The organism is Streptomyces violens (genome assembly GCF_000717745.1).
GTDB classification, from domain to species: Bacteria; Actinomycetota; Actinomycetes; order Streptomycetales; family Streptomycetaceae; genus Streptomyces; species Streptomyces violens.
Map to the genome: position 1 here is coordinate 224,942 of NZ_JOBH01000008.1, position 55,862 is coordinate 280,803.

A 55,862-nucleotide genomic window follows, 5' to 3' on the forward strand; every position below is an offset into this window, starting at 1 on the left:
GCTGTACTACACCTCACGCACCGTCACGGCCGAGGAACTGCGGCAGCACGGCTCCGTGTGGCGGATCGTCCCGCGCGAGCAACTGATGGACACAGCAAGGGAGTTGGCTGGCGAGATCGCCGCCAAGGACGGCACCCTGCTGCGCCTCGCCAAGGCCGCGATCAACGGCATCGACCCGGTCGACGTACGCCGCAGCTACCGCTTCGAGCAGGGCTTCACCTTCGAGGCCAACCTCAGCGGCCTCGCCGACCGCGTACGCGACACCTTCGGCACCAAAGAGGAGCGGCAGTCATGACCAGGGACAAGACCATGCCGGCCGACGCGGTCGTCGCCCGGCTGACCAGCGGCATGACGCTCGGCATCGGCGGCTGGGGTTCGCGCCGCAAGCCGATGGCCCTGGTGCGGGCCCTGCTCCGCTCGGACCTCACCGACTTCACCGTGGTGTCGTACGGCGGCCCGGACGTCGGGCTGCTCGCCGCCGCCGGGAAGATCCGCCGGCTCGTCACCGCCTTCGGCACGCTGGACTCCGTACCGCTGGAGCCGCACTTCTGCGCGGCCCGGCAGCGCGGCGACTTCGAACTGACCGAGCTGGACGAGGCGATGGTCATGTGGGGGCTGACCGCCGCCGCGCACCGGCTGCCCTTCATGCCGATCCGGGCGGGCCTCGGCTCGGACGTGATGACCGTCAACCCCGGGCTGCGCACGGTGACTTCGCCGTACGAGGACGGGGAGGAGCTGGTGGCCGTGCCGGCCCTGCGGCTGGACGCCGCGCTCGTCCACCTCAACCGGGTCGACGCCCAGGGCAACGGCCAGTACCTCGGCCCCGATCCCTACTTCGACGATCTGTTCTGCCAGGCCGCCGACGCCGCGTACGTCTCCTGCGAGCGCGTGGTGGACACGGCCGAGCTGCTCAAGGACCAGGGGCCGCAGTCGCTGCTGGTCAAGCGGGCATTTGTGACCGGCGTCGTCGAATCGCCGAACGGCGCGCACTTCACCTCCTGCGCGCCCGACTACGACCGCGACGAGGCGTTCCAGCGGGCTTACGTCCGGGCCGCCAAGGACCCGGAGGCGTGGCCCGCCTTCGCGGAGCGGTTCCTGTCCGGCGACGAGCACAGCTACCAGACCGCGGTCGCGGCGTTCCACGAGGAGTCGGCATGAACACGATCACGGCGACCCGGGCCGAGTACTCCGTGGTGGCCTGCGCGGAAGCCTGGCGCGACGCGGGCGAGATCCTGGCCAGCCCGATGGGCACGGTCCCCTCGATCGGCGCCCGGCTGGCGAAGCTCACCTTCTCCCCCGACCTGCTGCTCACGGACGGCGAGGCGCTGCTGATGGGGGACGTGCCGGCGCTCGGGGCCCCGTCCGGGGTGACCGAGGGCTGGCTGCCGTACCGTCAGCATCTGGCACTCGTCGCGAGCGGGCGGCGGCACGTCATGATGGGCGCGAGCCAGCTCGACCGCTACGGCAACCAGAACATCTCCTGCATCGGCGACTGGGACCGGCCGAAGCGGCAGCTACTGGGCGTCCGCGGCGCGCCGGTCAACACCCTGAACAATCCGACCAGTTACTGGGTGCCGCGGCATTCCACGCGGGTGTTCGTCGAGAAGGTCGACATGGTCTCCGGTGTCGGATACGACCGCGCCGCCGCGGCCGGTCCCTCCGCGACCCGGTACCACCGCATCCCGGAAGTCATCAGCGACCTCGGCGTCTTCGACTTCGAGACCCCGGACCGCACGATGCGCCTGCGCTCGCTGCACCCCGGCGTCACGGTCGGGCAGGTACAGGAAGCCACCGGCTTCGCACTGACGATCCCCGACGACGTGCCGTACACCCGCGCGCCCACCGCCGAGGAGCTGCGGCTGATCCGGGACGTGATCGACCCGAAGGGACTGCGCGAGCGCGAGGTGCCCTCGGCGTGACGGACATCAGCATCGAGACCGCACTGACGACACTCGTCGGCGTCCGCCACCCCCTCGTACAGACCGGTATGGGCTGGGTGGCCGGTCCCCGACTGGTCTCGGCCGCCGCCAACGCGGGCGCGCTGGGGATCCTCGCCTCCGCCACCATGACCACCGACCGCCTCCGCTCGGCCGTCCGCGAGGTCAAGTCCCGTACGGACGCGCCCTTCGGGGTCAATCTGCGGGCTGACGCGGGCGATGCGGCCGAGCGCGTACGGATCATCATCGAGGAAGGCGTACGGGTCGCCTCGTTCGCCCTCGCGCCCTCCCAGGAGCTGATCGGGCGGCTGAAGGACGCCGGGGTGGTCGTCATCCCGTCCATCGGCGCCCGGCGGCACGCGGAGAAGGTCGCGGCGTGGGGCGCCGACGCGGTGATCGTGCAGGGCGGCGAGGGCGGCGGCCACACCGGGAACGTCGCGACCACCGTGCTGCTCCCCCAGGTCGTGGCCGCCGTGGACATCCCGGTCATCGCGGCGGGCGGCTTCCGTGACGGCCGCGGGCTGGTCGCCGCGCTGGCGTACGGCGCCGCCGGGATCGCCATGGGCACCCGGTTCCTCCTCACCTCCGACAGCACCGTGCCCGACGCGGTGAAGGCGAAGTACCTGGCCGCGACGGTCAAAGACATCACCGTCACCACCGCCGTCGACGGCCTCCCGCACCGGATGCTGCGCAGCGAGCTGGTCGATGCGCTGGAGCGCTCGGGCCGGGCGGCCTCGCTGGTACGGGCGGTACGCCACGCGGCGGCCTTCCGGCGCGACTCCGGCATGAGCTGGGCACAGATGGTCCGTGACGGCCTGGCGATGAAGCACGGCAAGGACCTGACCTGGAGTCAGGTCCTGCTGGCCGCCAACACCCCGATGCTGCTCAAGGCGTCGATGGTGGACGGCCGCACCGATCTCGGGGTGATGGCGTCCGGCCAGGTCGCCGGCCTGATCGACGACCTCCCGTCCTGCGCCGAACTCGTCGACCGCGTCATGGCGGAGGCCCACACCACACTCCGGACTCTTCCCCGTACGGACTGATCCCCCGCCCCCGGAACGCCCCCTCCACCCCAGGGAGTTGATCCCATGCACGCTGCCCGCATCCGCCGAGCGACCGGAGTCGCGTTCTCCGCCGTAGCCCTCGGCTGTCTGCCCACATCCGCAGTGGCCGACGCCCCGGCCGCCCGAGCCCCTGTCACCACGACCGCCCCCAGCACCGTCCGTCATATCCCCCTCCAGGGCGCGGTCAATGTCCGCGACCTGGGCGGCTACCGTACGGAGCGAGGCCGCCAGGTGCGCTACGGCCAGGTGTTCCGGGCCGACGCGCTCAGCAGGCTGACCGATGCCGACGTCTCGAAACTCGCCACGCTGGACCTGCGCACCGCAGTGGACTTCCGCGTCCCCCTGGAGGTCGAACACGACGGCCCGGACCGTCTCCCGGCAGGCGTCACCGCAACCTCCCGGCCCGTGGACGACCTCGATCTGTACGCACAGACAATGGCGGTCATCGGCTCCAAGGACCCTGTCAAGCAGCAGGAAATGCTGGGCGGCGGAAAGGCGGAGAAGCTGATGCGCGCCATCTACCGCAACTTCGTCACGAGCCCGGAGAACCGCCGTCAGTTCGCCGCGACCTTGCGGGACATCGCGCGCCACCGCCAGTCCCCCCTGCTCTACCACTGCACCTCGGGCAAGGACCGTACGGGCTGGCTGAGCTACCTCCTGCTCCGCGCCGTCGGCGTCCCGGCCACCACCGCGACCCACGACTTCCTGCTCTCCAACACCTACCGCGCGGAGTCCGACCGCAAGACCCGAGAACGGCTGAAGCAGGCCGGGATGATGGCGAACCCGGACCTGCTGATCCCCGTCCAGGAAGTCCGCGAGGACTACCTCCAGGCGGCTCTCGACCAGGCCGAGCAGGACTACGGCAGCCTCGACGGCTACCTGACCGACGGCCTCGACCTGGACGCGTCGACCCTGGCCAGGCTCCGCGCCCGGCTGCTGAAGTGAGAGGGGTATGGGCATGCTGCGACTGGGAATGATGGCACCGTTCACCGACGGCCTGATCACCTCGGGCGGCTTCCTCCGCGACCTCGCGGGCACGCTGGAGGAGTGCGGCGTCGAGTCGCTGTGGACGGTCGAGCACGTCGCCGTCGCCGACCAGTACGAACCGCTCTATCCGTACTCCAACGACGGCCGGATACCGGGCAGTTCCGGGTCCGTCCCCATGCCCGACCCGCTGGAGACCATCGCCTTCCTCGCCGGCGCTTCGGACACTCTGCGCTTCGGCACCGCGATGATCGTCGCCCCGCTGCACAGCCCGGTGGTACTGGCCAAGCGTGCCGCGACGATCGACCGGCACTCCGGCGGCCGGCTGCTGCTCGGCCTCGGCATCGGCTGGCAGAAGGAGGAGTACGCGGCCGTCGGCGTGCCCTACCGGGACCGGGGGCGGCGGCTGGAGGAGTGCGTCGGCGCGATGCGCGCGCTGTGGGGCGGCGGCCCGGCCTCGTACCAGGGGCGGCACGTCTCCTTCGAGGGCCTGCACTCGCTGCCGCGGCCCGCGAGCGGCGCGGTGCCCGTGGTGCTCGGCGGGAACAGCGATCCGGCCGTCCGCCGCGCGGGCCGCATCGGCGACGGCTGGTTCCCGTACACGATCACCCCGGAGGACTTCGCCCGCCAGGCCGGTCTGCTGCGCGAGGCCGCGCACCAGGCGGGGCGGCCGGCGGACGCCGTGGAGATCACGGTATGGCCGGGCTCCTGCGACCGCGCACGCGCGTCGGATCCGTCCTGGGTACGCGGCTACGTCGACGCGGGCGCGACCCGCCTCGTCATCGCCCCGCACATCCGGGGCGCGGCCGGCCTGTCGGGCCCGCGCGGCCTGACCGCCCTGCGCGACCAGATCGACCGCTACCGCACCGAGGTCCTGGAGAAACTGACATGAGTGAACCTGTCATGAGAGAGCCTGTCATGCATGGGGTTCAGATCATCGACCTCATCGTCCTCCCGGCTGCCGAGGCCGAGTCATGGCTGCAACGCTGGCGCGCCGACTACCTCCCGGGAGCCCTCGGCCGCGGCATGGTCGCGGAACGCCTCTGGCGCACCTGGACCGGCCCGGACACGGTGGCGGTCCGAATTCTGTGGTCACTGCCGGACAGCGGCGCATTCTTCACCGCGCGGGTGGCGTCCGCCGGTGATGTCCAGGTCGCCGAATTCTGGGCGCATACCGATGAGTTCGCCCTGAACCGCGACCGCCAGGTACTGGAACCGATCGGCCTCACCGAAGGGGAGACGTCATGACCCGCTGGGTGGCACTGCTCCCGGCCGAAGGCGCCGAGGCGTACAACGAGATGGGCAGCGTTCCCGGTGTATCGGACGGCTCTGCGGCACCCGACCTCCCGGGCAGTTTCGGCGGCCGTGGCGCCACATGGGACGTGACGGCGGACCGGCCCCCCGTCGCCCTCGCCGCCGCCCTCGGTCTCCCGGAACCACTCGACACGGTCGCCCTCGCCCCGGTACGCAGCCGGTACGTCCCCCTCTCCGGCCCCCGCGTAAAACGCACACTCCTACTCGCCGTCCTCCCCGGGACACCCACCGGTCCCATCGAGCGACTGGAGGCAGACCTCCTCGCCATGCCCGCCCACATCTCCACCATCCGCTCCTGGTCACTGAGCCGCGTGGACCAAACGCTCACGCCGTCCCCCTGGACACACGTCTGGGAACAGGAGTACGCGAACGTCGAGGGCCTGACCGGGGAGTATCTCGGCCATCCCTTCCACTGGACCTGCGTGGACCGCTGGTTCGACGGCGAAATCCCGGGCGCCGGCATCGTGGACCCGCAGCTGGCCCACGTCTTCCGCTGGAGCGAGGAGCCGGTTCTGGTCTCCCGCTGAAGCGCTGAAGACATGGGCTTGCCGCCTCCGTGGTTCAGACGACTCCGGCCGACCCGGCGCCGCGCAGGCCCAAGGCGGATACCGCCGCTCCCAGCAGCACCATGACCACCGGGACGACGAGCGCGGTGCGGTAGGCGTCCAGTACCGCGTCCGGGGAGCCGTCGGAGCGGGCCGCGGCGATCCCGTACACCGCGGTCACCGCGGAGACCCCGACCGCCGAGCCGAACTGGGTGCACGTGTACAGCAGCCCGCCGGCCAGGCCCTGCTCCTCCTTGGCCACGCTGTCGGTCGCCGCGATGGTGAGCGGACCGTAGGCGAAGGCGAAGGCGATGCCCGCGATGATCAGGCTCGGGAACATCGCCGCGTACGACCAGTCCATCCCGACCGGCAGGAAGAGCCCGTAGGCCACGATCGCCAGCAGAAAGCCGCCGAAGATCACCTGGCTGTTGCCGTAGCGGTTCACCAGGCGCGGGGTGAGGGTGGGCGCCAGCACGGCGTCGCAGCCCATGGCGATCAGCGCGAACGCGGTCTGCAGGGAGGACCAGCCGCGCAGCTCCTGCAGGTAGAGCGTGATGATGAACTGGAAGCCGAAGAACGCGCCCAGGAACAGCAGCGCGGCGAGATCCGCCCGCACCATCGCGGCCCGGCGGAAGATCCCCAGCCGGACGAGCGGTGCTTTGGCGCGCCGTTCGATCGCGATGAACGCCGCCACCAGTGCCGGCCCGGCGGCGAGCGCACCGAGGGTCAGCACGAGCCCTTCACCGCCGTGTTCGAGCCGGACGATGCCGTAGGCGAGCAGCAGCATCGCGGCGGCGGCACTGACCGCGCCGGCCAGGTCGTAGCCGCGCCGTGCGGGCTCCGGGCGTGCCTCGGCCGGCACCAGCCTGAGCGCCGCGATCAGGAGGGCGCCGGCCAGGATCACCGGGGCGAAGAACACCCAGCGCCAGCCGAGTTCTGTCAGCAACCCGCCGAGGACGAGGCCCAGCGAAAAGCCGCCGGCGCCGACGCCGGCGAAAACCAGCAGGGCCTTGTCGCGCTGTGGCCCCTCCGGATACGAGGTCGTGATGATCGACATGGCGGCGGGGGTCATGAAGGCCGCCGCCACGCCGGTGACGAACCGGGCCGCGACCAGCATCCAGCCGTCGCTCGCGAAGCCGCCCAGCATGGAGAAGACCAGGAATACGCCCAGCCAGGTGAGGAACATCCGCCGCCTGCCCAGCAGATCGGCGGCGCGGCCGCCGAGCAGGGTGAAACCGGCGTAGCCGAGCACGTAACCGCTCATCACCCACGCCGCGGTGCCGGTGGTCAGGCCGAGGTCGGCACGGATCGTGGGGACGGCAACAGCCAGCATGGCGACGTCGCTGCCCTCAAGAAAGATTGTTCCGCACAGGACGAGCAGCAGGGCCCAGCCTCGTCCGCTCTTGCGGGCCGCGGGAATGGTGGCAATCGCCATGACCGCGACCGTACCGAGCAGCCGACAACCTGGGCCACACCTTTTCGCGGGCCTGGCCGCGTGCCATGCGACTGGCTCCGGCCCACTACGGTGCAGCGACCGGAGTGTTCTGAGCAGCGCGTATGCGCCAATCACCCGCGCCGTTCCGCATCAACGTCATCGTCAGAATGCCCTCCATGGGGTCCCTTTCACTCACCACGATCCGGCCATCGGCGGTCGTGGATCGTTGCCGCGTGTGGGCAACAGCGACGTCGGGTGTCAGGAACACAATGCTCTCGACGAGGTACCGGACAGTGACCTTCTCCAAAGGACCGCCTTCGGAGAAGACGGATGACTGGGCCTGGTACAGACGCTCGGCGCCGAACACGAGGGTGCCGCTGAAGTTGACGAAGACCGTGTCGGGCGAGAAGAGAGCATTCATCGCCTCGGCATCGTTCTGGTTGAACGCTGCTTCGTAGCGCGTCACGACCTGCACAATCTCTTCCTGTTTCTTGGTGACTTCAGCAGAACGCCGGTCAACCGTCATAAGACCCCCTCCTGAGGCGCAGTCAATTCGACTTGGAGTCTCACACCTAAAGCAGGCTTGAGGTCAAGCCTGCGAGGCGCAAGCTCTCAAGCGGCGCCCGCCGCATGGGCCCCCGCTCTGCGGCCGGAGAAGACCGCGTCCGCGAGGGACAGGCCGCTGACGTACGAGTTCGAGCAGACGCCGACCGCGCTGCGGCCCGCCGCGTACAACCCTTCTACGGTGGTGCCGTCCTCGCGGAGGACCAGCCCCGTGTCGTCGTGCACCCGCAGACCGCCGAGCGTGATCATCGGGCAGGGGTAGAACATCGAGCTGTCGAGCGAGCAGTCGAAGACGTAGTACGGGCCGGAGACGAGTGGCTGGAGGTACGCGGCGGGTTTGCCGAGGGGGTCCGTGCGAGCTTGGCGTGCCGTCTCGTTGTAGTCGGTCAGCGTCCGTTCCAGGCCCTGCGGATCGATCCCGGCCCTGGTCGCGATCGCGGCCGGCGATGCGCCCTTCGTATGGCCGCGGGTGAACAGGTAGGCCATCTGGGCCTTTTGGAAGAGGACCGTCTGGGTGCGCAGTTCCTGGCGGGCCCGGTGCAGGATCGCCCGGTCGACCACCAGATACGCGTGCCCGTCGTGCCGGCGCACCATGTGGTCGCCGATCGTGGCTCCGTACAGCAGCTCGTTGCAGATGCGCCGCCCCGCGCGGTCGAACGAAGCCGCCAGCACTGAGCACCACCCCGCGACGGGCTCGCACCGTGCGCCGCTGGGCGCGTGACTCGAGCCGTTCGACCGCCCGGTTGAGGGGACCGGTGGCTGCGGAGAAGTAGTTGTTGCCCTTGCCGAGGGCCGTCGACAACGCACGGTGCGCGCGGGCGGCGGCCCCGGTCAGGACCCGGTACTCCACGCCGACGCCCCGTCCGCCCTCGGTGAGCAGCCGCTCGGCGCGGGCCCGGGGCACCAGCCGTACGCCCCGCGCGCGGGCCGCCGCGGCCAGGTGTCCGTACAGCACCCGGCCCGACGCCAGCCCCTTGGCCTTGGTGCGGTGGCCGCGCGGGGCCGGTGGCGCGGCTTCGCTGTAGGGCGGGAACTGCTCGTTGCCGGAGTAATAGAGGAGGTGGTCGTCGGTCGGGTAGGAGGTCTTGAACGGGCAGAGGCTGCCTTGGAAGACCGCGCCCATGCCCTCCAGCCAGGCGAGGTTGGCCGCGTTGTCCGCGCAGAAGCGGCGCAGCACCGCGTCGGAGACGACCCCGGCGGTCTCGGCCTTGAGGTAAGCGTGCATGGCTTCGGGAGTGTCCTCCGCGCCTGCCTCCCGCTGCTGCGGGGTGCCTCCGCCGGCATAGACGGCGCCACCGCTCAGCGAGGTGGCGCCGACGCCGGTGAACCGGTCGAGGGCAATCACGTCGGCGCCGGCGTCCGCGGCCTCGATAGCCGCGGACGCACCGGCCCCGCCGAAGCCCACGACGACGTCGGCTTCCAGGTCCCCTCGCGACAGGTCCCCCTGCATCAAAGGCGCTCGATGATCGTCACATTGGCCTGGCCGCCGCCCTCGCACATGGTTTGGAGGCCGAAGCGGCCGCCGGTGCGCTCCAGTTCGTGGAGGAGGGTGGTCATGAGTTTGGTGCCGGTGGCGCCGAGGGGGTGGCCGAGGGCGATGGCGCCGCCGTTGGCGTTGACCTTTTCCGGGTCCGCGCCGGTCTCCTTCAGCCAGGCCAGTACGACCGGTGCGAACGCCTCGTTGATCTCGACCAGGTCGATGTCGTCGATGGTCATGCCGGTCTTCTTCAGGGCGTGTGCGGTGGCCGGGATCGGCGCGGAGAGCATGCGGATGGGGTCTTCACCGCGTACGGAGAGGTGGTGGATACGGGCGCGCGGCGTGAGGCCGTGCTCGCGTACGGCGCGCTCGGAGGCGAGCAGCATCGCCGAGGCGCCGTCGGAGACCTGGGAGGAGACCGCGGCGGTCAGCCGACCGCCCTCGACCACGGGTTTCAGCGCCGCCATTTTCGCCGGCGAGGTGTCCCGACGGGGTCCCTCGTCGGCGGTGACGTCCCCGTACGGTACGAGCTCGCGGTCGAAGCGGCCCTCGTCGGCGGCGCGGAGGGCACGCTGGTGGGAGCGGAGCGCGAACTCCTCCATCGCTTCGCGGGTGATGCCCCACTTCTCGGCGATCAGCTCGGCGCCGTGGAACTGGTTGACGGGCGCGTCGCCGTAGCGGGCCCGCCAGCCCTCGCTGCCCGCGTACGGGCCTTCGGTGAGCCCGAGCGGTTCGGCGGCCCGGCGGCTGGCGAAGGCGATCGGGATCATCGACATGTTCTGCGTACCGGCCGCCACGACCAGGTCCTGAGTGCCGGAGAGCACCCCCTGCGCGGCGAAGTGGACGGCCTGCTGCGAGGAGCCGCACTGCCGGTCGACGGTGACGCCGGGGACCTCTTCGGGCAGGCCGGCCGCCAGCCAGCTCGTACGGGCGATGTCACCGGCCTGCGGCCCGACCGTGTCCAGGCAGCCCATCACCACGTCCTCGACCGCGGCCGGATCGACGCCGGTGCGCCGCATCAGGGCCGCCAGTACATGGGCCCCGAGGTCGGCCGGATGGACGGCGGCGAGGCCGCCGTTCCGGCGTCCCACGGGGGTGCGTATCGCGTCGACGATGTATGCCTCGGCCATGACGGCTGCTCCTCGGTCGGTTCACATGGGCGCGTATCGGTCAGGTGCGTACGGCTACGCCGTCCAGGACCATCGAGAGGTACTGGCGGGCGATCTCCTCCGGGCTGTGCTGTCCGCCCGGGCGGTACCAGCTCACCGCGACCCAGACGGTGTCGCGGATGAAGCGGTAGGTGAGCCGGATGTCCAGGTCGGCGCGGAACACGCCGTCGGCCACCCCGCGCTCCAGCGTGCCCAGCCACGCTGCCTCGAACTTCGTCTGCGAGTCGGCCAGGTAGCCGAAGCGCGGCTGGGTGGCGAGGGTCCGGGCCTCCTTCTGGTAGATGGCGACGGCGGCGCGGTGCCGGTCGATCTCTCGGAAGGACTCCGTGACCAGGGCCTCGATGGTCTCCCGGGGGCCGAGCCCGGCGGCCAGCACGGTGTCGTAGCCGGTCCACAGCTCGTCCAGGAAGGTGGCGAGGATCTCGTCCAGCATCGACTCCTTGGAGTCGAAGTGGTAGTAGAGGCTGCCGGCCAGCATCCCGGCGGCGTCCGCGATCTTGCGTACGGTGGTGGCGTTGTAGCCCTGCGCGGCGAACACCTCGGCCGCGGTGTCCAGCAGCTCGCGGCGGCGCTCGGGGGACGGGCTCACGTTCGGTTTCTTCTTGGCGGTTGGCACGGTCCCATTGTCGCCCGGCCGCTCACGCACGCTGGCTGCTGACCGGTACGACCTCGCCCGTCATGTACGACGAGTAGGGGCTGGCCAGGAAGACGATCACGTTGGCGACCTCCCAGGGCTCGGCGTACCGTCCGAACGCCTCGCGCGCGGTCAGCTCCTGCAGCAGTTCGTCGGTGGTGACCTTGGCGAGGTGCGGGTGCATGGCCAGGCTCGGCGCCACGGCGTTGACGCGCACGCCGTACTCGGCCGCCTCGACCGCCGCGCAGCGGGTCAGCGCCATCACACCGGCCTTGGCGGCGGCGTAGTGCGCCTGGCCGCGCTGGGCGCGCCAGCCGATGACGGAGGCGTTGTTGACGATGACGCCTTCCTGGCCGGTGGCCTTCATCCGTCGGAGGGCGGCGCGGGTGCAGCGAAAGGTGCCGTTGAGTGTGACGTCGAGGACCCGGTCCCACTGCGCGTCGGTCATGTCGACCAGGTCGGCGGTGCCGCCGAGTCCGGCGTTGTTCACGACGATGTCGAGCCGGCCGTGGCGTTCCTCGGCCAGGTCGAGGAGGGCGGTGACCTGTGCCTCGTCGGTGACATCGCAGGGCAGCGCCGCGACGTTGTCGGTGCCGAACTCCGCGGCGAGCGCCTCCTCGGATTCCTTGAGGCGGCGGGCGTGCGCGTCGGAGAGGACGATGCGCGCGCCTTCTTCCAGGAGCCGGCGCGCTGTGGCGCCGCCGATGCCCGCGCCCGCGGCGGCGGTGACGACGGCGGTGCGGCCGGCGAGCAGGGAGTGCCCGGGTACGTACGGGGGCGGCGGGGTCACGCGCGTACCTCCTTCGGCAGGCCGAGCACGCGCTCGGCGATGACGTTCCGCTGGATCTCGTTGGAGCCGGCGTAGATCGTGTCGGAGCGGGAGAAGAGGAACAGCCGCTGCCAGTCGGTGAGGTCGTACGGCTCGCCGGCGGCCAGCATCCCGTCGGCGCCGCAGACGTCCATGGCGAGTTCGCCCAGCTCGCGGTGCCAGGTGGCCCAGAAGATCTTCCCGATGGACGCCTCGGGGCCCGGCGCACCGGCCGCAACGCCGTCGAGCATCCGCAGCGCGTTGCAGCGGATGGTCTCCAGGCCGGTCCAGGCGCGGGCGATCCGGTCACGGATCAGTGGGTCGTTGGCGGCGCCGTTGGCCTTGGCCAGTTCGATGACGGCCATCAGCTCGCGGCGGAAGCCGACCTGCTGGCCGAGGGTGGACACGCCGCGCTCGAACCCGAGGGTGGCCATGGCGATGCGCCAGCCGTCCCCGGGAGTACCAACGATGTTCCCGGCATCCGTACGCGCCCCGTCGAAGAACACCTCGTTGAATTCGGAGGTGCCGGTGAGCTGGGTGATCGGGCGGATCTCGACGCCGGGTTGATCGAGCGGCACGAGCAGGTACGAGAGTCCCGCGTGCCGTACGGAACCCGGCTCCGTACGGGCGACGACGAAGCACCAGTCGGACTCGTGGGCGAGGGACGTCCAGATCTTCTGCCCGGTGACCACCCAGCAGCCTTCCTCCAGCTGCGCCCTTGTCCGTACGTTCGCCAGGTCGGAGCCGGCGTCCGGCTCGCTGTAGCCCTGGCACCACAGCTCCTCGACCGAGACGATCTTCGGGAGGAAGCGGTCCCGCTGTGCGGGCGTGCCGAAGGCGATGAGGGTGGGGCCGAGGAGCTGCTCGCCGATGTGGCCGACGCGGGCCGGCGCTTCGGCGAGCGCGTACTCCTCGTGGAAGGCGACCTGCTGGGCGAGGGTCGCGCCCCGGCCGCCGTACTCCTCCGGCCAGCCGATGCAGGTCCAGCCCTCGGCCGCCATGTGCCGCTCCCAGGCGAGGCGTTCGGCGAATGCCTCGTGCTCCCTGCCGGGCCCGCCGCGGCCGCGCAGACCCGCGAACTCTCCGGTGAGGTGGGCCCGCAGCCAGGCGCGGGCCTCGGTGCGGAACTCCTCGACGCTGCTCATGGCCGTACGTTAACCTACCAAACACTTGTTAGGGAAGCTTGGTTTCCCGGAGGAGGAGTCGCAGATGCCCGCTGTGCCCGACGACGAGCCCGTACGTTACGAGCGGCAGGGACCGGTCGCGACCGTCACCATGAACCGGCCCGACTACCGCAACGCCCAGAATTCCGCGCTGACTTACGCCCTGGACCGCGCCTTCTATCGCGCGGCCGACGACGACGAGGTCAAGGTCGTGGTCCTCGCGGGCGCAGGCAAGCACTTCTCCGCCGGACACGACATCGGCACCCCCGAGCGCGACGCCCACCTCCCCTTCGACCGCAAGGCCGGACTGTGGTGGGACCACAGCGACAAGGCGGGCGCGGAGAGCCGGTTCGCCCGCGAGTCCGAGGTGTATCTCGGGATGTGCCGCCGGTGGCGCGAGCTGCCCAAGCCGGTGATCGCGAGCGTGCAGGGCGCCTGCGTGGCGGGCGGTCTGATGCTCGCCTGGATCTGCGACCTGATCGTGGCCTCCGAGGACGCCTTCTTCGCCGACCCCGTCGTCCGCATGGGCATCCCCGGTGTCGAGTATTTCGCCCACCCGTGGGTCATGCCGCCCCGCATCGCCAAGGAGTTCCTGTACACCGGCGACCGGATGACCGCACAGCGCGCGCACGAGATCGGCATGATCAACCGGGTCGTACCGCGCGATGAACTGTCCGGCGCCACAAGGGAGTTGGCGCACCGCGTCGCCGAGATGCCGCGCATGGGACTCGCCCTCACCAAACGCGCCGTGAACCAGGCCGAGGACCTGCAGGGCCTGCACACCGGCCTGGACTCCGTCTTCGGCCTGCACCACCTCGCCCACGCGCACAACGCCGAGACGGCGCGCGACTCGCTCGGCGGCATGGACATCCGGGGCATGAAGGAGGCGTCCTCCTGATGGACCTGGACCTCTCCCCCGCCGACGAGGCGTTCCGGGCCGAGGCCCGCGCCTGGCTCGCCGCGCATGTGCCCCGCACCCCGCTGCCCTCCCTGGAGACGGCGGAAGGGTTCGCGGCCCACCGGGAATGGGAGCACGAACTGGCCGCCGGGCGCTGGTCGGTGGTCTCCTGGCCCGAGGAGTACGGCGGCCGCGGCGCCTCACTCCTCCAGTGGCTGCTCTTCGAGGAGGAGTACTACGCGGCCGGGGCGCCCGGCCGCGTCAGCCAGAACGGCATCAACCTGCTCGCCCCGACCCTCTTCGAGCACGGCACACCCGAGCAACTGGCGCGTGTACTACCGGACATGGCGAGCGGCCGGACGATCTGGGCCCAGGCGTGGTCCGAGCCGGAGGCGGGCTCCGACCTGGCGTCGCTGCGGTCGACGGCGGTACGGGCAGACGGTGGCTGGCTGCTCAGCGGCCAGAAGACCTGGTCCTCCCGGGCCGCCTTCGCCGACCGGGCCTTCGGGCTCTTCCGCAGCGACCCGTCCGGCGCCGCCGAGGGCAAACCGCATCGGGGACTGACGTATCTGATGTTTCCGCTGGACGCGGACGGGGTGACCGTACGGCCCATCGGGCGGCTCGACGGCAAGCCCGCCTTCGCCGAGATCTTCCTCGACGAGGTGTTCGTGCCGGACGCGGACGTGATCGGGGAGCCGGGGCAGGGCTGGCGGGTGGCGATGAGCACGGCGGGCAACGAACGCGGGCTGACACTGCGCAGCCCGGGCCGCTTCCTCGCGGCGGCCGACCGGCTCGTCGCACTGTGGCGCGAGCGCGCCGACCCGGCCGACACCGCACTGCGCGACCGGGTGGCCGACGCGGTCATCGGCGCCCGCGCGTACCAGCTCTTCACGTACGGAAACGCGTCCCGAATCGCTGCCGGGGGTACCCTCGGCGCGGAGTCCAGCCTGAACAAGGTCTTCTGGTCCGAGTACGACATCGCACTGCACGAGACGGCGCTCGACCTGCTGGGGCCGGAAGGTGAGCTGGCGGACACGGCCGGGGACGCGCCCGCGTACGGGAGCTGGGCCGAGGGGTACACCTTCTCCCTCGCCGGCCCGGTCTACGCCGGTACCAACGAAATCCAACGCGACATCATCGCCGAGCGGCTGCTCGGTCTGCCGAAAGGACGCCGGTGATGCGGTTCCTCCCCGACGACGCACAGCGGGAGTTCGCCCGCTCCCTGGACGCGCTGCTCACGGCGGCCGACACGCCCGCGGTGAGCCGGGCCTGGGCGGCCGGCGACACCGGCCCCGGCCGCCGGCTGTGGAGCCGCCTCGCCGACCTGGGCGTCTTCGCCCTCGCCGTACCGGAGGCGTACGAGGGAGTGGGCCCGCTGTCGGTCGAACTTGCCGTTGCCTTCCCGGAGTTGGGGCGTCACGCGGTGCCCGGCCCGGTGGTGGAGACGGTGGCGGTGGCAGCCTTCCTGGACCGGCTGGGCGATGAGGCAGCGGCCACGGAATGGCTCCCCGGCATCGCCTCGGGCAAGACCCTCGCGTCCTTCTGCGTGGTCACCGACGGGAGCCCGTACGCGCTGGACGCGGCGGCCGCCGACGCGGTCCTCGTCGTCGACGGGGACACCGTACGGCTGGCGGAATCGACGGGTCCCGTACAGCCCTCGGCCGACCCGGCGCGCCGCCTGGCCCGGCCGCTCGGCGGGACGGTACTGGCGCAGGGCCCACGGGTGACCGCTGCCGCCGCGCACGCCGCCGATGTCGCGGCGCTGGCCACGGCGGCGCAGGCGCTCGGACTGGGTCGCGCGCTGCTGGCACACACCGTGGAACACGTCCGGCAGCGAACCCAGTTCGGGGTGGCCATCGGCTCCTTCCAGGCGGTCAAGCACCGGCTGGCCGACACCCTCATCGGCCTCGAATTCGCGCAGCCGCTGGTGCACGCGGCGGCGCTGGGCCTGGCCGCGGGTGATCCGGCGAACGTGCCGACGGACGTGCCGGCGGCGAAGGCAGCCGCCTGCGAGGCCGCGTACGCAGCCGCACGCACCGCCCTCCAACTGCACGGCGCCCTCGGGTACACCGACGAGCTCGATCTCTCCCTCTGGATACGCAAGGCCCGCGCACTGCGGTCGGCGTGGGGCACCCCGGCGGACTGCCGCGCCCGCGTCATGGAAGGGGCCGGGGCATGCGGGAGCTGACGCCGACGGCGGAGCAGGAGGAGCTGCGGTCCGCCGTACGGGCGGTACTCACGCGGCACGAGGGCGCGGCCGCCTGGCGCCCGCTGACGGAGCAGATCGGCGTCGCGGGGCTGGCGGTCCCCGAGGAGTACGGCGGCGCGGGCTGCGGCCCCCGTGAAGTACACGTCGTCATGGAGGAGTTGGGGCGCGCGCTGAGCCCCGTACCGTTTCTCGGCTCTGCCGTACTCACGGTGCAGGCGCTGCTGGCGTCGGGCGATGTGGCAGCGTGCAAGGCACTGCTGCCACGGCTGGCGGAGGGGCAGGCCGTCGGGACACTGGCGTGGGCCGAACGCGGATCCTGGGACCCGGCGGCGATCCGCACAACGGCCACTCCGGAACCGGCCGGGACGTGGCGACTGACCGGCGCCAAGGAGTACGTACTCGACGGGGCAACGGCCGAGGTACTGCTCGTGGCGGCCCGCACCGGAGCCGGGGTGTCGCTCTTCCAGGTAGCGGTGAACGGGTCTGGCGTCCGCCGCCAGGCGTCGGTGACGATGGATCAGACGCGGGCCATGGCACAGCTGGTGCTCGACGGCGCCGAGGCCCGGCTGATCGGCACGGACGGCGCCGGCGACCGGGCCCTTGGACAGGTACTGGACCTGGCCTGTACGGCACTGGCCGCCGAACAGGTCGGCGCGGCCGAGCGCTGCCTCGAACTCACCGTCGCGTACGCCAAGGACCGCGTCCAGTTCGACCGCCCCATCGGCTCCTTCCAGGCGGTCAAGCATCGACTGGCGGACGCGTACGTGGTGGTGGAGTCGGCCCGGTCGGCGGCGTTGGGCGCGGCATTCGCGGCGGCGTCCGGCGGGCCGGAGGCGGCCCGTGCCGCGGCGGTCGCCAAGTCGGTCTGCTCGGAGGCCTTCTCGGCAGTGGCGGGCGAGATGATCCAGCTCCACGGCGGCATCGGCATCACCTGGGAACACGACGCGCATCGGTACTTCAAGCGGGCACACAGCACGTCCCAGCTCTTCGGCGCACCGTCGTGGCACCGCTCACGACTTGCAACGGACCTGGGCCTGCCGGCCGCCGACGGCTGACGGCCACGGGACGGGGCGCCGAAGGCTGCCATACTCGGATCATGAATACGCCACCCTCGCCACCTGGAGCAGAGCGCACTGACGGTGCATCAGTCCGGATCGGCGCTCTCGTTCCGCTGACTCGGCCGGGCTGGGTCGAGGCAGGCCGGCACTTGCTCGCCGGCCTCGAACTGGCCGTTCGCGAGGCCAATGACGCCGGCGGAGTCGGCGGAAAAACGCTGGAGTTGGTGGTCCGGGACACCGCGGCCGATCCCCAGAAGGCCGCGGCGGCCATGGAGGAGTTGGCTCACCTGGGCGTGGCCGCCGTGGCGGGCGAGTATCACAGCGTCGTCGCCCGCGCCGCCGCCACCAAGGCCGACGCCCTCGGCCTGCCGTTCCTGTGCTCGTCAGCGGTGCTCGACGCGCTCACCGAACAGCCAACGGACCAGGTCGCGCGCCTCGCCCCGCCGCAGTCCCGCGGCTGGCAGCTCTACGCGGACTTCCTCCTCGGCGCGGGCCACAGCCGCATCGCCGTAGCAGCCCAGCCGAGCATCTACTGGGCATCCGGAACCCGCATTCTGCGGGAGTACCTCGCGCCACGCGGCGGCACCGTCATCGAGCTCAACATGAGCACGCTCACCCCAACTGCCGTGTGCGACGCCCTCGTCGACAGTCGTGCGACAGCCCTCCTTCTTCTGGTCGGCACCCCGGACCCAGCAGTACCGATCGTCAAGGCCGTCCGCCGCGACCCGCGCCTCGCCGACATCACGATGGGTGCGCCGGCCGGGCAGCCGGAGTTCGCCGAATGGGCGACGCTGCTGGGCGACGACGGCGCCGCGATCCCGTTCCTGCGCTACCTGCCCGAGCGCCTCACCGCACTGGGTGCACGCGTCGAGTCGGCCCTCCACGAGCGGCTGGCCGCAGCGCCCTCCTTCGTCGCCTTCGAGGGCTACGACACCATCGCCGTCCTCGCCGAGGTACTGCGCTCGCACGGTACGGACCGGGCGCGCACGGCCCAAGCCTGGCCGCACGTGGCCGTCGAAGGCACCCGCGGGAAGATCCAGTTCTCCCGCACGCCGGGCATCAGCGTGTGGCAATGGGCCGGGACACCGATCCAAGTCGTCGACCGGGACCCGGCGAAACCCGATCGCTTCCGCATCCGCCACACCGACTGAGTCGCTCGACGGCAGTACGAAGCATGCGAGAGGTCTTGCCCAGGTTGCGCAGATCGAAGTAGACCCGGGTGAGGAACTCGCGCAGCGAGGAACGCACCGTCTCCACGCTCGCCTCGCCCGGCGCCCGCTCCGCGGCTTCGGTGGCGGCGTCCAGCAGCGCGTTGACCCGCCAGCCGTACAGGCCGCGTACCTGCTCGACCTCGACCACCGGCACGACCTGTCTGAACTGGCCGCCGGAGACGTTGTCCCCCAGCGTGCGGCGCCACAGCCCGCTCATGCCCCTGGCCGCCGCCAATGGGCCGGTCACATCTTCCTCTGCATGCACAGCAGAGAACATGGGCCCATAGGAAGTCGCGTGCAGCCGGATGGGTGTTCGTTCATTCGCGCCAGATCGGCAACAGGCCAAGGCCGCTGGTGGCGATTTGTGACCCATGGCGGTCATGGGTGGAGCCAGAGCACCGCTCTAGTCCCCGTCCGGCCGGCCGCTCTCCTGCCGTTCCTCCAACTCCGCCAGTTCCGCCAGCATTTCGGCGGCCCGTTCGCGTTCCGCCGCGTAATAGCGTTCCGCCCATTTGAGGGTGAGTTCTGTGTAGGCCCAGGCGGGTTCGGTGGCGGCGCCTTCGGCGTCCGCTGCCGCTCGTCGACGCATGGTTTCGGCGTAGTCCTGGTGCGTGGCGAGCACGTCGCGCATCCGGGCCGGGCCCATCAGATGGCCGAGCCACAGGCGCAGCATGACGCCGTGTTTGAGGACCGGCGGCTCGACCGGTGCCTCCCGCGTCCAGGTGCGGACGGCGGCCGTTCCCGCCTCGGTGATCCGGTACACACGCTTGCCGCGGCCGCCGGTCTCCGGTGTGACCATCCGGGAGGTGGCGTAACCGGCCTTCTCCAGCCGCTTGAGCTCACCGTAGATCTGGCTGAACGACGGGCTCCAGTAGAAGAAGCCCAGCGACCAGTCCGCCCATTTCTTCAGGTCGTAACCGGACAGCTCCGTACCGAAGGAGAGCAGCCCGAGCACCGCCCAGCCGGTCGCCGGCAGGTCCGCGCCGCTCGTATCGTCACCGCTCGCGTCGTCACCGCTCGCGTCGTCACCGCTCGTATCGTCTTCCGCCACCACCGCAGTCTAGGGAGTCGACGTGGCGCTTCTCCCACTGGACGGGACTTCGCCGTAGCCACCGCGGCGGTGGACCGGTGTGATGGCCGCGGGACACGGCAGCGGAGCAGGAGGGCGTGATCGTGATCAGTATGGACAGCCGGGAGAGGGGCGAGGCGGGCGCGCAACGCCCCGTCACCGTCGCGCAGTTGGCGGATTCCGCGGCGGCCGCGTACGGGGAGGCGGAGGCGCTGGCCGACGGCGAGGTGCGGTGGAGCTTCGTGCGGTTGCGGGACGAGGTGCACGCGGCGGCGCGGGCCGCCGTCGCGCACGGCGTGGCGCCCGGCGACCGGGTGGCCATCTGGGCCCCGAACAGCCGGCAGTGGATCGCGGCGGCGCTCGGTGCGGTATCGGTCGGCGCCGTCCTGGTACCGGTGAACACCCGTTACACGGCCGCCGAGGCCGCCGACATCATCCGGCGCAGCGGCGCCCGGCTGCTGTTCACCGAGCGCGGTTTCCTCGGCAAGGACTACGTGGCGATGCTGCACGATTCGGGTACGGACCTGGGCGGGCTGCGCGGCACGGTGGTACTGCGCGACCAGGTGGCGGATCCGACCGCATCGCACCCGTACGGAGCGGTCTCCTGGGAGGACTACCTGGTGGCGGGCGCCGCGGTTCCCGATGCCGAGCGGGCCGCCCGTACCGCTGCCGTACGCCCCGACGACCTCTCCGACATCCTCTACACCTCCGGCACCACGGGCCGTCCCAAGGGCGTGATGGTCACGCACGGGCAGACCATCCGCGTCTTCGAGAACTGGTCCCGCGCGGTCACGCTGCGCCCCGGCGACCGCTATCTCCTGGTCAACCCCTTCTTCCACACCATGGGGTACAAGGCGGGGGTGCTCGGCTGTCTGCTGCGCGGGGTGACGATGCTGCCCGAGCCGGTCTTCGACACCGGGCTGATGCTGCGTCGGATGGCCGAGGAGCGGGTGAGCGTGCTGCTCGGGCCGCCGACCGTCTTCCACAGCCTCATCCGCCACCCCGGGCGCGAGCAGCACGACCTGTCGGCGCTGCGGCTGGCCGGTACCGGCGCCGCCATGATCCCCACCGCGCTGATCGAGGAGATCCGCCGGGAGCTCGGCGCGACGGATGTCTTCACCGCGTACGGGCTCAGCGAGTCGACCGGGGTGGTCTCCATCTGCCCCGCCGACGCGGACGCCGCGACGGTCGCCCGTACCGTCGGCGTCGCGCTGCCCGGCACCGAGCTGCGGGTCGTCGGCCCGGACGGGCGCGAGCTGCCGCCCGGCCGGCCCGGCGAAGTGGTCACGCGCGGCTATCACGTCATGGCCGGCTACCTGGACGACCCGGAGGCCACCGCGCGCGCCATCGACGCGGACGGCTGGCTGCACACCGGTGACGTCGGCGTACTGGACGAGCGCGGCTATCTGTCCCTCACCGACCGGCTCAAGGACATGTACGTCGTCGGCGGCTTCAACGCGTACCCGGCGGAGGTGGAGCACGCGCTCGGCGCGCACCCCGGCATCGCCGAGGTCGCCGTCGTCGGGGCGCCGGACGAGCGGCTCGGCGAGGTCGGCGTCGCCTTCGTCGTCCCCGACCCCGCGCAGCAGCCGCCCACCCCGGACGGGCTCACCGCCTGGGCCCGGGAGCGGCTCGCCAACTTCAAGGTGCCGCGCCGTTTCCACCTCGTACCGGACCTGCCGCGCAACGCGAGCGGCAAGATCCTCAAGACGGAGCTGCGCCGTGCTGCCCGCAACGGTGGCCTGCGGGGCGAGGCCCCTGCCGGCTGACGCACCGCCGCTCACCTGCGGCATCGGTCCTATACTCACGCCCGTGACCGACTCGACCGCGCCCTTCGACCCCGCTGAACTGCCGCCCACCAGCCGGGCGGTGCTCGGGCTGCTCTCCTTCGGGGAGGAGCTGTCCGGGTACGACCTGAAGAAATGGGCCGATTCGAGCCTGCAGTACTTCTACTGGAGCCCGTCGGCCAGCCAGGTCTACGGCGAGCTCAAGCGGCTGGAGAAGCACGGTTACGTCACCTCGCGGACGGTCGTCCAGGACGACGGCGTGCGCGGCAAGCGGATGTACAGCATCACGCCGAGCGGCAAGGAGGCCGCGGCGCGGTGGGTCAGCGAGGCGCCGGTCGAGCCGCCGGTCCTCAAGCACGGCGTCATGCTGCGGCTGTGGCTCGGCCATCTGACGGAGCCCGACGAGCTGCGCGCCATCCTCGAACAGCACCGCACGTACGCGGAGAAGATGACCCGCCGGGCCCGCGCCACGGCCGAGGGCTCGGCCAAGGAGCCCTCCTGGGCGTACACCGAGCTCGTCCTGCGCTGGTCGGAGAAGTACTACGCGGCGGAGCGGGAGTTCGCCGAGTCGGCGCTGCGGGACCTGGACGAGGTGGCCGCGAAGGTGCGCGCCGCGGAACAGAAACACGACTGAGCACCCGCCCGGGCCTACCGGGGAACGGCGAAGCGGGCCCGCCACAGGTCGCGGAGCAACGCGATCTCGGCCATGTGGTGGATCAGTTCGAGGTTGGCCCCCGCCAGCACGCTGATGAAGGGGTCGTCGGGGTCGGAGCCGTGCGGGTACTGCGAGAAGCCGACCGTGTCGAGCTGCTCCTCGGTGACGGTGGCGATGCTGTTGCGCAAGCGGTCGACCGACGCCCAGAACCGCTTGAGTGCCACGTCGGCGGAGGGGGTGAAGTCGACCAGCAGCTTCGGATCCTGCCGCCGTTCGCCGAAGGTCCACTCCCAGCGGCCCGCGAACTCGAAGTGCAGGTGCGCCAGCCGCCATGCGATGGTCGTGACCGGCGTCTCGTCGGGCTCCGGCTCGCCGGTGTGCGCGAGGACCTCGCGGACCCGCTCGACGCTCACGCTCCAGTCCTCGGCGATCTTGTCGACGGTCATGCCGTCGGCGGCCTGCCGGGCGACCTCGGCGTACTCGCTCGCCGGGATGTCCGGAGCACCGCGGTCCAGCACCCACTCGCCGGGCCCGAACGCCCTGGGCGTCACCGCCTCACCGCGGCGCCGGATCGACCAGCAACCGGGCACCGGCTCCCAGAGGTACTCCTCGTCGCTGAGCCCCGCCAGCCGCACCTGGGCCGTCTCCCTGGCCTTGTCGAACTGGTCGAGCAGTACGCCCAATCGGTCGGTCCGCTGACCCTCGATCTCCATACCCGGCTCCCCCTCGCGGTCGCGTGTCTCGCATCTCGCATCTCACTGCGCTCGGGCGGAAGTTAACGGCTCACCTCATGTGGCGCCACCGATTAAGCGACGCACCTCAAGCCGGGGTCGACAAAGGTCAATAGTTCTAATAGAAATAGTTCAGGTCGGCGGAGACGTGACGTGACGACGAGGTGAGGCCCAACATGCCGTTGGATCCCGTGGCGAAGACCATCATCGAGCTGACCGAGGCACACTTCCCGCGACTGGGCACCGAGGTCCTCGACGCGGCCGAGGCGCGCCGGATCCTCGCGGCGCAGCGGCCCCGCGCGGCGGCCCCGGTGCCGGTGGCGCGGGTCGAGGACCGGCGGGTGCCGGGGCCCGACGGCGCCCCCGAGGTGCCGGTACGGCTGTACTGGCCGCGGGAGGGCGCCGAGGACGGGCTGCCCGTGGTGGTGTTCTGCCACGGCGGCGGCTTCGTGATCTGCGATCTGGACTCGCACGACGGCATCTGCCGGGACCTGGCCAACGCGACGGGCGCGCTCGTCGTCTCCGTCGACTACCGGCGGGCGCCGGAACACCGGTTCCCCGCCGCCGCCGAGGACGCCTACGCGGTCCTGCGCTGGGCCGCCGCGCACGCGGCCGAGGAGGGCGGCGATCCGGCCCGCATCGCGGTGGCGGGCGACAGCGCCGGCGGCAACCTCGCCGCGGTACTCCCCCTGATGGCCCGCGACCGCGGCGGCCCGATGCCGGTCTTCCAACTGCTGATCTACCCGATGCTCGACCCCGCCCGGAACACCCCCTCCTACCGGGAGAACGCCCGCGGTTACTTCGTCACGGCCGACCATCTGCGCTGGTACTGGCAGCAGTACCTCGGCACGGACGGCGACGGCTACGGACTCTCCTCCGCGGACGTCCATCCCTACGCCTCACCGCTCACCGCGGCCGACCTCTCCGGGCTCCCGCCGGCCCACATCCTGACCGCGGAGTACGACCCGCTGCGCGACGAGGGCGAGGCATACGGCCACCGGCTGCGGGAGGCCGGCGTCACGGTGGACGTCCGGCGCTACGACGGGGTCTTCCACGGCTTCTTCGGAATGCCGGGCCAACTGCCCGCAGCCGCCAAAGCAAACGAGGCAGCACACGCCGCACTCCGCACCGCGCTGAACCGCTAGAGCGCTGAGGACCACACGCCCATCCACTGCTCGGCGCCCCACGCCTCGTACCGTTGCACTTCGGTGAACCCCAGCTTCGCCGCGAGGCGCATCGAGCGGTCGTTGGCGGTCTGGGTGCAGAGCACTACCGGCTCGCCCGGAAGCGCGTCCGCGAACCAGTCGAGTACCGCCGCGCACGCCTCGGCGGCGTACCCGCGTCCCCATGCCTCTGGCAGGAGCAGGTAGCCGAGTTCGGCTTCCCCGGCATCCGGACGGACATGACTCCGATGCTCCGCGTTACGCCGGTTGAGCTCGATGGTGCCGATCATCGCTCCGTCGAGCTCGATCACGAAAAGGCCGGGGCGCCGCCCGGGCACCTCAGGCACCGCGCGTTCGAGCTCGTCACGCGGTCGAGGGCCACCGAGGTAGGTGCCCACCTCCGGCGAGGCGGACAGCTCGATGAATGCCGCACGGTCCCGGGCCTCGGACTCACGGAGCACGAGCCGCTCGGTGCTTATCGGGGCAGGTGGCCAGGCGACGGGTCCGAGCTCGGTCATGGCGGGCAACCTATCGCACGCCCGTGAGAGTGGATCCGAGAGAGAAGTTCTAGCCCCCTGAAGGGGCCTGTGCCCGCAGTGCCGTCAGCAGCAGGTCAAGAGCGTGTTCCACCGCCGGGCCCGCCATCGTCGGGAGGTGGTCCCGGACCGCGTGCAGGTGCGGGAAGTCGTCGGCGGGGAGGTGTGCGTACGCCTCGCTCCATGCCTGTTCGTCGCCGGCCCGCTGGTCGGCGGGGAGGCGCAGCACCGCGGCGTCCAGGGCCGCGTGGCCGAGGACGGTGTCGACGAAGGCGTGGTAGTGGCGCACGGCGGTGGCGTCGTCGAAGCCGGCCCGGCGCAGCAGGCCGATGCCGGTCTCCACGGCGCGCTGTTCGTGGGGGCGGCGGGTGACACGGTAGGAGCTGAGTACGGTGACGCGCGGGTGGCGCAGCGCCGCGCGGTAGGCGCGCAGCCCGAAGTCCCGCAGCGCCGCGGCCCAGTCGTCGTGGTCCTCGGGCCGGAAGCCGTCGAGCGCCTCGCCGATGAGGCGGTCGCCCAGCGCGAGCAGCAGGTCCTCGGCGCCGCGGTAGTAGCGGTAGACCGCACTGGGGTCGGCGCCGAGCGCGGTGCCGAGCCGGCGGATGGTGAGGGCCTCGGCGCCGTGCTCGTCGAGGAGTTCCAGCGCCACATCGAGGATCAGCTCCGCCGACAGGACCACGCCGCTCTTGGTGGGGCGGCGTCGCCTGCGTTCCGCGGGGACGCGGTCGGGTGGTGCCACGGTCGGTCGGCCCTTCGTCGTCGGTTCCGGTGATGCCGGGGTGCGGGGCCAGTCAATCACCATCTTACGTCAACACCATTGACATAGAACCGATGGCGGCGGTTTCATCGGCGCACGCGTCGCCGGTCCGCCACGGCGCCCCTCCCCCTCCCGCCCCTGGAGCGTGCCCCATGCCCCCTGCCGTGCCGCCCGCTCCGCCGGGCCCCCGTATGCGCCGTTCGCTCGGCGTCAAGGACGGCGTGGCCATCGCCGCCTCCAGCACCGCGGCGACCACCAGCATCGGCATCGGAATGGGCACCCTCGCGGTGTACGCGGGCCGCCGGACGCCCGCCCTGCTGATACTGGCGTTCCTGCCGATCCTCGGCATCGCCCTCGCGTACTCCCGGCTCAACCGCTCCGAGCCCAACTGCGGCAACGGCTACACCTGGGTGGGCCGCTCCATCGGCCCCTGGCCGGGCTTCCTCACCGGCTGGGTGGTGCTGGTCGGCAACGTCGTCTTCATGGCGTACACCGGAGCGGTCACCGGCTCGGTGATCCTGCAGTTCCTCAACAAGCTGGGCGCGTATGCGGTGTTCGGCATCGCGCTGGACCCCAACTCCACGGCGACCAGTACCGTCATCGGCCTCGTCGCGCTGGTGGCCGTGACCGTCACCGCGGTCACCGGCGTCCGCTCCGCGACCCGCCTCCAGCTCTGGCTGCTGATCTTCGAGTACGCCGTGCTGCTCGCCTTCTGCGCCTGGGGCCTGGCCGTCGGTGACCAGCCGTTCTCCTTCTCCTGGCTCAACCCCTTCGAGATGGGCTCGACGACCTCACTCGTCCAGGGTTTGATCCTCGCGGTCTTCATCTACTGGGGATGGGACGCGGCGTTCACCGTGAACGAGGAGACCAAGAGCGCCGGGGACGCCGCGCGCGGCGGGCTCATCGCGCTCACGGTCATGCTGGCGCTGTTCGTCTTCGCCGCCGTCTCCTTCCAGCGCGTGATGAGCAACGGGGAACTGGTGCACAACGGCCCGCAGGCGCTCACCTTCCTCGGCGCGCACCTCGCCCCCGAGCCGTGGGCGTCCCTGCCGCTGGCCGCCCTGATGTGCTCCGCCTTCGCGTCCCTGCAGGCCGCCGTCATCCCCACGGCCCGCGCCACGCTCGCCATGGGCCGCGACCGCACCCTCGGCAGCGCCTGGACGAAGGTCAGCTCCCGCTTCGGCACGCCCGCCGTGGGTACGGTCGTCATCATGGCCATCGCCGCGGCCGTCGCCGTACTGGCCCTCGGCATTCCCAAGCTCAACGAGATGATCCTCGCCGCGGTCAACTCGATCGGCCTGGTCGTCTCCCTCTACTACGGCCTGACCGCCCTGGCCTGCGCGCTGCGCTTCCGCGCCGACCTGCGCGCCGGGGCCCGCGCCGCGCTCACCGGCGTGGTGATCCCCGCGCTCAGCGGGCTGGTCCTCTTCGGGCTCGGCGGCTACCTCGCGGTCCATTACGCGACCATGAGCGACCACTTCGAGGCGCGGCCGGACAACGGCTGGTTCATGCTGCTCGTTCCCGTCCTGATCGTGGCATCCGGTCTGGTGGCCGCGGCACGCGCCAAGTGGGGGCGGCGCTCGCCGTACTTCATTACGGGGCGCGGCACGGACGCCGAGGCGATCGCCCTCCCGATGGACCGCGGTGACGAGCCGGCCGCGCCACCGTCCGAACCCGCCCGCTGAGCCCCCCACCGTGTACAACGCACCATCCCACCGACCCAGGAGCCCGGACATGTCCCCTTCGGAACACCCCGCCGACCTCGTCTTCACCGGCGGCCCCGTCCACACCGTGGACCCGGCCCGCAGCCGCGCCACCGCCCTCGCCGTGCGCGGCGAACGCATCGTCGCCGTCGGGCACGACGAGGTGCACGAGCTGATCGGTCCGCGTACCGAAGTCGTCGACCTGCACGGCCGGCTGCTCGTGCCCGGCTTCCAGGACGCGCATGTGCACCCGGTGGGCGGCGGCGTGGAGCTGGGGCAGTGCGACCTGAGCGGAGCGGTCACGGCCGAGGAGTACCGCCGCCGTATCCGCGCGTACGCCGACGCCCACCCGGACGCGGAGTGGATCACCGGTGGCGGCTGGTCCATGGAGGCGTTCCCCGGCGGCACGCCCACCCGCCAGTTCCTCGACGCGCTCGTGCCCGACCGCCCGGTGTACCTCGTCAACCGCGATCACCACGGCGGCTGGGCCAACACCCGCGCCCTCGAACTCGCCGGCCTCGACGCCCGTACGCCCGACCCCGCCGACGGCCGGCTGGAGCGGGAGACGGACGGGCACCCCACGGGGATGCTTCAGGAAGGCGCCATGATGCTGGTCGCCGCCGCCGTCCCGGCGCCGACCCTCGCCACGCTCACCGAAGGACTGCTGCGCGCCCAGGCGCTCCTCCACTCGTACGGCATCACCGCCTGGCAGGACGCACTGCTCGGCAACCACGCCGGGATGGCCGACCCCTCCCCCGCCTACGCCGCCGCCGTCGGCTCCGGAAAGCTGACCGCCCGGGTCACCGGCTCACTGTGGTGGGACCGGGCCCGCGGCACCGAACAGCTCCCCGAACTCCTCAGCAAGCGCGAGGAGTTGACCGCCGGGCGACTGCGCGCCACCACCGTGAAGATCATGCAGGACGGCATCGCCGAGAACCACACGGCCGCCCTTCTCCACCCCTACCTCACCGCCTGCGGCTGCACCTCCGACAACAGTGGCATCTCCTTCATCGAGCCCGAGGCGCTGCGCCACTACGTCACCGAGCTGGACGCACACGGCTTCCAGGTCCACTTCCACGCGCTCGGCGACCGGGCCGTCCGCGAGTCCCTGGACGCGGTCGAGGCGGCGCGCAAAGCCAACGGCTGGACCGACCACCGCCCGCACCTCGCCCACCTCCAGATCGTCCACCCCGACGACGTCCCCCGCTTCCGCCGGCTCGGCGCCACCGCCAACATCCAGGCACTCTGGGCCGTGCACGAGCCGCAGATGGACGACCTCACGATCCCCTTCCTCGGCGCCGAACGGACCACCCACCAGTACCCCTTCGGCGACCTGCTCCGCTCCGGCGCCACGCTCGCCGCGGGCAGCGACTGGCCCGTCAGCAGCCCCGACCCGATGGCCGCGCTGCACACCGCGGTGCACCGCCGCCTGCCGGATGCCCCGTCCGACTCCCCCGCCTTCCTCCCCGAACAGCGCCTCGACCTCGGCGCGGCCCTCGCGGCGTACACCGCCGGCAGCGCGTATGTGAACCACCTCGACGACACCGGCACCCTGCGTCCCGGCAACCTGGCCGACCTGGCCGTCCTCGACCGCGACCCCTTCGAGGACCCGTCCGGCGACATCGCGGCGACCCGGGTCCTGCAGACATACGTCGGCGGCGTCCGCGTGTACGCAGCCGACGACGCGTAAGCAATCCCGAGCGCCCGAGCCCGCCTCGCCTCCCGGCCACGCCCTGCCACTAGTTGAGAACTTTTGTTGTTTTCATTGACACATATAAACAGGACTCGACAGACTCAGCGCGTTCAGCTGCCTCGTCACCCTCACGGAATACCGGAAGGCACACATGGCCATCTCACGACGCGTGGTTCTGGGCGGCGCCGGCGCCTCCCTCGGTGGAGTCCTCGGTGCACAGTTGGCGTTGGGTTCCACGGCCCGGGCGGCCGGGCGGGCGGAGCCGGGGGCGTTGGGCGCGCGGCGCGAGAGCGACTTCTGCCGCGGGTGGCGGTTCGCCCTCGTCAACACCACCGGCGAGGAGGCGCCCCGGCCCGCGGCCGGCGATCCCGCCTGGCGCGACGTGGACGTCCCGCACGACTGGAGCATCGGCCTGGACCCTGTCAAGGACGACCGCACCACGGCGGGCTCGGGCTACCTCCCCGGCGGTCTCGGCTGGTACACCAAGACCTTCACACTCCCGGCGGAGACCGCGGGCAAGCGGATATCCGTGGAGTTCGACGGCGTGTACATGGACGCGCAGGTGTACCTCAACGGGGAGCTGGTCGCCACCCACCCGTACGGCTACACCGGCTTCGCCGTGGACCTCACCGACCGCGCGCACACCGACGGCCGGACGGCTGACACCCTGTCAGTACGGGCACGCAACCAGGTGCCGAGCAGCCGCTGGTACTCCGGCAGCGGCATCCACCGGGACGTGCGCCTCGTCGTCACCGATCCCGTGCACATCGTCCGGCACGGAGTCACGGTCACCACGCCGGACCTCGCGCGGACCGTCGAGAAGGGCCATGCCGCGGTCCGCGTCGCGGTGGCCGCAGTGAGCGAGGAACAGCGGTCCGTACGGGCCCAGGTGACGGCGACGGTCCGGGACGCGGACGGCCGGGGGGTCGGGTCGGTCTCCGCCCCGGCCACCCTCACCAGCGATTCCACAACGACGGCACTCGACCTGCGCATCGACAAGCCCCGCCTCTGGTCGGTCCGACGCCCCCACCTCTACACCGTCGACACCCGCATCACCGTCGGCGACCGGGTCGTCGACGAGACGCGCACCTCCTTCGGGCTGCGGTGGACCACCTTCGACCCCGACCATGGCTTCTCGCTCAACGGCGAACGGATGAAGCTGCGGGGCGTCAATCTGCACCATGACCTCGGTGCGCTGGGCGCCGCCTTCCACCCCGACGCGGCCCGGCGGCAGTTGGAGATCATGCGGGAGATGGGCGTCAACGCCCTGCGGACCTCGCACAATCCGCCGGCGCCCCAAGTGGTCGCGCTCTGTGACGAGTTGGGGATTCTGCTCCAGATCGAGGCGTTCGACTGCTGGCGCACGCCGAAGAACCCGTACGACTACGGCCGGTTCTTCGACGAGCACAGCGAGGCCGATATCAAGGAGATGGTGCACGCGGCCAAGAACTCACCCGCCGTGGTGATGTGGTCCATCGGCAACGAGATCCCCGACAGCACCAGCGAGGCCGGCGTGGCGATGGCCGAGCGGCTGATCGAGGCCGTGAAGTCGGTCGACACCACCCGTGCCGTGGTGATCGGCTCGGACAAGTACCGCAGTGTGCCGAAGGACGGTTCACCGCAGGACCGCATCCTCCGCATGCTCGACGGCGTCGGGCTCAACTACAACACGGCCGCCTCCGTCGACGCGCTGCACAAGAAGTACCCGGACACCTTCTTCTTCGAGTCCGAGAGCTCGTCGAGCACCTCGACGCGTGGTGTGTACGAGAGCCCCGGCCGGCTCAACACGGGTGAGAACTACACTCCCGGGCGGCGCGGCGCCTCGTCGTACGACAACAACCTCGAGTCGTGGACGATGAGCGGTGAGTACGCCCTGAAGAAGGACCGGGACCGGGAGTTCTTCGGCGGCCAGTTCCTGTGGACCGGCATCGACTACATCGGCGAGCCGACGCCGTACGACGACGTCTTCCCGGTGAAGTCCTCGTTCTTCGGCGCCGTCGACACCACCGGCTTCCCCAAGGACCAGTTCTCGCTCTTCCGCAGCCAGTGGAGTGAGACGCCCATGGTGCATCTGGTGCCCATGGACTGGACCGGGCACCGTCCCAAGGACACCGTGACCGTCTGGGCGTACTCCAACGCCGACAGTGTGGAGCTGTTCCTCAACGGCCGGTCGCTGGGGGTGCGCCGCTTCGACCGGAAGAAGACGACGGACGAGCGGGAGTACCTGGAGACGACCGAGGCGACGGGGGACGACAAGACCGTCACCTCGGGCCCGTACCCGGGCAGTTACACCAGCCCCAACGGCAGCGCGGGCCGGCTCCACCTCACCTGGCAGGTGCCCTTCGAGGCGGGCAAGCTCGTGGCGGTGGCGCGCCGGAACGGACGCGAGGTCGCCCGTGACACGCTGCGGACGGCGGGCGAGGCCGCGGCGGTGCGGCTGACGCCGGACCGGCAGGAGACGACCGCGGACGGCCTGGTCTTCGTCACCGCCGAGGTCACCGACTCCCGGGGCGTCCTCGTGCCCGGCGCCGAGCACGCGCTGGCCTTCCAGGTGACCGGCGGGCACCTGGTCGGCGCCGACAATGGACAGCAGGAGAGCGCCGAGAACTATCAGTCGCCCGTCCGGTCCGCCTTCCACGGGAAGGCGCTGGCGATCGTCCGGCCCGCCGATGGGGCCGCGGCGGTCACGGTCACGGCACGGGCGAAGGGGCTGCATACAGCGTCGGCCCGGATCCGTGTCACGGGGCGCGGGCGGGGCGCCTCCGGGCCCCTCGCCCCCGCGGCCACCGGTGTGCGGGAGGACACCTCCGGCGGCCCCACCGCGGACGCGAGCTTCTCCGGCGCGCCGGACACCGTGCCCGCCGCGATGCTCGACGGCGACGCGGCCACGGGCTGGTCCAACCACTACCGCATGGCGGCGACGGCCCTGCTGCCCGCCATCAGCGCGGCGCGGGCGAAGGACTGGGTGTCGGTCACATGGCCACGCCGTCGCCACGTCTCCGGTCTGGACGTGTCGTTCACCACGGACGACGACACGTACGCACTGCCCGAGGCGATCGCCGTCAGCTACTGGGACGGCAAGGAGTACGTACCGGCCGACCACGTCCGCGTCAGATGGGCCGACGCCTCCGACTCCCCCACCCGGGTCACATTCGACGCCGTCCGCACCAGCCGCGTCAGGCTGGAGCTGACGAGCCGTCACCCCGATGAGGCAAACGGGTTCTTCCGCATCGTCCGGCTCGCCGCTGCTGAGTGAGGCTTCAGGGACGCCCGGCCGGCGGGACCTCCTCGCCGGCCGGGACCGGCCCCGGAGGCGTGCCGTCGCCGAAGGGGCGGCCGCCCAGCTCCTCCCGGTGGTGCGGGGTCAGCCAGCCGGCGAGGTCGGGGCCGCGGGGGACGATGGCGGTCGGGTTGATGCCGGTGTGCACCTGGTAGTAGTGCCGCTTGATGTGGTCAAAGTCGACCGTGTCGCCGAACCCGGGCGTCTGGAAGAGGTCCCTCATGTATGCCCACAGGACCGGGTCCTCGGCCAGCTTGTACCGGTTGCACTTGAAATGGCCGTGGTAGACGGCGTCGAACCGCACCAGCGTGGTGAACAGCCGGATGTCCGCCTCGGTGAGGGTGTCGCCGACCAGGTACCGGCGGTCGGCCAGCCGCTGCGAGAGCCACTCCAGGCGGCGGAACACGTCCTCGTACGCCTCCTCGTACTCACTCTGTCCGGTCGCGAACCCGGCCCGGTACACGCCGTTGTTGACGTCCCGGTAGACCCCCTCCATCACCTCGTCGATCTCGGCGCGCAGCGGCTCCGGGTAGAGGTCGGGCGCGCCGGGGCGGTGCAGCGCGGTCCACTCGGTCGCGAGGTCGAGGGTGATCCGCTGGAAGTCGTTGGTGACGAGCTTTCCGCTCGGTACGTCGACGATCGCGGGCACGCTGACCCCGCCGGGGTACCCGGTCTCGCGCGCGTCGTACGCCTCGCTGAGGTAGCGGATGCCGAGGACGGGGTCGCGGCCGTCCGGGTCCAGGGTGAAGCGCCAGCTCCGGTCGTCCTGGATCGGGTCGGCGATGGCCAGCGACAGCGCGTCCTCCAGACCGAGCAGCCGCCGGGAGATCAGGGCGCGGCTGGCCCAGGGGCAGGCCCGGCTGACCACCAGGCGGTACCGGCCGGCCTCGACGGGCCAGCCGTCCCGGCCGTCCGCGGTGATCCGGTCCGCGAAGTGGCTCCGGGACCGCTTGAACCTCTTTCTGCCGTACTCGGTGTTGCCCTCGGGGGCGTTGGTGGTGGGCATGTGGGTCCCTCCGATGTGCGGGGTGCCGGTCTCTCCGGAAGGGGTTCCCGCCATGATCCGCTCCTCACCACACATCAGCCGCGCGGGCCACGGGCAGCGCTCTCACTGCCGATGACCACCGTCGCGTACTCCTCCTCCGAGGTGACCACGCGCGGTGTCAGGCCGCTGCGGCGGAACACCTCGGCGGCCGACGCCGCCTGACGTTCACTCGTCTCGACCAGGAGGTGGCCGCCGGGCGCAAGCCACTGGGGCGCCGCGGCCGTCACCCGGCGCAGGATGTCGAGGCCGTCGGCGCCGCCGTCCAGCGCGACCAGCGGCTCGTGGTCGCGGGCCTCCGGCGGCAGCAGGCCGACCTGCTGCGTAGGGACGTACGGAACGTTGGCGACGAGGACGTCGATGCGGCCGCGCACGGCTGCCGGCAGCGCCTCGTACAGGTCGCCTTCGCTCACCTCGCCCACGGTGGTGGGGATGTTGCGGCGGGCGCAGCGGACCGCGGCCGGGTCGATGTCGGCCGCGTACAGTTCGACGCCGGGCGCGGGCACGGCCGCGGCCAGCGCGGCACCGACCGCGCCGGAGCCGCAGCAGAGGTCGACGACGACGGGACGGACCGCCTCGGGCTCCTCGGTTCCGGCTCCCCGTGCGGTCGTCCGCGCGACGGTAGCGAGCGTGATCGCCTGCCGGGCGAGGAATTCCGTGCGGCGGCGGGGTACGAAGACGCCGGGGGCCACGGCCACCCGCAGACCGCAGAACTCCGCCCAGCCCACGACCAGTTCGAGCGGCAGACCGGCGGCGCGCCGCGCCACCATGGCGTCGAGTGCGGCCGGGGTGCCGGCCGCGGCGAGGAGCAGGTCCGCCTCGTCCTCGGCGAAGACCGAGCCCGTGGCCCGGAGTCGGGCGACGGCGGCGGCGCGGAGGGAAGAAAGAAGGGGGGACGCGAGAAGTGACATGGGAGCCTTTCGGATGTGCCTGGCGACTGCCGGGCACGCTCCCTCGCTACGGCCCGCTACGCCGTTGGCGCCGCGGGGACCGCGCGGATGCGAGCAGGGAGAACCCGGCCTGGTACAGCGGTAATGGGTCTCACCTCCTCGGTCGTCAACGGTCACTGCGGTTGCCCACAGTACCTGACGACCGGCGGGCCGCGCCGTCCACCGCGGTACGGGGTCCGGGTACCACAGCAGTGCGGGCCCGCCGGTCCGGTCTCCGGTGCCGGACGACACCGGCACTGTGAGACTCGTTGTCACCAATGCCCACATCGAACCGCGGCCACACGACGTACCACGCACAACGCACGGCACCCACGCACGCAATCCACGCGGACACGCCGATAGATGGGTGAATAAGACAGGACAGCACGTGCGTGGGGCTGTACTGGGCCATACCTCCCTTCATTGCCGTTGTCCCAAGGAGAGACATGCGCATCCGTGCCACCCTGGCCGCCCTCACCCTCGCCTCCGCCGGCCTCGCCGCCAGCGCGGGCACTGCCGTTGCCGTCGGTAACGACGGCGGTGCCCACAACCTCAGCGGCAACGGTGCCTCGACGTCGTACGGGAACTCGGCCACGCACGGCCACCAGAGCCCGCAGGCGGGCCTGGTCCAGAACTCGCTCAACGACCTGTGCGTCGGCCTGCCGGCCAAGGTCAACGTCGGTTCGCTGATCGGCCTGATCCCGATCACCGTTCAGGACGTCAACGTCCTGGCGAACCCGCAGAACCAGCAGTGCACCAAGAACTCCACCCAGAACAAGGGCGACGAGCCGCTGTCGCACCTCATCGACGACCTCTCGGTGCTCTCCGAGAACGGTCACGGCAACGGCTGAGCCGTACCCGACACCCCCGCGGGGCACCACCGTCACGGCGACGGTGGTGCCCCGCGGCACGTCCCCGCTCCCCCACATGCGAGGGCGCGCACCGGCGACCACAATGGGAGGGCCGGGACCTGCGGCGCGCCCGGCGTCGCGCCGGCCGTCCGGCATGGGAGGTACGGTTCATGACCACTGCCGGAGACATCATGCACCCCGGCGCCCAGTGGATCCCCGAGGACGCGACCCTGGACCGCGCGGCGCAGCTGATGCGGGAGCTCGATGTGGGAGCCCTGCCGATCAGCGACGCGAACGAGCGGTTGTGCGGCATTCTCACCGACCGCGACATCGTGGTCGGCTGCGTGGCCATGGGGCACGACCCGTCCCAGGTCACGGCGCACGAGATGGCCAAGGGCACGCCCCGCTGGATCGACGCGGGTGCCGACATCAGCGAAGTGCTGAAGGAGATGCGGGGCCACCAGATCCGCCGGCTGCCGGTGATCGAGAACAAGCGGCTGGTCGGCATGATCACCGAAGCCGATCTGGCCGGTCACCTCACCGATGACCAGATGGCCGACTGGACCGAAAGCATCACGGCACAACGCTGATCACCCCACGTCATGCATCCGTCGTGGGCCCGCGCCGCGGGCCCACCGCCGGTTCGGCGGGTGTTCTCGGTACGCAGGACACAACGGGGCCCGTTGGGCGTACGGTGGTCCATGGCGCGAGGTGGTCGCGCGAGGAGGCCGGCCGTGGAGGCGACGTTGAAGACGGTGATCGCCGGAGAGCTGGTGGAGCTGCCGGGCACCATCGCCGGTATCCGCGCCGTCCTCGACGAGGAGCAGGCGCGCGCTTTCGACCAGGAGATCCCGCACGTCCCGGCCGACGAGCTGCCCGCCAGACTGGCCCGGTGGGCCCTGGGCGGCACCGGCGCCGACCTCGAGGACCAGGAGCTCTTCGAGCGCCTGGAGCGCGGCGAGGACATCGGTGCCGTACCGGCCGACGACAGCCGGCCGGAGGTGGCGTGACCCGCCGCCTCCAGTACGCACCCCCTGCCGACCAAGCCCGCGACTCCATGGACACCGGCCTGCGCACCCGCTTCGACGCGGCCATGCGCCGCCTCGCCGACGACCCGTACGGCCACGGCTCCACAGCCATAAAGAAAGAACGCGAGCGCCGGGAAGCCACCATCGCCGGCGTCGTCATCCGCTACTACGTCAGCGAAAGCGTCCTCACGGTCACGGTCGTGCGCATCGTGTACTTCTGACGCTTCACCCCCCGTACCCGCAAGACCCCCCACCCGCCAGCAGTCGTTCCACCTCACTGTGGGCCGCGTTGACGATTCGTATGACGGCCTCGGCGGCTTCGGTCGGGCGGCCGGAGGCTACCGCGGCGGCGACCTTCTGGTGGCGGTGGACGGCGGTCATGTCGATGTCGGGGGGCATCAGGGCGAGGTCGTGGCGGGCTGTGAGGAGTTCCTCCGTGACCTCGGCCAGTTGGGCGAACATGCCGTTGCCGGAGGCGGTGAGCAGTGTGCGGTGGAAGGCGGCGTCCGCTGCGACGAAGCGCGCGCGGTCGTCGGCGCGGGCGGCTGCCGCCATGGCGTGGGCGTGGGCGGTCAGTGCGGCGCGGGCGTCCGGGGAAGCGCCGGACGCGGCGAGCGCGGCGGCGGACGGTTCGACGGCGGCCCGCAGTTCGGCCAGTTCGCGGAGCTGGGACTCGCGCCGGGGGGACGCGAGGCGCCAGCGGATGATCTGCGGGTCGTAGAGGTTCCACTCGGTGAGCGGGCGTACGGTGATGCCGACGCGGGGACGGCTGGTGACGACCCGTTTGGACTCCAGGACGCGGACGGCCTCACGCGCGACCGTGCGCGAGACGCCGTACCGCTCCTGTATGTCCTCCAGGCGCAGTACCTCGCCCGCGCGGATCTCGTCCGCGGCGAGGGATCGGCCGATGCGGTCGACCACCTGCCCGTGCAGGCCCTGGAGTTCCACGCCGGGCCTCAGAACGCCTGTCGGGGCGGTGTGGAGTCGGTCGCGCCGCGCAGGAAGTCCAGGTCGACGCCGGTGTCGGCCTGGGTGACGTGCCGGTCGTAGAGGTAGCTCCAGCCGCGTTCCGCGGGCGCGCGGGGCGGCTGCCAGGCCGCGCGGCGGCGCTCCAGTTCGTCGTCCGCGATCAGGACGTCGAGGCGGCGGGCCGGTACGTCGAGGCGTACGGAGTCGCCGGTGCGGACGAGGGCGAGCGGGCCGCCGACCGCCGCTTCGGGGGCCACGTGCAGGACGCAGGTGCCGTACGCGGTGCCGGACATCCGGGCGTCGGAGATGCGGACCAGGTCGCGGACGCCGGCGTCGAGGAGCTTCTTGGGGAGCTGTACGTTGCCGACCTCGGGCATGCCGGGGTAGCCCTTCGGGCCGGTGTTGCGTACGACGAGGACGGTGTCGGCGGTGACGTCGAGGTCCGGGTCCTCGGCGACGGCGAGGTAGTCCTCCAGTGAGTCGAAGACCAGCGCGGGCCCGGTGTGGCTGAGCAGCTTGGGGTCGGCCGCCGACTGTTTGATGACCGCGCCGTCGGGGGCGAGGTTGCCGCGGAGTACGGCCGTGCCGGTGCCGGCGGGCTGGACGGGGCGGTCGAGCGGGCGGATGACCTCGCGGTCGTGGACCTCGGCGCCGGCGCAGTTGTCGACCAGGCTGCGCCCGGTGACGGTGACGGTGTCGTGGTGCAGATGGTCGCGGAGGTCGTTGATCAGGGCCGGGAGCCCGCCCGCGTACGCGAATTCCTCCATCAGGAAGCGGCCGGACGGCATCAGGTCGATGAGCAGCGGGAGTTCGGCGCCGAGGCGGTCGAAGTCGTCCAGCGCGAGCGGTACGCCGAGGCGTCCGGCGAGGGCGAGGAGGTGCAGGACGGCGTTGGAGGAGCCGCCGATGGCGGCGTTGATGCGAATGGCGTTCTCGAAGGCGGCGCGGGTCATGATGCGCTGCGGGGTGAGGTCGGAGCCGGCCAGTTCGACGGCGCGGATGCCGGTCTCCTCGGCGAGGGTGCCGCGGCGGGAGTCGACGGCGGGCAGTCCGGAGCCGCCGGGGACCATCATGCCGAGCGCTTCGGTGAGGCAGGCCATGGTGGAGGCGGTGCCCATGGTCATGCAGTGGCCGGCGCTGCGGGTCAGCGCAGTCTCGAACTCGGTGAACTCCTCCTGGGTGACCGTGCCCGCGCGCAGCTCCTCGGTCATCCGCCAGACGTCCGTGCCGGAGCCGACGGCGCGGCCCCGGAAGCGGCCGTTGAGCGTGGGCCCGCCGGTGAAGACGAGCGCGGGGACGCCGGCGCTGGCGGCGCCCATGAGGGCCGCGGGGGTGGTCTTGTCGCAGCCGGTGAGGAGGACGACGGCGTCCAGGGGGTTGGCGCGGATCTGCTCCTCGATCTCCATGGCGGCGAGGTTGCGGTACAGCATGGTGGTCGGGCGCATGATCGGTTCGCCGAGCGACATCGCGGGGAACTCCAGCGGGAAGCCGCCGGCCTGCAGTACGCCGCGCTTCACGGCGTCCGCGAGGATCTGCAAGTGGCCGTTGCAGGGCGTGAGTTCGGAGTAGGTGTTGCAGATGCCGATGACCGGGCGGCCGTCGAAGTTGTGCCCGCCGCGGCCCATGGCGCGCAGGGAGTGCCGGGCGATGAAGCCGTTCTTGCCGCCGTCGCCGAACCAGGCGCGGGAGCGGAGCGGTGCGGTGGCACCGGTGGGCTGCTGCCGGTCGTTCACTGCCATGTGAAGTCCTTCCGACGCGGTGCGGGGCGGCCGTGTCCAAGCCGTGTCCTACCGACCCCTTCAATGGTGCTATCAAAGCACGATACGGTCCCGCCGCGTCCAGAGTTCGACGACGAACGAGCCGACGAAGTGGAGAGCCGAGTGGAGAAGCAAGCCATGAAAGCGGTCACCTGGCGGCTGATGCCGTTTCTTGTGCTGCTCTATCTCGTGGCGTATGTCGACCGCTCGAACGTCGGCTTCGCCAAACTGACGCTCCAGCACGAACTGGGCCTGTCCAACGCCGCGTTCACCCTCGGCCAGGTCGCGTTCTTCGTCGCGTACGCGGTGTTCGAGGTGCCCAGCAACATCTACCTGGAACGGTTCGGCGCGCGCCGCTGGTTCACCCGCATCATGCTGAGCTGGGGCCTGGTCACGGTCCTCACCGCGGCGGTCAGCACCACCTGGCAGTTCTACCTCGCCCGCTTCCTGCTCGGCCTCGCCGAAGCGGGCTTCTACCCGGGCGTGCTGTACTTCCTCACCAAGTGGTACCCGTACCGCTACCGCGCCCGGGTCGTCGGCTGGTTCATGATGTCCCAGCCGCTCGCCTTCATCCTCGGCAATCCGTACATGGGCGCGCTCGGCGGGCTGCACGGCACGTTCGGGCTGGAAGGCTGGCAGTGGATCTTCATCGCGACGGGCATCCCGGCCGTCGTGCTGGCCTTCGTCACCCTGCGCGTGCTGCCCGACGGGCCGGAGCGCGTGCGCTGGCTGAGTACGGAGGAGCGGGGCTGGCTCGCCGCCGAGCTCGCCGCCGAGGCCGATTCCGTGGGCACCGCGCACGGCAGTCCGCTGCGGGCGCTGCGTGACCCGCGGGTGGTCGCCATGGCCCTGTATTTCCTCTGCTTCCCGCTGGGCTGTTACGGGCTGAGCTTCTGGCTGCCGACGATCGTCGACGGCTTCGGCGGGCTGTCCACGACGGCCACCGGCTTCATCACGGCGATCCCGTACGTCTTCGTGGCCCTCGGCCTGTACGTGGTCCCCAAGCTCGCCGACCGCAGCGGGGCGCGCTATTCGTGGCTCGCCGGGTGTGCGGCGCTCGGCGCAGCCGGCCTGGCGGGCAGCGCGCTGGTCGGCAATCACGTCGTACAGGTGGCCCTGATGAGCCTCGCCGCGGTCGGCCTCTACGCGGGCCAGCCCGTCCTGTGGACGCTGCCCTCCCGCTTCCTGACGGGCGTGCAGGCCGCGTCCGGCATCGCGATGATCAACGCGGTCGGCAACCTGGGCGGCGGTTTCGGACCGATGGGCATCGGTGTCATCACCGACCGCACCGGCTCCGCCGTGACGGGCCTGTGGTTCCTGGTCGCCGCGATGGCCGTCGCCACGGTCGCCACTTTCGGCATCCGCCGGCTGATCGAGGGCGGCGGTACGGCGGCGCCCGCCCCGCGGGACCCGTCCCCGGAGCGGACAACAGCCTGAGCCCCCTCGTCCGTACCGTGCGCCTCACGGCCGCCGAACTCTCCCGGCGGGTGGCCTGAAACACCCCGGCCCCCGGTGTACAGCGCGACCCGTCGGCGCCGCTCGCCACCCCTGCCACCAGGCACGATGCATACCGGCCGTTTGGGGGGCAGGTTCGCGACACGCTCGCGCGAAAACTCATAGAGCATCAATTCACGTCATATTCTCCGGTTCTGTGGAGAAGCGTGACGATGTGGTCGTGTCAGGCATGGTCCGGGAAGCGGCGTGTCCTCCGCCCCCTGTGTGGGCAGCACGCCGCCTGAAGGTGTGCTTCCTCCTTTTCAACCTCTACGGCATCGGCGGCACCATCCGCTCGACCGTCAACCTCTCCGGCGCCCTGGCGGACGCCGGGCACGACGTCGAGATCGTCTCGATGATCAGGACCCGGGCCGCCCCGGCGCTGCCCGTCCATCCACGGGTACGAATCGTGCCGCTGGTCGAGGCCCGCAGGAATCAGCCCGGCTTCGACCCGGCGCACGACCCGAAGGGCAACCCCTCGCGCGTCTACCCGTCCTGCGACGGCCCGTACAAGCTGTGCAGCGCGCTGGTCGACGCGCGGATCGAGGAGTACCTGCGGGACACCGACGCGGACGTGGTCATCGGGACGCGGCCCGGCATCAACGTCTACCTCGCGCGCTTCGGACCCGCCCGCGCGCTGCTCGTCGGGCAGGAGCACCTCACGCACGACATGCACCGGCCGCAGGTCCGGACGGCACAGAACGCGGCGGTGGCCCACCTGGACGCCTTCATCACGGTGTCCCGGCAGGACGCGAAGATCTACCGCGAGGCGCTGCCCGACGTCGCCACGGAGATCCGCTGCATTCCCAACGCGGTGCCGCAGCCGGACGTGTCGCCCTCCTCGGGGCGCAACAAGCTGGTGGTCGCGGCCGGCCGGCTCATCCGCATCAAGAACTATCGACTGCTGATCGACGCGTTCGCGCGCGTGGTGGAGCAGCGGCCCGACTGGAAGCTGCGGCTGTACGGGCGCGGCCCCGAGGCGCGGGCGCTGCGGTCCCGCATCCACGAGCTGGGGCTGTGCGAGCAGGTGACGATGATGGGCGCGCATGCGCCGATCGAGCCGGAGTGGGCCAAGGGGTCGATCGCGGCGGTCTCCTCGGACGGCGAGTCCTTCGGGATGACGATCGTGGAGGCGATGCACGCCGGGCTGCCGGTGGTCGCCACGGACTGCCCGTTCGGGCCCGGCGAGATCATCTCCAATGGGGTGGACGGGCTGCTCGTCCAGCCGGGGAACGCCGAGGAGTTCGCCGCGGCGCTGCTGGAGCTGATCGCGGACGACGAGCGGCGGGCCGCGATGGCCGCGGCGGCGCGCGCCAAGGCGCTGGACTACGCGCCCTCGGCCGTCGCCCACGCCTACGTCAAGCTCTTCGAGGATCTCGCCGCGAAGACGGGCAAGTGCTGCGCTCCCCCGGAGGCGCGGAAGGAGCTCACCGGGGCGCATGCGCTGGGCGGGTACGCCGGTACCGCGGGGCAGGGCAGGGCGCTGCGCGCGGGCAAGACGCTCGCCCGGCGCATGGCACGCCCCCTGCTCCAGCGCCCGGCGACCGCCGTGCCACTGCTCGGAATACTGCGGAAGGTCTCCCCCGCGGCTGCCGCGCGGGCCGACGGCACGGCACGCAGGCTGCGCCCCGAGGCGCGCTGCGCGGTGGCCGAGGACGGCGCGCTGGTCCTGACGTTCCCCGCCGCGGGGCTGACCGGCCCCGCCGACCTGGTACTGCGCCGCCGCAACTCCGCCGAGGAGCTGCGGGTGCCGCTGCCGCCGCCCGTCCGGGAGGGCCGCGGCGGCCCGTACCGGGTCCGGCTGCGGCTGGCCCGGGTGCCGCTCGCCGAGGGGCACTGGGAGGCGTGGGTACGGCGGCGCGCGGACGGGGCGCTGCGGCCCGTGCGGTCCACGATGGTCGAGCGGGCCGCGCTGGTCGGCCGGGGCCCGGAGGTGGCCGACGGCGCCGTGCGGTCCTGGATCCCGTACGCCACCGAGCGCGGGCGGCTGGAGCTGCGCGTGTGGCAGCGCGCTGCCCACGCGGAGGCGGTGTGGGTCGCGGTCGGGCCTTCGGTCACGTACGTCGAGGCCGAGTTGCTGGGCACGGAGCCCTCGTCGGAGGCGGTGGTGACGGCGACGCGCCGCGGCGCGCGGCCGACGGTGCTGCGGCTGCCCGCGACGGAGCTGGGCGCCGGCCGGTTCTGCGTGCTGCTGCCGCACGAGGACTTCACCGGCCGGGTGGCCGGGTCGGTGCCGCGGGACCGGGAGTTCTGGGACCTGCGCCTGATGCTGCCGGGCGGCATGGCCGTACGGATCGGGCGGATCGGCGGGGACATCGTCGCGCGCAAGGACATCGACACTCATCCGTCGGCGTTCCGCGGCGAGGGCGCGGCCCGCGCGCGGGTCCGCCCGTACTTCACCGACGCCAACGACCTGGCCCTGGTGGCCGCGCCGGCTCCGGCGCCGGACACCGTGACCGTCCACGCGGCCGCACCGCGGTGCGCGCATCTGCGGAACGGCTGAGCGACCGGGAACGGCTGAGCGATCGCCTGTTCGCCGGGCGGAACGTGTGAGCCGCTGAGCCGGCGGGTGCGGCCCGCCGGCGCGCCTCAGTTCACAGCGACTTCGTCGTGCCGGCGAAGACCGACCAGGTCACCGGGCGGCCCAGGAAGGGGCTGAAGGAGCGGGCGCGCGGGCTGGGGGCGCTGCGCCGGCGGGTCGCGCGGTGTCCGGTGCCGCCGGCCGTCTCGGCGCCTCGTGCGTCGGCCACGGTCGGGAAGGGCGTCCCGAACACGCCGTGCCAGATCCCGATCGCGCCGGTGTGGTCGCCGGCCTGCTCCCGGCGGCGGGCCTCGGCGGCCTGTGCGGCCAGTGCGGTCAGCACCTCGGCGCGGGCCGCGCGCTGTGTCTCGGTCCAGTCGGCGGTGAGGTCCTCGGAGCCGGTGGGGTCCAGGACGGGGCCGGTGACGGCCTGCGCGGCGTGCGCGAGGGTGCTCGCGATGGCGTCGGTGTGCTGCCGCGGTCCGGAGACCGCTTCGTAGGCCAGCGCTTCCCACAGGAGGCCGCTGGTCCCGTGCAGTTCGGGGTGGTCGCCCCTTAACGCCTTGAGCATGCGGACCTGGTGGACGAAGCGGCCGTCGGTGGCGTGGTCGTGCCGGCCGATGACGCGGTTGAGCGTACGGACGGTGGAGCGCTCCCAGGTGTCCCGCTCCCAGTTGGCGGTGAGCAGGTCGGTGCAGCGCGGGTCGGCGAGGGCCGGGGTCAGGCCGAAGGTCACGTCCAGGTCGGCGAAGGTGACCTGGAGGGCGCGGGAGGTGCGGTCCTCGTCGCCGAACCGGGAGCCGGGGAACGCCTCGGTGACGGTGTCACAGAGCATCGCCATGGCGTCGGCGGCGCCGCCGGGGCGCTTGACGAGGCGGGCGAAGCGCCGGTGGAAGACCATGACCATGCCGATGTCGTCCAGCGGGGCGATGCGGGTCTTGCGCGCGAAGCTGCCCTGCAGGCAGGAACTTTCGATCAGGCCCGCGTTCTTCAGCGCCGCCGTGATCTGGCGGTGCCGGCGACGGGCCCTCTCGTAGCGGCCGGGTTCCAGGGCGAGAGCCTGGTCGAAGTCGCCGAATGCGGTCCTGGCGGTGTACGTCATCGCGAAGGGCTCGTTTCTCTCGACGTGAGCGGGACGAGGGGGCATGCCGGATGTTCCGGTTGGGCGCCGGCGGCCGGGCCGAACGCTTCCGGGGAGGAGCGAGCGTAGCGGGGAATCGTTTCAGCGGAAGGGGTCGAACGTGTCACATCATGCATGGGAAAAATCGTTCCTCTCCGACGCCGGCCGACGACCGGACAAGCGTCGCAAGTTGTCTCGTGCCACTCCGTGCCACTCCCGCACGACAGGTTCCGGTTCCCACCGTGCGCACACCGGTCCAGCCGGGCGGCCGCGCCTCCCGGCGAGCGTGCTGCGCCCCATTCAACTACGCATATATCTGTCACGGAGCGCCGCAGAACAGCTCGTCCTGATCGATGATGAACTTAATTCCCCCTTCTCCGTCGACTGCCGACAGCGCCTGTTTCACGCCCTGTTGCCATCGCGACCGCATCCGACAGGGGCAGCGACCGTTTGGCATATGCCAGAAGCGTGTCGGCGGCATACCCCTCCGACGGGCCGCCGACACCGCTTCAGTTCGTGAGATCCGCCGCCAAAAGGTCCATCAGGAGCGAGTCGTGCCAGGTGCCGTCGGGTCCGCGCTCGTACTGGCGCATGATCCCGACCGGTCGGAAGCCGACCTTCCGATAGCAGCGGATCGCCGCCACGTTGTCCGCCGCCGGATCGATCGTGATCCGGTGATGATCACGCTCCGTCAGCAAGTGCCGCGCCAGCGTGCGCACGGCGTCGGTACCGAGCCCCCGGCCGTGCAGCGGCGACGTCAGATAGATGTCGATATTCGCATGCCGATAGTCCGGATCCGATTCCTGTGACCACTGGATCGCGCCAATGATCCGGCCCTCGTACTCGATCGCGTAGGTGAACTCGCCGGGCGAGGCGAGGTCATCGGCGACCGCGGCCTCCAGATCCTTCCCGCCGCGCCAGCGCGCGTACACCTCGGGCTCGCCCCGGATCGCGGCCAGGACGGGGATGTCGTCCGCCGTGGCGGGGCGCAGTACCACGTCGGCGCCGTACAGAGTCGTCTGCATACGCCATGACGCTAGTCGCCGGGCCCCGCCGCCGCACCGGTGCGAACCGACGGTCGTGATCTTCCGCTCGCGCGGGGCTACTCCGTCACCCGGGCGGCGTGCCGCTCGCGCAGCGCGGTCTTGAGCACCTTGCCCGCCGCCGAGACCGGCAGCGCCTCCGTGAAGTACAGCTCGCGCACACGCTGATACGGGGCGACGCGCTCGGCGACGTACGCCATCAGCTCCTCCGCCGTGGCCGCCGCGCCGTTCCGCAGCACCACGTAGGCGGCCGGTATCTCGCCCGCGTCCGCGGCGGGCGCGCCGATCACCGCGGCCGCCGCCACCGCCGGGTGCCCGGCGAGGATGTCCTCCAGGTGCAGCGGATAGACGTTGTAGCCCTTGTAGATGAGCATGTCCTTGGCGCGCCCCGACAAGAAGAGGTGGCCCCGCTCGTCCAGCCGCCCGATGTCACCGGTGCGCAGCCAGCCGCCCGCGTACTGCTCGGCGGTGAGTTCGGGGTGCCCCTGGTACCCGTCGGTGATCTGCGGGCCGCGCGCCCACAGCTCGCCCGTCTCCCCCGCCGGCAGTTCGCGCTCCGGGTCGAGCAGGTCGCGGATGGACAGCTCGGTGTCCGGGAGCGCGACGCCGACCGTGCCGTGCGGGGTCCCGGCGGCGGCGTCCAGCGGCCACATGGTCAGCGCCATGGTCGCCTCGGTGAGGCCGTAGCCCTCGCTGTACAGCGCGTCCGGGAAGAGTTCGGCGAGCCGCTGCCGGGTCGCGGGGTCCATGGGCGCGGCACCGGAGTTGATGTTGCGTACGCACTTCAGGCGGCGCCCGGTGCTCGCCGGGGAGGCCAGCAGGGCGCGGTACATCGTGGGCGAGCCGCCGACCATGGCCACCTGGTGGGCCTCGATGTCGTCGAGGTAGCGGGCGGGGTCGAAGCGGGTGTGCAGCACGGCCGTGGTGCCGATGAGGGTGTGCGCGACCATGCCGACCAGGCCCATCGCGTGGAAGAGCGGGGCGACGAAAATCGTCGACTCGGTGCCGGGGACGGACTGGTGGGGCGTCGTTGCCTCCTCGTCGCGGACCACGCCGAGCGCGCCGTCCGCGTCGTGCAGTCGCGCGGCGGCCCGTACCCAGACGGCCTGGGCGGCGTTGGTGATCACATTGCGGTGCAGCACGCGGACGGCCTTGGAGCGGCCGGTGGTGCCGCCGGTGAACGCCAGGTGTGCCACGTCGTCCGGGCGCCGCCGCACGGGCTCGGCTCTGCCGTACGCCAGCAGGTCGTCGGCTGCCAGGACGGTACGGCCGGCCGGGGGTTCGGGGAGACTGCCGGGGCCGTTGCCCGGCCCCGGTCCCGGTACGACGGCGGTGAAGCGCACGCCGGGCGCGTCGGCGGCGTACACGGCGGGCAGCGCGCCCGCGTACGCGATCACCGCGCGGGCGTCCGAGTCGACGAGCTGCGCCGCCAGCGGGGCCGCGGGCTGCGCGGGGTTGGTGGGGCTGACCACCGCGCCGGCCAGCAGCGTGCCCCAGTACGCGACCGGGAACCACGGACAGTTGGGGATCATCAGGAGCACGGTCTCGCCGGGCGCGATGCCCTGCTCGTGCAGGCCGCGCGCGAACCGCAGCGCCCGGTCGTACAGCTCGGCGTACGTCAGGCTCTCCTGCCCGTCGGTCAGCGCGAGCCGGTCGGGACAGCGCTGCGCGGCCCCGGCGAGCGCGGCGCCGACGGGCAGTTGCGGGTAGTCCAGTGCGGTACGCGGCATGGGGCGACTCCTCGGGAGACCGGAGATCACATAAAGCCGAACGATCGATAAGTTATGGCGGCGGCGCAAGCCCTGTCCAGGGGCGGGAGCTCCTTCGAGTGCCCCGCCGCGAACAAGCGCCGCTCCGTCTGCCCCGACGGATCGGTGGCCTGTAAACTTAACGCTCGTTCGTCATCGTTTTGGTCGTTCTGGCATCGAAGGGACGGGACCTGCTGTGACACCCGAGATCACCGGCACCGTGCAGTGGCGGGCCTGGCAGGACGGCGTACTGCCGCCCGTCGAACGCGTCCGGGACGGCCTGTGGTCCCTCCCCGTCCCCATCCCGGACAACCCGCTGCGGTATGTCCTGGTCTACGCGCTCGAGGTGCGCGGCGGCCTGGCGCTCATCGACGCGGGCTGGGACGCCGACATCTCGTGGCAGGCGCTCAACGACGGCCTGACCGCCATCGGTTACGACGTCCGCGACGTCAAGGCCGTGCTGGTCACCCACAACCACGCCGACCACCTGGGCCTGGCGGGCCGGGTCCGGGACGCCTCCGGCGCGTACGTCGCGCTGCACGAGCTGGACGCCCACGCGATGCGCCCGGATCTCGACACGTACGACAAGTGGCGGCGCGGGTACGTCGGGCATCTGACGGAGCACGGTATGTCCGGCACCGACGCGGACGCCACCGCCGACATGATGGACCCCGACCGGCTGTTCCGCGCGCCGCGCCCCGACGTCCTCCTCCAGGACGGCGAGCGCATCACCCTCCCCGGCCTGGACCTGCGGGTCGTCTGGACGCCCGGCCACAGCCCGGGCCACTCCTGCTTCTACGACCCCGGCCGGGAGCTGCTGTTCTCCGGTGATCACGTACTGCCGCGGATCACGCCCTCGATCGGGTACCTCCTGCAGAGCGTCGGCGATCCCCTCGCGGACTTCCTGCGCTCGCTGGACAAGCTGACCGGTTACGACGTGGCCGAGGTGCTGCCCGCGCACGAGTACCGCTTCCGGCAGCTCGACCAGCGACTCGCCCACCTCGCACGACACCACGCCGAGCGGCTCGCCGAGACCCTGGCCGCGGTCACCGCGGCGCCCGACAGCACCGCGTGGGAGCTGGCCGCGCACCTCAAGTGGTCACGCAGCTGGCAGGAGTTCGGACTCCAGCAGCGCCGCTTCGCGCTGGGCGAGACGCTGGCCCACCTGAAGCTGCTGGCGGGCCGCGGGGAGATCACGGAGCGCCGGGGCGGGCCGGAACGGCCGGTGCGCTGGACACCGGCGGACGCGGCCTGACCGCCGTACCACGTCGGCGCGCGCTCCCGCGGAAACGGCCCAAGCGGCACACGAGTTGCACACCTGTCACAGGTCTCACGCGTACAAGCGCGTCGCGCTGCCGTAATGCGCCGACCAGCGGCGGTCCGTCCCCACCGGCCTCGACGGCGGCAGAATCCCGGCCGGGAACTCGACGCAAAGAGACCCGTACTCGACGCAAAGAGACCGGTAAAGGTCCGAGACCGATCGGCGACAAGTCACCGGAGCCATCTCTCCGGAAGCGTCACCAGAGCCATCTCTCCAGGAACTCCACCCAGATGTAGCCCACGAACCCGTCGAAGGCCGGCGGATCGATGGCCTTCAGCTGTACCGCCAGCCGCCCCAGCTCGGCCACCGCGGCGCCTTCGTCACCGTTCGGGTCGTTCAGGACCGCCGACCGGCTCACATGCAGCCCGTAGTGGTGCAGCGTGCGCAGCCACAGCTCGATCGAGGAGTTGGCGAACCACGCCTCGCCGTCCGGCAGTACGTAGTACACCGCGCCGGAGTCGGGATCGACGCCGAACGCCCAGGTCAGCGCGGACGAGCGACTGCCGTGCGTGTTCTGCGTCAGCCGGTACAGGAGCCGGCCGTCGCGGGTGCGCAGCTGCGGTTCGGGCTCGTCCTGGAAGCACGCCGTGCCGATGAGGTTGTCCACCACCGGTATCCCGGTGGTCACCAGTAACGCCTTCTGACGGTCCGGGATCCGCCACTTCGCCACGGCGTCCGGATCGGCCCGGACGACCTGTCCGGCACCGGCCCACGCCACCAGCTCTTCATATTTCGGCACAGGAGCCCCTCCCCCCACGGCTGATCGCACGCGGCGGGACTCTACCGGGAACAACCGTCCGGCGAGTCGGACATCTGACCACGCGGCGCGGCGCGAAGGAGCAGACAGGGGCGGGAAAGAGAATTGAACGGTCGTTAAATTTCGGTGTCCGAAGGTGTCCGAATCCCGGCCGGGCACCCGCCGCCACGGGTCAGCCGGACCGGCGCGGAAGGCTGCCGGCCGGCCGGTACTCGACCAGTACGAGAGCCAACTCGACGTAGCGCTCGGCCAGTTCACCGACGCCCACATCGCCGCCCGCGCGGTACCACTGCGCCACCGCGTTGCACATCGCGATCACGCCGCGCCGGGCGTCCTCCGGATGCGGCGTACGGAACACGCCCTGCGCCACGCCCCCGTCGACCACTTCGTGGAACAGCCGCGAGCCGTCGTACTGCCGCTGCCGTGTCTCCTTCAGCCGACCTTCGGAGAGGTGGCGGCACTCTGTCAGCAGCAGGCTGCTCTCCAGCCGGCGCTCGGCGCGGTACCGGACGGTAGCCCGCACCAGGGCGGCCAGCCGCTCCCCCGCGTCCGTCCCGGCCCGCGCCAGCTCCGCCTCGCAGGAGGCGAAGTACTGGGCGCTGCTCTCGTCCAGCAGGGCGTGCAGCAGCTCCTGCTTGCCGGCGTAGTAGTGGTACATCGCGGAGAGGCTGACCTGCGCCCGCCGCGCGATGCCGCGGATGGACGCGGCGCCGTAGCCGCGCTCGGCGAACTCGTGCCGGGCGGCATCGAGGATGGCCTGCTGGCCCGCGGGCCGCTCCGCACTCACCTGAGTCCTCCCCTGTACTGAACGAACGTTGGCTCAGTGTACGCAGCGTACGCACGACGGAGCGCCGCCCGGACGGATCCGGACGGCGCTCCGTAGTCAGCTCGTCAGGTGACAGCCCTCAGGTGACTGTCCTCAGACGTCAGTCCTTGACCGGCTGGCCCGACAGGCGCTCGACGCCGCGCAGCAGGGCCGAGTGGTCCAGGCCGCCGTCGCCCTGGGCGCGGAGCGAGGCCACCAGGTTGGCGACCACGGAGCCCACGGGAAGGGCCGCGCCCACCGTGCGGGCGGCGTCGGTGACGATGCCCATGTCCTTGTGGTGCAGGTCGATGCGGAAGCCGGGCTTGAAGTCGCGGTTCTTGAAGTTGTCCTTCTTGCGGCTCAGCACGGTGGAGCCGGCCAGGCCGCCGTTGAGGACGTCCAGGGCCGCGGCGAGGTCGACGCCGGACTTCTCCAGGAAGACCACGGCCTCGGCGCACGCCTGGATGTTGACGGCGACGATGAGCTGGTTGGCGGCCTTGACCGTCTGGCCGGAGCCGTGCGGGCCGCAGAGCACGATGGTCTTGCCGAGGGCGTCGAAGAGCGGCTTGGCCTCGTCGAAGTCGGCCTGGTCACCGCCGACCATGATGGAGAGCACAGCCTCGATGGCGCCGGCCTCGCCGCCGGAGACCGGGGCGTCCAGGACGCGGATGCCCTTCTCGGCGGCGTTCTTGGCCAGGTCGATGGAGGTCTGCGGGGTGATCGAGGACATGTCGATCAGCAGCGCGCCGGACTTGGCGTTCTCCAGGATGCCGTCGGGGCCGTAGGCGATGGCCTCGACCTGCGGGGAGGCCGGGACCATGGTGACCACGACGTCGGCGTCGCGGACGGCCTCGGCGATGCTCGCGGCCGCGGTGCCGCCGGCCTTGGCCAGCCGGTCGAGCTTGTCCTGCTCAAGGGTGAAGCCGGTGACGGAGTAGCCGGCCTTGATCAGGTTCTCCGCCATCGGGGAGCCCATGATGCCCAGGCCGATCCACGCGATCTTGGGGAGGTTGCTGCTCATGGAGAGTGTGATCCTTTCCAGGGGAAAATGGGGACGGTTCCAGGGGTAATGAGGAAGGTCAGCCGGTCAGCCGCCGTAGAGACATCGGCGGTCAGGCGCTGTAGAGCCAGCCGAACGCCTGCGAGCTGGGGCGGTCGCCGGGCTTGTACTCCAGGCCGACCCAGCCGTCGTAACCGGCCTTCTTCAGGCGACCGAGCAGGTCCGCCAGCGGCAGGTCGCCGGTGCCGGGCGCGCCGCGTCCGGGGTTGTCGGCGATCTGCACGTGCCCGGTCTTGTCCGCGTAGGCGTCGATGACCTCGTTGAGGTCCTCGCCGTTCATGGACAGGTGGTACAGGTCCATCAGGAACTTGGCGTTGCCGAGGCCGGTGGCGTCGTTGACCTTGTCGACGATCTCGATGGCCTTCGGTGCCGAGACGATCGGGCAGAGCGGCGACTCGGGGGCGTTCAGCGCCTCGATCAGCAGCGTCGCGCCGACGCGGTCGGCCGCGCGGGCGGCGAGTACCAGGTTCTCCAGCGCCAGGGTGTCCTGGACCTGGGGGTCCACGCCGTCGACGCGGTTGCCGTAGAGCGCGTTGAGGGCCTTGCAGCCGAGCGACTGGGCGAAGTCGGCGGCGACGTCGATGTTGGCGCGGAACTTGTCGGACTCCTCGCCCGGGATGGACAGGGCGCCGCGGTCGGGCCCGGGCAGCTGTCCGGCGTAGAAGTTCAGGCCGACCAGCTGGGTGCCGGCGTCCTGCAGCGCGTGCCGCAGCGCGTCCAGTTCGGACTGCTCGGGCACGGGCGCGTCGATCCACGGCCACCACAGCTCGACCTCGGTGAAGCCGGCGGCGGCTGCCGCCGCGGGCCGCTCCAGCAGCGGCAGTTCGGTGAAGAGGATCGACAGGTTGACGTCGAAACGGGAGTCGGTGAAGCCCATGAGGGGTGGTCTTCCTTCCGGTGCGGACGGCTGGGGGTGGGGGCGGGCCTCCCGCGTACGGGTGCAGGCGGGAGGCCCGTCGGCGTCAGCTCTTCAGCGTCAGCTCTTCGCGTCAGCTCTTGAGCGCGTCAGCTCTTGAGCGGCGAGATCGCGCTCGGTGCGTGCCACGGCTCGGTGGCGATCTCCTCGAACTCCGTGACATCGCTGATGTCCGCGGTCTTGCTCATCGAGATGTTGGTGATCCTCTCCAGGATCGCCTCGACGACGACCGGCACGCGGTGCTCGGCGGCGAGCTTCTTGGCCTGCTCGAAGGCGGCGCCCAGCTCGGCCGGGTCGGTGACGCGGATCGCCTTGCAGCCCAGGCCCTCGGCGACCTTGACGTGGTCGACGCCGTAGACGCCCAGCTCCGGGGAGTTGATGTTCTCGAACTCCAGGTTGACCTGGAAGTTGATGTCCAGGCCGATCTGCGCCTGGCGGATCAGGCCCAGGTAGGAGTTGTTGACGAGGACGTGGACGTACGGGATGCGGTGCTGCGCGCCGACGGCCAGCTCCTCCAGCATGAACTGGAAGTCGTAGTCGCCGGAGAGCGCGACGACCTGCGCGTCCGGGTCGGCGGTGGCGACGCCGAGCGCGGCCGGGATGGTCCAGCCGAGCGGGCCGGCCTGGCCGCAGTTGATCCAGTGGCGCGGCTTGTAGACGTGCAGCATCTGCGCGCCGGCGATCTGGGAGAGGCCGATGGTGGTGACGTAGCGGGTCTCGGGCCCGAACGCCTTGTTCATCTCCTCGTACACGCGCTGCGGCTTCATCGGGATGTTGTCGAAGTGCGTACGGCGCTGCAGCGTGGCCTTGCGCTCCTGGGTGGAGGCGGCCCACTCGCCACGGTCGGGCAGCTTGCCGGCGGCCTTCATCTCCTTCGCCACCTCGACGAAGAGCTCCAGCGCCGCCTTGGCGTCGGAGGCGATGCCGTAGTCGGGGGCGAAGATCTTGCCGATCTGGGTGGGCTCGACGTCGACGTGGATGAACTTCCGGCCCTTGCGGTACACGTCCATCTTGTAGCCGGTGTGGCGGTTGGCCCAGCGGTTGCCGATGCCGAGGACGAAGTCGGACGCCAGGAAGTTCTCGTTGCCGTAGCGGTGCGAGGTCTGCAGGCCGACCATGCCCGCGTTGAGCTCGTGATCGTCGGGGAGGACGCCCCAGCCCATCAGCGTCGGGATGACCGGGATGCCGGTCAGCTCGGCGAACTCCACGAACAGGTCGGAGGCGTCGGCGTTGATGACGCCGCCACCGGCGATCAGCACCGGGCGCTCGGCCTCGTTCAGCATCGAGAGGGCCTTCTCGATCTGGGCGCGGGTCGCGGCGGGCTTGTAGACGGGCAGCGGCTCGTACGTCTCGGGGTCGAACTCGATCTCCGTCTGCTGGACGTCGATCGGCAGGTCGATCAGGACCGGGCCCGGACGGCCGGACCGCATCAGGTGGAAGGCCTCCTGGAAAACGCCGGGGACCTGCGCGGCCTCCAGCACGGTCGTCGCCTTCTTGGTGACCGGCTTGGCGATCGAGGCGATGTCGACGGCCTGGAAGTCCTCCTTGTGGAGCACCGCGGTGGGCGCCTGGCCGGTGATGCACAGGATCGGGATGGAGTCACCGATCGCGGAGTACAGGCCGGTGATCATGTCGGTGCCGGCGGGGCCGGACGTACCGATGCAGACACCGATGTTGCCCGGGTGGGTACGGGTATACCCCTCGGCCATGTGCGACGCGCCCTCCACGTGGCGGGCGAGCGTGTGCTGGATGCCGCCGCCGGCCTTCAGGGCCGCGTAAAAGGGGTTGATCGCCGCACCCGGCACGCCGAAGGCGTTGGTCACGCCCTCGCGCTTGAGGATCTCCACTGCCGCACGCGCGGCGGTCATACGAGGCATCGAGTACTCCTGCGTCGTCGGCCTGTCAGGACACGGACACGTTCCGGCGCGAGGCCCGGAACTCTCCGTTTCCGCATCTTGGAAAAGTTGTTTTGCTTTATGGAAGACGAAAGTAGAGCGAGACGCGGCAGCCGTCAAGACCGGTTTCGGGCCCCGGACAGGGCTTGCACTGGCCGTACGTACAGCTGCTCCCTCCCCGGACCACCGAGGAGGGCGCAGTCGACTGTGCGAACGGGAGAGGTCTGACAACTGGACGGCGGCTGCCGTCAGGGCGCCCGGGCAGCCCTGCGTCCGTACAGATCCGGTCGACCAGCAGCTCGGGGAAGGTGCCGGCGGTCTCCAGCACCACCCGCGCGTTGACCTCGGGGTGCTCCGGGTAGCCGAGGTAGCAGCCGCGGGCGTCGGCCACGAGCGCGCCACGCGCACGGCGTCGATGTTCCCGGCGACGGTGGTCACCGCTCTGAGGTCCACGCCGGGCGTGCGGGCGGCCTTTCGATCGAGCGCGACGCATTGTTGTCTGACATCTTGGCGTCGGCGCCAGGAGGCCAGCCGCGCACCAAAGCCCTGACAAGGGTCCGCGATCTCCGAACGACGCCCTCAAGCGCCTTGACCAGCACCGCAAGGCGCGGCACGCTGGGCCTCACACACCCACCAAGAGGTAAGACAACTCATGACTCCGCCGGTGACGCGCCGCCGTCAGCCCCGCGTCGAGCTGTACGAACGCATCGTCGCGGCCATCCACGACGGCACCTTCCCGCCCGGCTCGAACCTCCCCTCGGAACCCGAGCTCGCCGCCCGTTTGGGAGTGAGTCGCCCGGCCCTGCGCGAGGTGCTGATCCTGCTCCAGGAGGACGGCGTGATCACCCGGCGGCACGGCGTCGGCAGCCGGGTCAACCAGCCGCCGCCCGCCCGCGGCTTCGAGCGTCTGGCACCCATCGAGTCGCTGCTCGGAGAGGGCCGGATCGCCTGCCGCCGGCGCGTCGCCGAGCAGGCCGAGCCCACCGACTTCTCCGGCTACCACCTGCGACTGCCGCCCTCCAGCCGCGCCTGGTTCTGGGAGACCCTCATCGAGGTCGACGGGGTCCCCGTCTGTTTCGCGCACGAATGGGCCGCCGAGGACACCACCCTCGCGGCCCTGTCCCCCACCCTCCCCGCGGCCCTCGCCGCGCCGCCCCCGGAGGACGGGCCGACGACCACCATGCTCGCGCGGCTGCTGGCCACGCTCGGCGACCACCCCCTCATCGCCCGCAGCTCGACCGGCGCCACGACGCTGGGCAAGGTACGCGGCGAGGCCATGGCCCGCCCCGCCGAAACCCCCGCCGTCCTGGTCACCCAGACCGTGCTGGCCGCCGGGCACCCCCTGCTCACCGCGAAGTACCTCCTCCCGGTGGGCGCGCCACTGCTCCGGACGACGCACAGGACCTGAGAGCGGCATACCGGCTGTGAGTGGTTGCGGTACAGGATGCAGCGCTGAACCGCTCCAGCACGCACTCGTCCACATCAATCCGATTGAGGCCTGACGGTCCCTCTTGTTATCGTCTGACGCATGGCTTTCCTCTTCTTCGTCTGAGTCCGGGCACGGCCGATGCCGCCGTTTCTGCTGCCCGTGGACCCTTCGCATGCCCAGGGAAAGTCATATGCGCGATCGCGCCCATACCGCCATGCCCACCGCCACCCCCGTTTCCGTGGCACAGCTGTCCGTCAAGGACGTCACCAAGTCCTATGGCACCCGGACCGTCCTCGACCAGGTCTCCTTCACCGTCCGTCCGGGCGAGAAGGCCGCCGTCATCGGTGAGAACGGCTCCGGCAAGTCCACCCTGCTGCGGCTGCTCGCCGCGGCCGAGGCGCCGGACACCGGGGAGATCACCGTCAGCTTCCCCGGCGGTACCGGCCATCTCACCCAGACCCTCGACCTCGATCCGGACTGCACCGTGCAGGACGCCGTCGATCTCGCCCTCTCCGAACTGCGCGACATGGAGCGTCAGTTGCGGGTGGCGGAGGAGTCCCTCGGCGAGGCGACGGACGAGGATCTCGCCGCGTACGGCGAACTGCTGATCGCATACGAGGACCGCGGCGGATACGAGGCGGACTCCCGCGTGGATGCCGCGATGCACGGGCTCGGGCTCGCCCGGATCACCCGCGACCGCCTGCTCGGCTCGCTGTCCGGCGGCGAGCAGTCGCGGCTCGCGCTCGCCTGCGTCCTGGCCGCCGCCCCCGAACTGCTGCTCCTCGACGAACCGACGAACCACCTCGACGCGGCGGCCGTGCGCTGGCTGGAGGAGTACCTGCGCGCACACCGCGGCACCGTCGTCGCGGTCACCCACGACCGCGGCTTCCTGGAGCGCATCGCCACCACGATCCTCGAGGTCGACCGGGATGCGCGCACGGTGCTCCGGTACGGCGACGGCTGGGCCGGCTACCGCGCCGCGAAGGCCGCCGCCCGCCGCGCCGCGGAGCAGCGTCATGCGGACTGGGTCGAGGAGGTGGCCCGCATGGAAGAGCTGCTGGAGGCCGCGGGGAGGCGGCTTGCCACCACCGGCCGCGACCCGAAACAGGGCTTCGGCAAGCACCGCCGCTCGCACGAGGCGAAGCTCGGCGGGCAGGTGCGGTCCGTCCGGGAGCGGTTGGCCCAGCTGCGGCGCGCCCCCGTGGCGGAGCCTCCGGCACCGCTCCGCTTCACGACGGCGCTGTCGGCGGCGGACGGCCCCGCCCAGGGCCCGCTCGCCGAGTTCGACGGCGTACGGGTCGGCGAGCGGCTGCGTCTGGACGGGCTCCTCGCG

The 55,862-nt window shown here is 71.4% G+C and carries 53 protein-coding genes and 1 pseudogene (2 of these 54 running past the window's edge); 28 read left to right on the forward strand and 26 right to left on the reverse strand.

Annotated features, from left to right (window positions below; genetic code table 11):
* The 8 genes in view from IF04_RS0117185 to IF04_RS39310 are tightly spaced (at most 45 nt apart) and all read left to right on the forward strand, a layout consistent with a single transcriptional unit that may run on beyond the window.
* Window positions 1-295, forward strand: the 3' portion of a protein-coding gene (locus IF04_RS0117185) for an enoyl-CoA hydratase family protein (RefSeq protein WP_030257650.1). Its footprint begins 461 nt before the window's first position; only the last 295 of its 756 coding nucleotides appear in the window; its start codon lies off the left edge, out of view; the stop codon is at window positions 293-295.
* Window positions 292-1,158 (forward strand): CoA transferase subunit A, encoded by an 867-nt coding sequence (locus IF04_RS0117190; protein WP_030257654.1) that lies wholly within the window; start codon window positions 292-294, stop codon window positions 1,156-1,158. The genes IF04_RS0117185 and IF04_RS0117190 overlap by 4 nt, the downstream gene beginning before the upstream one ends.
* Window positions 1,155-1,919 (forward strand): CoA-transferase subunit beta, encoded by a 765-nt coding sequence (locus IF04_RS0117195; RefSeq protein WP_030257657.1) that lies wholly within the window; start codon window positions 1,155-1,157, stop codon window positions 1,917-1,919. Before IF04_RS0117190 ends, IF04_RS0117195 begins: the two co-directional genes overlap by 4 nt.
* 11 nt (window positions 1,920-1,930) lie before the next feature.
* A complete protein-coding gene (locus IF04_RS0117200; protein ID WP_037959790.1) occupies window positions 1,931-2,980 on the forward strand; it encodes an NAD(P)H-dependent flavin oxidoreductase in 1,050 nt (349 codons plus the stop codon).
* Window positions 2,981-3,025: 45 nt separating this feature from the next.
* Window positions 3,026-3,946, forward strand: coding sequence for a tyrosine-protein phosphatase (locus IF04_RS0117205; RefSeq protein WP_030257664.1), 921 nt, complete (start codon window positions 3,026-3,028; stop codon window positions 3,944-3,946).
* Between the two features lie 13 nt (window positions 3,947-3,959).
* Window positions 3,960-4,877, forward strand: coding sequence for a TIGR03619 family F420-dependent LLM class oxidoreductase (locus IF04_RS0117210; RefSeq protein ID WP_157847667.1), 918 nt, complete (start codon window positions 3,960-3,962; stop codon window positions 4,875-4,877).
* A gap of 26 nt (window positions 4,878-4,903) precedes the next feature.
* Window positions 4,904-5,233, forward strand: coding sequence for a hypothetical protein (locus tag IF04_RS0117215; RefSeq protein WP_030257672.1), 330 nt, complete (start codon window positions 4,904-4,906; stop codon window positions 5,231-5,233).
* Window positions 5,230-5,826: a Dabb family protein gene (locus IF04_RS39310; RefSeq protein WP_051831317.1), complete on the forward strand. Its 597-nt coding sequence runs from the start codon at window positions 5,230-5,232 to the stop codon at window positions 5,824-5,826. Before IF04_RS0117215 ends, IF04_RS39310 begins: the two co-directional genes overlap by 4 nt.
* A gap of 34 nt (window positions 5,827-5,860) precedes the next feature.
* On the opposite strand, the gene IF04_RS0117225 is transcribed toward IF04_RS39310, so the two are convergent.
* The 8 genes and pseudogenes from IF04_RS0117225 to IF04_RS0117255 all read right to left on the reverse strand — a co-directional run bounded on the left by IF04_RS0117225 (window position 5,861) and on the right by IF04_RS0117255 (window position 13,076).
* Complete coding sequence (locus tag IF04_RS0117225) at window positions 5,861-7,279, reverse strand: MFS transporter (RefSeq protein ID WP_030257679.1); 1,419 nt, start codon at window positions 7,277-7,279, stop codon at window positions 5,861-5,863.
* 85 nt (window positions 7,280-7,364) lie between these two features.
* The gene (locus IF04_RS0117230) at window positions 7,365-7,805 is read right to left on the reverse strand and encodes a YybH family protein (RefSeq protein WP_051831318.1); all 441 of its coding nucleotides are present in this window, start codon (window positions 7,803-7,805) and stop codon (window positions 7,365-7,367) included.
* A gap of 86 nt (window positions 7,806-7,891) precedes the next feature.
* Window positions 7,892-8,515 (reverse strand): FAD-binding protein, encoded by a 624-nt coding sequence (locus IF04_RS39830; protein WP_051831319.1) that lies wholly within the window; start codon window positions 8,513-8,515, stop codon window positions 7,892-7,894.
* Window positions 8,516-8,540: 25 nt separating this feature from the next.
* Window positions 8,541-9,293, reverse strand: a pseudogene (locus IF04_RS40270) (FAD-dependent oxidoreductase); the annotation flags it as partial.
* Window positions 9,293-10,450 carry an acetyl-CoA C-acetyltransferase gene (locus IF04_RS0117240; protein ID WP_030257686.1) on the reverse strand — a complete coding sequence of 386 codons (1,158 nt, stop codon included), beginning with the start codon at window positions 10,448-10,450 and terminating at the stop codon, window positions 9,293-9,295. The pseudogene IF04_RS40270 and the gene IF04_RS0117240, both read right to left, overlap by 1 nt.
* 40 nt (window positions 10,451-10,490) lie before the next feature.
* On the reverse strand, window positions 10,491-11,105 hold the full coding sequence (locus tag IF04_RS0117245) for a TetR/AcrR family transcriptional regulator (protein ID WP_030257689.1): 615 nt from the start codon (window positions 11,103-11,105) through the stop codon (window positions 10,491-10,493).
* 22 nt (window positions 11,106-11,127) lie between these two features.
* Window positions 11,128-11,913: an SDR family oxidoreductase gene (locus tag IF04_RS0117250; protein ID WP_030257692.1), complete on the reverse strand. Its 786-nt coding sequence runs from the start codon at window positions 11,911-11,913 to the stop codon at window positions 11,128-11,130.
* The gene (locus IF04_RS0117255) at window positions 11,910-13,076 is read right to left on the reverse strand and encodes an acyl-CoA dehydrogenase family protein (protein ID WP_030257695.1); all 1,167 of its coding nucleotides are present in this window, start codon (window positions 13,074-13,076) and stop codon (window positions 11,910-11,912) included. The genes IF04_RS0117250 and IF04_RS0117255 overlap by 4 nt, the downstream gene beginning before the upstream one ends.
* Before the next feature lie 64 nt (window positions 13,077-13,140).
* Here IF04_RS0117255 and IF04_RS0117260 point away from each other — a divergent pair, with 64 nt between their 5' ends.
* The 5 genes from IF04_RS0117260 to IF04_RS0117280 are packed head-to-tail and all read left to right on the forward strand — an operon-like array spanning window position 13,141 to window position 18,410.
* The gene (locus IF04_RS0117260; RefSeq protein ID WP_030257697.1) at window positions 13,141-13,992 is read left to right on the forward strand and encodes an enoyl-CoA hydratase; all 852 of its coding nucleotides are present in this window, start codon (window positions 13,141-13,143) and stop codon (window positions 13,990-13,992) included.
* Window positions 13,992-15,170, forward strand: coding sequence for an acyl-CoA dehydrogenase family protein (locus IF04_RS0117265; RefSeq protein ID WP_030257699.1), 1,179 nt, complete (start codon window positions 13,992-13,994; stop codon window positions 15,168-15,170). Before IF04_RS0117260 ends, IF04_RS0117265 begins: the two co-directional genes overlap by 1 nt.
* Window positions 15,170-16,180 carry an acyl-CoA dehydrogenase family protein gene (locus IF04_RS0117270; RefSeq protein WP_030257701.1) on the forward strand — a complete coding sequence of 337 codons (1,011 nt, stop codon included), beginning with the start codon at window positions 15,170-15,172 and terminating at the stop codon, window positions 16,178-16,180. Before IF04_RS0117265 ends, IF04_RS0117270 begins: the two co-directional genes overlap by 1 nt.
* Window positions 16,177-17,256: an acyl-CoA dehydrogenase family protein gene (locus IF04_RS0117275; RefSeq protein WP_030257704.1), complete on the forward strand. Its 1,080-nt coding sequence runs from the start codon at window positions 16,177-16,179 to the stop codon at window positions 17,254-17,256. The genes IF04_RS0117270 and IF04_RS0117275 overlap by 4 nt, the downstream gene beginning before the upstream one ends.
* Window positions 17,257-17,297: 41 nt before the next feature.
* A complete protein-coding gene (locus tag IF04_RS0117280; protein WP_030257707.1) occupies window positions 17,298-18,410 on the forward strand; it encodes an ABC transporter substrate-binding protein in 1,113 nt (370 codons plus the stop codon).
* Here IF04_RS0117280 and IF04_RS38755 read toward each other — a convergent pair.
* On the reverse strand, window positions 18,319-18,747 hold the full coding sequence (locus tag IF04_RS38755; RefSeq protein ID WP_157847668.1) for a hypothetical protein: 429 nt from the start codon (window positions 18,745-18,747) through the stop codon (window positions 18,319-18,321). The two genes, IF04_RS0117280 and IF04_RS38755, sit on opposite strands and share 92 nt — an antisense overlap.
* A gap of 126 nt (window positions 18,748-18,873) precedes the next feature.
* A complete protein-coding gene (locus IF04_RS0117285) occupies window positions 18,874-19,446 on the reverse strand; it encodes a PadR family transcriptional regulator (protein ID WP_030257709.1) in 573 nt (190 codons plus the stop codon).
* Between the two features lie 206 nt (window positions 19,447-19,652).
* Between IF04_RS0117285 and IF04_RS0117290 the strand changes: the two genes are divergently transcribed.
* The gene (locus tag IF04_RS0117290) at window positions 19,653-21,308 is read left to right on the forward strand and encodes a FadD3 family acyl-CoA ligase (RefSeq protein WP_063829490.1); all 1,656 of its coding nucleotides are present in this window, start codon (window positions 19,653-19,655) and stop codon (window positions 21,306-21,308) included.
* A 43-nt stretch (window positions 21,309-21,351) separates the two neighbouring features.
* Window positions 21,352-21,960 (forward strand): helix-turn-helix transcriptional regulator, encoded by a 609-nt coding sequence (locus IF04_RS0117295; RefSeq protein ID WP_030257714.1) that lies wholly within the window; start codon window positions 21,352-21,354, stop codon window positions 21,958-21,960.
* A 14-nt stretch (window positions 21,961-21,974) separates the two neighbouring features.
* On the opposite strand, the gene IF04_RS0117300 is transcribed toward IF04_RS0117295, so the two are convergent.
* Complete coding sequence (locus tag IF04_RS0117300; RefSeq protein ID WP_030257716.1) at window positions 21,975-22,694, reverse strand: DinB family protein; 720 nt, start codon at window positions 22,692-22,694, stop codon at window positions 21,975-21,977.
* A gap of 194 nt (window positions 22,695-22,888) precedes the next feature.
* Between IF04_RS0117300 and IF04_RS0117305 the strand changes: the two genes are divergently transcribed.
* Window positions 22,889-23,857, forward strand: a complete 969-nt coding sequence (locus IF04_RS0117305) for an alpha/beta hydrolase (protein ID WP_051831320.1) — start codon at window positions 22,889-22,891, stop codon at window positions 23,855-23,857.
* On the opposite strand, the gene IF04_RS0117310 is transcribed toward IF04_RS0117305, so the two are convergent.
* A complete protein-coding gene (locus tag IF04_RS0117310; RefSeq protein WP_030257721.1) occupies window positions 23,854-24,393 on the reverse strand; it encodes a GNAT family N-acetyltransferase in 540 nt (179 codons plus the stop codon). The two genes, IF04_RS0117305 and IF04_RS0117310, sit on opposite strands and share 4 nt — an antisense overlap.
* A gap of 49 nt (window positions 24,394-24,442) precedes the next feature.
* Window positions 24,443-25,150: a TetR/AcrR family transcriptional regulator gene (locus tag IF04_RS0117315; protein ID WP_030257726.1), complete on the reverse strand. Its 708-nt coding sequence runs from the start codon at window positions 25,148-25,150 to the stop codon at window positions 24,443-24,445.
* A gap of 170 nt (window positions 25,151-25,320) precedes the next feature.
* On the opposite strand from IF04_RS0117315, the gene IF04_RS0117320 reads away from it, so the two are divergent.
* From IF04_RS0117320 to IF04_RS0117330, 3 genes are all read left to right on the forward strand, one after another.
* Complete coding sequence (locus IF04_RS0117320) at window positions 25,321-26,853, forward strand: APC family permease (RefSeq protein ID WP_030257729.1); 1,533 nt, start codon at window positions 25,321-25,323, stop codon at window positions 26,851-26,853.
* Window positions 26,854-26,902: 49 nt separating this feature from the next.
* On the forward strand, window positions 26,903-28,561 hold the full coding sequence (locus tag IF04_RS0117325) for an amidohydrolase (protein WP_030257732.1): 1,659 nt from the start codon (window positions 26,903-26,905) through the stop codon (window positions 28,559-28,561).
* A gap of 154 nt (window positions 28,562-28,715) precedes the next feature.
* Window positions 28,716-31,820: a glycoside hydrolase family 2 TIM barrel-domain containing protein gene (locus IF04_RS0117330; RefSeq protein ID WP_030257735.1), complete on the forward strand. Its 3,105-nt coding sequence runs from the start codon at window positions 28,716-28,718 to the stop codon at window positions 31,818-31,820.
* A 4-nt stretch (window positions 31,821-31,824) separates the two neighbouring features.
* On the opposite strand, the gene IF04_RS0117335 is transcribed toward IF04_RS0117330, so the two are convergent.
* The gene (locus tag IF04_RS0117335) at window positions 31,825-32,850 is read right to left on the reverse strand and encodes a glutathione S-transferase family protein (RefSeq protein ID WP_030257737.1); all 1,026 of its coding nucleotides are present in this window, start codon (window positions 32,848-32,850) and stop codon (window positions 31,825-31,827) included.
* 74 nt (window positions 32,851-32,924) lie between these two features.
* Window positions 32,925-33,797 carry a putative protein N(5)-glutamine methyltransferase gene (locus IF04_RS0117340; RefSeq protein ID WP_030257738.1) on the reverse strand — a complete coding sequence of 291 codons (873 nt, stop codon included), beginning with the start codon at window positions 33,795-33,797 and terminating at the stop codon, window positions 32,925-32,927.
* A 464-nt stretch (window positions 33,798-34,261) separates the two neighbouring features.
* On the opposite strand from IF04_RS0117340, the gene IF04_RS0117345 reads away from it, so the two are divergent.
* The 4 genes from IF04_RS0117345 (at window position 34,262) to IF04_RS0117360 (ending at window position 35,915) form a co-directional block, all read left to right on the forward strand.
* Window positions 34,262-34,666, forward strand: coding sequence for a rodlin (locus IF04_RS0117345; RefSeq protein WP_030257740.1), 405 nt, complete (start codon window positions 34,262-34,264; stop codon window positions 34,664-34,666).
* A 170-nt stretch (window positions 34,667-34,836) separates the two neighbouring features.
* Window positions 34,837-35,256, forward strand: a complete 420-nt coding sequence (locus tag IF04_RS0117350) for a CBS domain-containing protein (RefSeq protein ID WP_030257742.1) — start codon at window positions 34,837-34,839, stop codon at window positions 35,254-35,256.
* 144 nt (window positions 35,257-35,400) lie between these two features.
* The gene (locus tag IF04_RS0117355; protein ID WP_051831321.1) at window positions 35,401-35,676 is read left to right on the forward strand and encodes a hypothetical protein; all 276 of its coding nucleotides are present in this window, start codon (window positions 35,401-35,403) and stop codon (window positions 35,674-35,676) included.
* 47 nt (window positions 35,677-35,723) lie between these two features.
* Window positions 35,724-35,915 (forward strand): hypothetical protein, encoded by a 192-nt coding sequence (locus tag IF04_RS0117360; RefSeq protein ID WP_245654428.1) that lies wholly within the window; start codon window positions 35,724-35,726, stop codon window positions 35,913-35,915.
* 4 nt (window positions 35,916-35,919) lie between these two features.
* Here the strand turns inward: IF04_RS0117360 and IF04_RS0117365 are convergent, their stop codons facing one another.
* Together IF04_RS0117365 and IF04_RS0117370 are read right to left on the reverse strand one after the other, a co-directional pair.
* Window positions 35,920-36,642, reverse strand: coding sequence for a FadR/GntR family transcriptional regulator (locus IF04_RS0117365; RefSeq protein WP_051831322.1), 723 nt, complete (start codon window positions 36,640-36,642; stop codon window positions 35,920-35,922).
* Between the two features lie 8 nt (window positions 36,643-36,650).
* Entirely contained in the window at window positions 36,651-38,402 is a 1,752-nt protein-coding gene (locus tag IF04_RS0117370; RefSeq protein ID WP_030257752.1) for an IlvD/Edd family dehydratase, read from the reverse strand.
* A 156-nt stretch (window positions 38,403-38,558) separates the two neighbouring features.
* Here IF04_RS0117370 and IF04_RS0117375 point away from each other — a divergent pair, with 156 nt between their 5' ends.
* Window positions 38,559-39,857: an MFS transporter gene (locus tag IF04_RS0117375; protein ID WP_051831337.1), complete on the forward strand. Its 1,299-nt coding sequence runs from the start codon at window positions 38,559-38,561 to the stop codon at window positions 39,855-39,857.
* Window positions 39,858-40,104: 247 nt separating this feature from the next.
* Window positions 40,105-42,417 carry a glycosyltransferase family 4 protein gene (locus IF04_RS0117380; RefSeq protein ID WP_245654429.1) on the forward strand — a complete coding sequence of 771 codons (2,313 nt, stop codon included), beginning with the start codon at window positions 40,105-40,107 and terminating at the stop codon, window positions 42,415-42,417.
* A 91-nt stretch (window positions 42,418-42,508) separates the two neighbouring features.
* Here the strand turns inward: IF04_RS0117380 and IF04_RS0117385 are convergent, their stop codons facing one another.
* The 3 genes from IF04_RS0117385 to IF04_RS0117395 form a co-directional block, all read right to left on the reverse strand.
* A complete protein-coding gene (locus IF04_RS0117385; protein WP_051831324.1) occupies window positions 42,509-43,537 on the reverse strand; it encodes an SMODS domain-containing nucleotidyltransferase in 1,029 nt (342 codons plus the stop codon).
* Window positions 43,538-44,064: 527 nt separating this feature from the next.
* On the reverse strand, window positions 44,065-44,580 hold the full coding sequence (locus tag IF04_RS0117390; protein ID WP_030257768.1) for a GNAT family N-acetyltransferase: 516 nt from the start codon (window positions 44,578-44,580) through the stop codon (window positions 44,065-44,067).
* Window positions 44,581-44,657: 77 nt separating this feature from the next.
* Window positions 44,658-46,328 carry a class I adenylate-forming enzyme family protein gene (locus IF04_RS0117395; RefSeq protein WP_030257770.1) on the reverse strand — a complete coding sequence of 557 codons (1,671 nt, stop codon included), beginning with the start codon at window positions 46,326-46,328 and terminating at the stop codon, window positions 44,658-44,660.
* Window positions 46,329-46,542: 214 nt separating this feature from the next.
* Here IF04_RS0117395 and IF04_RS0117400 point away from each other — a divergent pair, with 214 nt between their 5' ends.
* Window positions 46,543-47,601 carry an MBL fold metallo-hydrolase gene (locus IF04_RS0117400; protein WP_063829489.1) on the forward strand — a complete coding sequence of 353 codons (1,059 nt, stop codon included), beginning with the start codon at window positions 46,543-46,545 and terminating at the stop codon, window positions 47,599-47,601.
* A 262-nt stretch (window positions 47,602-47,863) separates the two neighbouring features.
* Here the strand turns inward: IF04_RS0117400 and IF04_RS37495 are convergent, their stop codons facing one another.
* From IF04_RS37495 to IF04_RS39835, 6 genes are all read right to left on the reverse strand, one after another.
* On the reverse strand, window positions 47,864-48,406 hold the full coding sequence (locus tag IF04_RS37495) for an SUKH-4 family immunity protein (RefSeq protein ID WP_030257778.1): 543 nt from the start codon (window positions 48,404-48,406) through the stop codon (window positions 47,864-47,866).
* Between the two features lie 190 nt (window positions 48,407-48,596).
* The gene (locus IF04_RS0117410) at window positions 48,597-49,211 is read right to left on the reverse strand and encodes a TetR/AcrR family transcriptional regulator (protein ID WP_030257781.1); all 615 of its coding nucleotides are present in this window, start codon (window positions 49,209-49,211) and stop codon (window positions 48,597-48,599) included.
* 139 nt (window positions 49,212-49,350) lie between these two features.
* On the reverse strand, window positions 49,351-50,250 hold the full coding sequence (locus tag IF04_RS0117415; RefSeq protein WP_030257784.1) for a 2-hydroxy-3-oxopropionate reductase: 900 nt from the start codon (window positions 50,248-50,250) through the stop codon (window positions 49,351-49,353).
* A 91-nt stretch (window positions 50,251-50,341) separates the two neighbouring features.
* The gene (locus IF04_RS0117420) at window positions 50,342-51,166 is read right to left on the reverse strand and encodes a TIM barrel protein (RefSeq protein ID WP_030257788.1); all 825 of its coding nucleotides are present in this window, start codon (window positions 51,164-51,166) and stop codon (window positions 50,342-50,344) included.
* A 128-nt stretch (window positions 51,167-51,294) separates the two neighbouring features.
* Window positions 51,295-53,082: a glyoxylate carboligase gene (gene gcl / locus IF04_RS0117425; protein WP_030257791.1), complete on the reverse strand. Its 1,788-nt coding sequence runs from the start codon at window positions 53,080-53,082 to the stop codon at window positions 51,295-51,297.
* A 97-nt stretch (window positions 53,083-53,179) separates the two neighbouring features.
* On the reverse strand, window positions 53,180-53,491 hold the full coding sequence (locus tag IF04_RS39835) for a hypothetical protein (RefSeq protein ID WP_245654425.1): 312 nt from the start codon (window positions 53,489-53,491) through the stop codon (window positions 53,180-53,182).
* A 261-nt stretch (window positions 53,492-53,752) separates the two neighbouring features.
* Here IF04_RS39835 and IF04_RS0117430 point away from each other — a divergent pair, with 261 nt between their 5' ends.
* Entirely contained in the window at window positions 53,753-54,508 is a 756-nt protein-coding gene (locus IF04_RS0117430) for a GntR family transcriptional regulator (RefSeq protein ID WP_030257794.1), read from the forward strand.
* Between the two features lie 235 nt (window positions 54,509-54,743).
* A protein-coding gene (abc-f, locus tag IF04_RS0117435; protein WP_425428425.1) for a ribosomal protection-like ABC-F family protein crosses the window boundary here: on the forward strand, window positions 54,744-55,862 show its 5' portion. 510 nt of this gene lie beyond the right edge of the window; the window shows 1,119 of its 1,629 coding nt (coding positions 1-1,119); the start codon lies at window positions 54,744-54,746; its stop codon lies off the right edge, out of view.

Excerpts from the sequence above, each read along its gene's own strand:
- IF04_RS0117345 (WP_030257740.1), top strand. The coding sequence starts at position 34,262 with ATGCGCATCCGTGCCACCCTGGCCGCCCTCACCCTCGCCTCCGCCGGC.
- IF04_RS0117385 (WP_051831324.1), bottom strand. The coding sequence starts at position 43,537 with ATGACGTACACCGCCAGGACCGCATTCGGCGACTTCGACCAGGCTCTC.
- IF04_RS0117370 (WP_030257752.1), bottom strand. The coding sequence starts at position 38,402 with ATGGCAGTGAACGACCGGCAGCAGCCCACCGGTGCCACCGCACCGCTC.
- IF04_RS0117325 (WP_030257732.1), top strand. The coding sequence starts at position 26,903 with ATGTCCCCTTCGGAACACCCCGCCGACCTCGTCTTCACCGGCGGCCCC.
- IF04_RS0117190 (WP_030257654.1), top strand. The coding sequence starts at position 292 with ATGACCAGGGACAAGACCATGCCGGCCGACGCGGTCGTCGCCCGGCTG.
- IF04_RS0117195 (WP_030257657.1), top strand. The coding sequence starts at position 1,155 with ATGAACACGATCACGGCGACCCGGGCCGAGTACTCCGTGGTGGCCTGC.
- IF04_RS0117260 (WP_030257697.1), top strand. The coding sequence starts at position 13,141 with ATGCCCGCTGTGCCCGACGACGAGCCCGTACGTTACGAGCGGCAGGGA.
- IF04_RS0117215 (WP_030257672.1), top strand. The coding sequence starts at position 4,904 with ATGCATGGGGTTCAGATCATCGACCTCATCGTCCTCCCGGCTGCCGAG.
- IF04_RS0117230 (WP_051831318.1), bottom strand. The coding sequence starts at position 7,805 with ATGACGGTTGACCGGCGTTCTGCTGAAGTCACCAAGAAACAGGAAGAG.
- IF04_RS0117375 (WP_051831337.1), top strand. The coding sequence starts at position 38,559 with ATGAAAGCGGTCACCTGGCGGCTGATGCCGTTTCTTGTGCTGCTCTAT.
- IF04_RS0117380 (WP_245654429.1), top strand. The coding sequence starts at position 40,105 with ATGGTCCGGGAAGCGGCGTGTCCTCCGCCCCCTGTGTGGGCAGCACGC.
- IF04_RS0117290 (WP_063829490.1), top strand. The coding sequence starts at position 19,653 with ATGGACAGCCGGGAGAGGGGCGAGGCGGGCGCGCAACGCCCCGTCACC.
- IF04_RS38755 (WP_157847668.1), bottom strand. The coding sequence starts at position 18,747 with ATGTTCTCTGCTGTGCATGCAGAGGAAGATGTGACCGGCCCATTGGCG.
- IF04_RS0117415 (WP_030257784.1), bottom strand. The coding sequence starts at position 50,250 with ATGAGCAGCAACCTCCCCAAGATCGCGTGGATCGGCCTGGGCATCATG.
- IF04_RS0117360 (WP_245654428.1), top strand. The coding sequence starts at position 35,724 with ATGGACACCGGCCTGCGCACCCGCTTCGACGCGGCCATGCGCCGCCTC.
- IF04_RS0117395 (WP_030257770.1), bottom strand. The coding sequence starts at position 46,328 with ATGCCGCGTACCGCACTGGACTACCCGCAACTGCCCGTCGGCGCCGCG.
- IF04_RS0117210 (WP_157847667.1), top strand. The coding sequence starts at position 3,960 with ATGCTGCGACTGGGAATGATGGCACCGTTCACCGACGGCCTGATCACC.
- IF04_RS0117225 (WP_030257679.1), bottom strand. The coding sequence starts at position 7,279 with ATGGCGATTGCCACCATTCCCGCGGCCCGCAAGAGCGGACGAGGCTGG.
- IF04_RS0117280 (WP_030257707.1), top strand. The coding sequence starts at position 17,298 with ATGAATACGCCACCCTCGCCACCTGGAGCAGAGCGCACTGACGGTGCA.
- IF04_RS0117420 (WP_030257788.1), bottom strand. The coding sequence starts at position 51,166 with ATGGGCTTCACCGACTCCCGTTTCGACGTCAACCTGTCGATCCTCTTC.
- IF04_RS0117205 (WP_030257664.1), top strand. The coding sequence starts at position 3,026 with ATGCACGCTGCCCGCATCCGCCGAGCGACCGGAGTCGCGTTCTCCGCC.
- IF04_RS0117390 (WP_030257768.1), bottom strand. The coding sequence starts at position 44,580 with ATGCAGACGACTCTGTACGGCGCCGACGTGGTACTGCGCCCCGCCACG.
- IF04_RS0117350 (WP_030257742.1), top strand. The coding sequence starts at position 34,837 with ATGACCACTGCCGGAGACATCATGCACCCCGGCGCCCAGTGGATCCCC.
- gcl (WP_030257791.1), bottom strand. The coding sequence starts at position 53,082 with ATGCCTCGTATGACCGCCGCGCGTGCGGCAGTGGAGATCCTCAAGCGC.
- IF04_RS0117265 (WP_030257699.1), top strand. The coding sequence starts at position 13,992 with ATGGACCTGGACCTCTCCCCCGCCGACGAGGCGTTCCGGGCCGAGGCC.
- IF04_RS0117255 (WP_030257695.1), bottom strand. The coding sequence starts at position 13,076 with ATGAGCAGCGTCGAGGAGTTCCGCACCGAGGCCCGCGCCTGGCTGCGG.
- IF04_RS0117305 (WP_051831320.1), top strand. The coding sequence starts at position 22,889 with ATGCCGTTGGATCCCGTGGCGAAGACCATCATCGAGCTGACCGAGGCA.
- IF04_RS0117240 (WP_030257686.1), bottom strand. The coding sequence starts at position 10,450 with ATGGCCGAGGCATACATCGTCGACGCGATACGCACCCCCGTGGGACGC.
- IF04_RS0117430 (WP_030257794.1), top strand. The coding sequence starts at position 53,753 with ATGACTCCGCCGGTGACGCGCCGCCGTCAGCCCCGCGTCGAGCTGTAC.
- IF04_RS0117310 (WP_030257721.1), bottom strand. The coding sequence starts at position 24,393 with ATGACCGAGCTCGGACCCGTCGCCTGGCCACCTGCCCCGATAAGCACC.
- IF04_RS0117330 (WP_030257735.1), top strand. The coding sequence starts at position 28,716 with ATGGCCATCTCACGACGCGTGGTTCTGGGCGGCGCCGGCGCCTCCCTC.
- IF04_RS0117320 (WP_030257729.1), top strand. The coding sequence starts at position 25,321 with ATGCCCCCTGCCGTGCCGCCCGCTCCGCCGGGCCCCCGTATGCGCCGT.
- IF04_RS0117270 (WP_030257701.1), top strand. The coding sequence starts at position 15,170 with ATGCGGTTCCTCCCCGACGACGCACAGCGGGAGTTCGCCCGCTCCCTG.
- IF04_RS39310 (WP_051831317.1), top strand. The coding sequence starts at position 5,230 with ATGACCCGCTGGGTGGCACTGCTCCCGGCCGAAGGCGCCGAGGCGTAC.
- IF04_RS0117300 (WP_030257716.1), bottom strand. The coding sequence starts at position 22,694 with ATGGAGATCGAGGGTCAGCGGACCGACCGATTGGGCGTACTGCTCGAC.
- IF04_RS0117340 (WP_030257738.1), bottom strand. The coding sequence starts at position 33,797 with ATGTCACTTCTCGCGTCCCCCCTTCTTTCTTCCCTCCGCGCCGCCGCC.
- IF04_RS0117335 (WP_030257737.1), bottom strand. The coding sequence starts at position 32,850 with ATGCCCACCACCAACGCCCCCGAGGGCAACACCGAGTACGGCAGAAAG.